The sequence below is a fragment of the Flectobacillus longus genome (assembly GCF_030056705.1).
Lineage (GTDB): Bacteria > Bacteroidota > Bacteroidia > Cytophagales > Spirosomataceae > Flectobacillus > Flectobacillus longus.
Genome location: NZ_JASHIC010000004.1, coordinates 230,687 through 288,357, shown reverse-complemented (window position 1 = coordinate 288,357; position 57,671 = coordinate 230,687). Strand labels below are relative to the sequence as shown.

The 57,671-nt window shown below is 36.9% G+C and carries 45 protein-coding genes and 1 pseudogene (1 of these 46 cut by a window edge); 22 read left to right on the top strand and 24 right to left on the bottom strand.

What is annotated here, in order from left to right:
- Positions 1-920, top strand: the 3' portion of a protein-coding gene (locus QM491_RS04050; RefSeq protein ID WP_283325956.1) for a polyprenyl synthetase family protein. The gene continues 55 nt to the left of window position 1, outside the view; only the last 920 of its 975 coding nucleotides appear in the window; the start codon falls outside the window, past its left edge; its stop codon occupies positions 918-920.
- A 320-nt stretch (positions 921-1,240) separates the two neighbouring features.
- Here QM491_RS04050 and QM491_RS04045 read toward each other — a convergent pair whose 3' ends face one another.
- Positions 1,241-1,939 (bottom strand): fatty acid desaturase, encoded by a 699-nt coding sequence (locus tag QM491_RS04045; RefSeq protein ID WP_283325955.1) that lies wholly within the window; start codon positions 1,937-1,939, stop codon positions 1,241-1,243.
- A 65-nt stretch (positions 1,940-2,004) separates the two neighbouring features.
- Between QM491_RS04045 and QM491_RS04040 the strand changes: the two genes are divergently transcribed.
- The gene (locus QM491_RS04040; protein WP_283325954.1) at positions 2,005-2,556 is read left to right on the top strand and encodes a hypothetical protein; all 552 of its coding nucleotides are present in this window, start codon (positions 2,005-2,007) and stop codon (positions 2,554-2,556) included.
- 175 nt (positions 2,557-2,731) lie between these two features.
- On the top strand, positions 2,732-3,760 hold the full coding sequence (locus QM491_RS04035) for a PAS domain S-box protein (RefSeq protein WP_283325953.1): 1,029 nt from the start codon (positions 2,732-2,734) through the stop codon (positions 3,758-3,760).
- On the opposite strand, the gene QM491_RS04030 is transcribed toward QM491_RS04035, so the two are convergent.
- Positions 3,714-4,991 carry a DUF2851 family protein gene (locus tag QM491_RS04030; protein ID WP_283325952.1) on the bottom strand — a complete coding sequence of 426 codons (1,278 nt, stop codon included), beginning with the start codon at positions 4,989-4,991 and terminating at the stop codon, positions 3,714-3,716. The two genes, QM491_RS04035 and QM491_RS04030, sit on opposite strands and share 47 nt — an antisense overlap.
- A gap of 172 nt (positions 4,992-5,163) precedes the next feature.
- Positions 5,164-6,486, bottom strand: a complete 1,323-nt coding sequence (locus tag QM491_RS04025) for an alpha-L-fucosidase (protein WP_283325951.1) — start codon at positions 6,484-6,486, stop codon at positions 5,164-5,166.
- Between the two features lie 311 nt (positions 6,487-6,797).
- Here QM491_RS04025 and QM491_RS04020 point away from each other — a divergent pair, with 311 nt between their 5' ends.
- Together QM491_RS04020 and QM491_RS04015 are read left to right on the top strand one after the other, a co-directional pair.
- The gene (locus QM491_RS04020; RefSeq protein WP_283325950.1) at positions 6,798-7,178 is read left to right on the top strand and encodes a winged helix-turn-helix domain-containing protein; all 381 of its coding nucleotides are present in this window, start codon (positions 6,798-6,800) and stop codon (positions 7,176-7,178) included.
- Positions 7,179-7,322: 144 nt separating this feature from the next.
- On the top strand, positions 7,323-8,063 hold the full coding sequence (locus QM491_RS04015) for a sulfite exporter TauE/SafE family protein (protein ID WP_283325949.1): 741 nt from the start codon (positions 7,323-7,325) through the stop codon (positions 8,061-8,063).
- 197 nt (positions 8,064-8,260) lie between these two features.
- Here the strand turns inward: QM491_RS04015 and QM491_RS04010 are convergent, their stop codons facing one another.
- Both QM491_RS04010 and QM491_RS04005 read right to left on the bottom strand, forming a co-directional pair.
- Positions 8,261-9,175 carry a hypothetical protein gene (locus QM491_RS04010; protein WP_283325948.1) on the bottom strand — a complete coding sequence of 305 codons (915 nt, stop codon included), beginning with the start codon at positions 9,173-9,175 and terminating at the stop codon, positions 8,261-8,263.
- A 357-nt stretch (positions 9,176-9,532) separates the two neighbouring features.
- Positions 9,533-10,516, bottom strand: a complete 984-nt coding sequence (locus QM491_RS04005) for a pyruvate dehydrogenase complex E1 component subunit beta (protein ID WP_283325947.1) — start codon at positions 10,514-10,516, stop codon at positions 9,533-9,535.
- 407 nt (positions 10,517-10,923) lie between these two features.
- Between QM491_RS04005 and QM491_RS04000 the strand changes: the two genes are divergently transcribed.
- Positions 10,924-11,700, top strand: coding sequence for an amidohydrolase (locus tag QM491_RS04000; RefSeq protein WP_283325946.1), 777 nt, complete (start codon positions 10,924-10,926; stop codon positions 11,698-11,700).
- Positions 11,701-11,825: 125 nt separating this feature from the next.
- On the opposite strand, the pseudogene gldA reads toward QM491_RS04000, so the two are convergent.
- The 3 genes and pseudogenes from gldA to QM491_RS03985 all read right to left on the bottom strand — a co-directional run.
- A pseudogene (gene gldA, locus QM491_RS03995) lies at positions 11,826-12,482 on the bottom strand (gliding motility-associated ABC transporter ATP-binding subunit GldA); the annotation flags it as partial.
- Between the two features lie 110 nt (positions 12,483-12,592).
- Positions 12,593-12,928 (bottom strand): YbaB/EbfC family nucleoid-associated protein, encoded by a 336-nt coding sequence (locus QM491_RS03990; protein ID WP_095160286.1) that lies wholly within the window; start codon positions 12,926-12,928, stop codon positions 12,593-12,595.
- Positions 12,929-13,044: 116 nt separating this feature from the next.
- Positions 13,045-15,198 carry a T9SS type B sorting domain-containing protein gene (locus tag QM491_RS03985; RefSeq protein ID WP_283325945.1) on the bottom strand — a complete coding sequence of 718 codons (2,154 nt, stop codon included), beginning with the start codon at positions 15,196-15,198 and terminating at the stop codon, positions 13,045-13,047.
- A gap of 378 nt (positions 15,199-15,576) precedes the next feature.
- On the opposite strand from QM491_RS03985, the gene QM491_RS03980 reads away from it, so the two are divergent.
- Complete coding sequence (locus QM491_RS03980) at positions 15,577-16,791, top strand: bifunctional 3,4-dihydroxy-2-butanone-4-phosphate synthase/GTP cyclohydrolase II (protein ID WP_283325944.1); 1,215 nt, start codon at positions 15,577-15,579, stop codon at positions 16,789-16,791.
- A gap of 88 nt (positions 16,792-16,879) precedes the next feature.
- On the opposite strand, the gene QM491_RS03975 is transcribed toward QM491_RS03980, so the two are convergent.
- Positions 16,880-17,779 (bottom strand): prohibitin family protein, encoded by a 900-nt coding sequence (locus QM491_RS03975; RefSeq protein WP_283325943.1) that lies wholly within the window; start codon positions 17,777-17,779, stop codon positions 16,880-16,882.
- A 129-nt stretch (positions 17,780-17,908) separates the two neighbouring features.
- Entirely contained in the window at positions 17,909-18,376 is a 468-nt protein-coding gene (locus tag QM491_RS03970; RefSeq protein ID WP_283325942.1) for an Mpo1 family 2-hydroxy fatty acid dioxygenase, read from the bottom strand.
- Positions 18,377-19,078: 702 nt separating this feature from the next.
- On the opposite strand from QM491_RS03970, the gene QM491_RS03965 reads away from it, so the two are divergent.
- From QM491_RS03965 to porX, 10 genes are all read left to right on the top strand, one after another.
- Entirely contained in the window at positions 19,079-19,654 is a 576-nt protein-coding gene (locus QM491_RS03965) for a thymidine kinase (protein ID WP_283325941.1), read from the top strand.
- Positions 19,639-21,531 (top strand): type IX secretion system anionic LPS delivery protein PorZ, encoded by a 1,893-nt coding sequence (gene porZ / locus QM491_RS03960; RefSeq protein ID WP_283325940.1) that lies wholly within the window; start codon positions 19,639-19,641, stop codon positions 21,529-21,531. Before QM491_RS03965 ends, porZ begins: the two co-directional genes overlap by 16 nt.
- 11 nt (positions 21,532-21,542) lie before the next feature.
- Positions 21,543-22,046 carry a YkgJ family cysteine cluster protein gene (locus QM491_RS03955; RefSeq protein ID WP_283325939.1) on the top strand — a complete coding sequence of 168 codons (504 nt, stop codon included), beginning with the start codon at positions 21,543-21,545 and terminating at the stop codon, positions 22,044-22,046.
- A gap of 267 nt (positions 22,047-22,313) precedes the next feature.
- Positions 22,314-23,225, top strand: coding sequence for an ROK family protein (locus QM491_RS03950; RefSeq protein WP_283325938.1), 912 nt, complete (start codon positions 22,314-22,316; stop codon positions 23,223-23,225).
- Between the two features lie 242 nt (positions 23,226-23,467).
- Positions 23,468-23,704 (top strand): acyl carrier protein, encoded by a 237-nt coding sequence (locus QM491_RS03945; RefSeq protein WP_095160293.1) that lies wholly within the window; start codon positions 23,468-23,470, stop codon positions 23,702-23,704.
- Positions 23,705-24,025: 321 nt separating this feature from the next.
- Positions 24,026-25,273 (top strand): beta-ketoacyl-ACP synthase II, encoded by a 1,248-nt coding sequence (gene fabF, locus QM491_RS03940; RefSeq protein ID WP_283325937.1) that lies wholly within the window; start codon positions 24,026-24,028, stop codon positions 25,271-25,273.
- 85 nt (positions 25,274-25,358) lie between these two features.
- A complete protein-coding gene (gene rnc / locus QM491_RS03935; RefSeq protein WP_283325936.1) occupies positions 25,359-26,090 on the top strand; it encodes a ribonuclease III in 732 nt (243 codons plus the stop codon).
- A gap of 359 nt (positions 26,091-26,449) precedes the next feature.
- Complete coding sequence (locus tag QM491_RS03930; RefSeq protein WP_283325935.1) at positions 26,450-27,607, top strand: DUF8457 domain-containing protein; 1,158 nt, start codon at positions 26,450-26,452, stop codon at positions 27,605-27,607.
- A gap of 111 nt (positions 27,608-27,718) precedes the next feature.
- Positions 27,719-29,740, top strand: a complete 2,022-nt coding sequence (locus QM491_RS03925; protein WP_283325934.1) for a helix-hairpin-helix domain-containing protein — start codon at positions 27,719-27,721, stop codon at positions 29,738-29,740.
- A gap of 295 nt (positions 29,741-30,035) precedes the next feature.
- The gene (gene porX, locus QM491_RS03920) at positions 30,036-31,601 is read left to right on the top strand and encodes a T9SS response regulator signal transducer PorX (protein WP_283325933.1); all 1,566 of its coding nucleotides are present in this window, start codon (positions 30,036-30,038) and stop codon (positions 31,599-31,601) included.
- Positions 31,602-31,922: 321 nt separating this feature from the next.
- Here the strand turns inward: porX and QM491_RS03915 are convergent, their stop codons facing one another.
- Entirely contained in the window at positions 31,923-32,603 is a 681-nt protein-coding gene (locus QM491_RS03915; RefSeq protein ID WP_283325932.1) for a cell division ATP-binding protein FtsE, read from the bottom strand.
- A 155-nt stretch (positions 32,604-32,758) separates the two neighbouring features.
- A complete protein-coding gene (fsa, locus tag QM491_RS03910) occupies positions 32,759-33,415 on the bottom strand; it encodes a fructose-6-phosphate aldolase (RefSeq protein ID WP_283325931.1) in 657 nt (218 codons plus the stop codon).
- 386 nt (positions 33,416-33,801) lie between these two features.
- Between fsa and QM491_RS03905 the strand changes: the two genes are divergently transcribed.
- The gene (locus QM491_RS03905; RefSeq protein WP_283325930.1) at positions 33,802-34,530 is read left to right on the top strand and encodes a tetratricopeptide repeat protein; all 729 of its coding nucleotides are present in this window, start codon (positions 33,802-33,804) and stop codon (positions 34,528-34,530) included.
- Between the two features lie 81 nt (positions 34,531-34,611).
- Here the strand turns inward: QM491_RS03905 and QM491_RS03900 are convergent, their stop codons facing one another.
- The 3 genes from QM491_RS03900 to QM491_RS03890 form a co-directional block, all read right to left on the bottom strand.
- Positions 34,612-36,498: a hypothetical protein gene (locus QM491_RS03900; RefSeq protein WP_283325929.1), complete on the bottom strand. Its 1,887-nt coding sequence runs from the start codon at positions 36,496-36,498 to the stop codon at positions 34,612-34,614.
- A 175-nt stretch (positions 36,499-36,673) separates the two neighbouring features.
- On the bottom strand, positions 36,674-38,641 hold the full coding sequence (locus QM491_RS03895; protein ID WP_283325928.1) for a hypothetical protein: 1,968 nt from the start codon (positions 38,639-38,641) through the stop codon (positions 36,674-36,676).
- A gap of 178 nt (positions 38,642-38,819) precedes the next feature.
- The gene (locus tag QM491_RS03890) at positions 38,820-40,670 is read right to left on the bottom strand and encodes a hypothetical protein (protein WP_283325927.1); all 1,851 of its coding nucleotides are present in this window, start codon (positions 40,668-40,670) and stop codon (positions 38,820-38,822) included.
- Between the two features lie 185 nt (positions 40,671-40,855).
- On the opposite strand from QM491_RS03890, the gene QM491_RS03885 reads away from it, so the two are divergent.
- Complete coding sequence (locus QM491_RS03885) at positions 40,856-41,212, top strand: transmembrane 220 family protein (RefSeq protein WP_283325926.1); 357 nt, start codon at positions 40,856-40,858, stop codon at positions 41,210-41,212.
- Positions 41,213-41,385: 173 nt separating this feature from the next.
- On the opposite strand, the gene QM491_RS03880 is transcribed toward QM491_RS03885, so the two are convergent.
- The 3 genes from QM491_RS03880 to metH all read right to left on the bottom strand — a co-directional run bounded on the left by QM491_RS03880 (position 41,386) and on the right by metH (position 47,001).
- Positions 41,386-42,501 (bottom strand): MBL fold metallo-hydrolase, encoded by a 1,116-nt coding sequence (locus QM491_RS03880; RefSeq protein ID WP_283325925.1) that lies wholly within the window; start codon positions 42,499-42,501, stop codon positions 41,386-41,388.
- 205 nt (positions 42,502-42,706) lie between these two features.
- Positions 42,707-43,000, bottom strand: coding sequence for a hypothetical protein (locus QM491_RS03875; RefSeq protein WP_283325924.1), 294 nt, complete (start codon positions 42,998-43,000; stop codon positions 42,707-42,709).
- Between the two features lie 230 nt (positions 43,001-43,230).
- Positions 43,231-47,001 (bottom strand): methionine synthase, encoded by a 3,771-nt coding sequence (metH, locus tag QM491_RS03870; RefSeq protein WP_283325923.1) that lies wholly within the window; start codon positions 46,999-47,001, stop codon positions 43,231-43,233.
- 288 nt (positions 47,002-47,289) lie between these two features.
- On the opposite strand from metH, the gene QM491_RS03865 reads away from it, so the two are divergent.
- Positions 47,290-47,748, top strand: a complete 459-nt coding sequence (locus tag QM491_RS03865) for an Lrp/AsnC family transcriptional regulator (protein ID WP_283325922.1) — start codon at positions 47,290-47,292, stop codon at positions 47,746-47,748.
- A 249-nt stretch (positions 47,749-47,997) separates the two neighbouring features.
- Here QM491_RS03865 and QM491_RS03860 read toward each other — a convergent pair whose 3' ends face one another.
- Complete coding sequence (locus QM491_RS03860) at positions 47,998-49,242, bottom strand: MFS transporter (RefSeq protein ID WP_283325921.1); 1,245 nt, start codon at positions 49,240-49,242, stop codon at positions 47,998-48,000.
- A gap of 135 nt (positions 49,243-49,377) precedes the next feature.
- Positions 49,378-49,899 carry a DUF7935 family protein gene (locus QM491_RS03855; protein ID WP_283325920.1) on the bottom strand — a complete coding sequence of 174 codons (522 nt, stop codon included), beginning with the start codon at positions 49,897-49,899 and terminating at the stop codon, positions 49,378-49,380.
- A gap of 213 nt (positions 49,900-50,112) precedes the next feature.
- Here QM491_RS03855 and QM491_RS03850 point away from each other — a divergent pair, with 213 nt between their 5' ends.
- Positions 50,113-50,403, top strand: a complete 291-nt coding sequence (locus QM491_RS03850) for a HesB/IscA family protein (RefSeq protein ID WP_283325919.1) — start codon at positions 50,113-50,115, stop codon at positions 50,401-50,403.
- A 31-nt stretch (positions 50,404-50,434) separates the two neighbouring features.
- Positions 50,435-51,328, top strand: coding sequence for a Ppx/GppA phosphatase family protein (locus QM491_RS03845; RefSeq protein WP_283325918.1), 894 nt, complete (start codon positions 50,435-50,437; stop codon positions 51,326-51,328).
- A 153-nt stretch (positions 51,329-51,481) separates the two neighbouring features.
- Here QM491_RS03845 and QM491_RS03840 read toward each other — a convergent pair whose 3' ends face one another.
- The 4 genes from QM491_RS03840 to QM491_RS03825 all read right to left on the bottom strand — a co-directional run bounded on the left by QM491_RS03840 (position 51,482) and on the right by QM491_RS03825 (position 57,181).
- Positions 51,482-52,423 carry an aldose 1-epimerase gene (locus tag QM491_RS03840; protein ID WP_283325917.1) on the bottom strand — a complete coding sequence of 314 codons (942 nt, stop codon included), beginning with the start codon at positions 52,421-52,423 and terminating at the stop codon, positions 51,482-51,484.
- 145 nt (positions 52,424-52,568) lie between these two features.
- A complete protein-coding gene (locus QM491_RS03835) occupies positions 52,569-54,548 on the bottom strand; it encodes a heavy metal translocating P-type ATPase (RefSeq protein ID WP_283325916.1) in 1,980 nt (659 codons plus the stop codon).
- A 366-nt stretch (positions 54,549-54,914) separates the two neighbouring features.
- The gene (locus QM491_RS03830) at positions 54,915-55,871 is read right to left on the bottom strand and encodes a caspase family protein (RefSeq protein ID WP_283325915.1); all 957 of its coding nucleotides are present in this window, start codon (positions 55,869-55,871) and stop codon (positions 54,915-54,917) included.
- Positions 55,872-56,023: 152 nt separating this feature from the next.
- A complete protein-coding gene (locus QM491_RS03825) occupies positions 56,024-57,181 on the bottom strand; it encodes a formylglycine-generating enzyme family protein (protein ID WP_283325914.1) in 1,158 nt (385 codons plus the stop codon).
- Between the last annotated feature and the right edge of the window lie 490 nt (positions 57,182-57,671).

The following is a 57,671-nucleotide window of genomic DNA, read 5'->3' as shown; positions in this document are numbered from 1 at the left end:
TTGAAGGCAAATTTCGACAGTTTATGAAAACTAAAGTGATGCTGTTGGACACAATCATGAATTATATTGTCCAGCGCAAAGGGAAACAACTCCGTCCAATGTTTGTATTTTTGTCGGCGGGAGTATTTGGTAAAATCACAGAAGAAACCTATCGTGGCGCAGCGCTTATCGAGCTTCTTCACACGGCTACGCTTGTGCATGACGATGTGGTGGACGATTCTAATTATCGTCGTGGTTTTTTCTCCGTAAATGCTCTCTGGAAAAACAAAATTGCGGTATTGGTAGGGGATTATCTACTATCGAAAGGATTGCTCCTATCGATAGATCACGGCGATTTTGAGATGCTGAAAATCGTTTCGACGGCCGTTCGTGAAATGTCAGAAGGAGAACTTTTACAAATAGAGAAAGCTCGGAAGTTGGATATTACCGAAGATATTTATTTTGAAATTATTCGTCAGAAAACAGCTACATTAATAGCCGCTTGTTGTGCTGCTGGAATGTCGTCGGCAGGAGCCAATGCCGAAACGGTAGAAAAAGCAAGGCTATTTGGCGAAAAAGTTGGTATTGCTTTCCAAATTAAAGATGACCTTTTTGATTACGGAGATGCCGAAATAGGTAAACCTTTAGGCATTGACATAAAGGAAAAGAAAATGACTTTGCCTTTGATATATGCCCTCAATCAGGCTGATTGGAGTACCAAGCGTCATGTAATCAATACGATTAAGAATGATTCTGAAAATCCTAAAAAGGTAGCGGAGGTGATTGATTTTGTGAAGAAGTCAGGAGGTTTGCAATATGCTACTGAAGTAATGCAAAATATTGTTCGCGAAGCGCTAGCTATTTTGGATTCATTCCCCGATTCTATTTACCGCACATCGTTGGCAGGGTTGGTGCAGTTTACGATAGAACGAGCTAAATAGTCAAGTCTTCATTTAGTGAATGGTGGTTGAGTGAATTAGTGATAATTTTTATGTGATTTATACTTTTAGAGACCCAATACTTTGTCTCTAAAAGATATCATTCTGAAATACAGCATCAAATATGAGTCATCCCAAATTTTGTGACTAGGATGATTCTATAAATTTCAAAAAAAGCGCTCGAAAATTATTTTTCGAGCGCTTTTTTTGATACTACTATGCTGTTTTTTACTCGGCTTAAGACGCGAAGCATTGCAGAATACAAATTTTAAAATAAACACTCATTCACTCAATCTCAATTCACTCAATCAAGGGTAAATCAGCTACTTGGATTCAGTCTTTTCTTTGGCGTCTGCCAGTTTCCACCAAGGCAAATAGGGGTAAGCATGATGTTCATGATGGTATCCAAAAAAGTAGCAGGAGAAAAAGGCTATCCAGTGATTTAGCCCTTGACTTCGAGCTTTATGTTTATCTGTTGGGCTGTGTTCACCTCGATGTGGCAAATATGTGCCAAAATAAAATAATTGCAGAGTGCTTATGATAGCAGGTATTTCCCAAAACAGAATTAGATTCCACATAGGAAAGACTAATTTGAGTAAATTATAGGTAACTGCCATTAGTATGATTTGCCATATAGTGACATATTCTAGGGCAAACTTAAGATACCATCGAAAAAAGTTGCCATCATAATAATCGGGGTCTTGCTCACTTACCGAATGCTTGTGGTGTAAATGATGCTTGGCACTTAGCTTATTGTAATTATTGAAGGCAAACAAAGTGGCGCAAAGCCAGCCAATCCAATAATTAACCTTTGGGCGATGTGGCATCACTACACCATGAATGGCATCATGTGCAGTAATAAATACACCTGTGTAAAGGTGTGTTTGTACCAGTAACCCAAGATATATCACTGGGTCGTCGAATCGCACTGGATAATGTAGAAAATACCAAAGATTTGCACCCCACAAGAGTAAAATCAGAGCGGCATAATATAAACCTTTATAATTTTTGAGTGAGTTCATATTGGTTAAACAAGTAAGCCTATAACTTTGTTACAAACATCAAATGTAAAGTTAATCCTATTTTCATGGCTAAAATTGAAAAAAATCTCCAACAAGCTATTCTTGATTTATCTCAAAAAGAAAAAGATAAACTTTTGATTCGCTTGATTGGAAAAGATAAATTACTGATTGAAAAATTCGAGTTTGAATTACTAGAAGCAGGAGAAACCTTGCAAGAACGCAGGACAGATTTGCATGAGGCATTTGAAATGATGTATCATTCTTATATAACATCTCCTAAAGCATTGCTTTATGAAATTCGAAAAATGAGTAGTGCTATCACACGTCACCTCAAGATTACGAAAGATAAATATGGAGAAGTTGAGCTCACAATTGCACTTATTAAAGGGTGTTTTGAGCACAATACCTATATAGTTGAGAAATATAGTTCTTATGCAGATGCCTTATTGCAATATTTAGCCAAGAGAACAGAGGCTGTGGTTAAAAAAGCCGAAAAACTACATCCAGATGAACAGTTTGATTTTCATGAAAACCTTAACTTACTTCTACAGTATAATTATGAGTATGCTACCGCTTACTATGCGAAGGAGTTAAAATTGCCCAAAAAATTTGATTAATTAGTATATTTCGCATGAAAATGAGTCTAGTTGTATTACTATTTGCGAGAAAGGGCTACTTTTATAAAAACGTACCAACCCCAGCTCAGCTTCAATAAACCGCTAATTTTTGATGAATTATAATTGCCTTACTCTTCTATCTTGATAGAAGCTTAGAACTAACATACGCACAATTATGTCGAAAGTTGTTGATGCTATTAAGAACTCTAACTATCTGTACGTTGTAAAAATCGACCTAGAAGGTTTTATCACGTATGTGTCACCGCATTTCCAGAAGCGATTTGAGTACTTAAATAAAAGTTTGGTGGGAGTATTTAGTATGGATACTATTTACGCTGAGGACCATCCAAAATGCGCTGAAACTGTACAGCTTTGTTTGTCTCAGCCTGAAAAGCCTTTTCCTGTTATTTTAAGAAAACCCTATTCTACTAACAGTTTTTTATGGACTCAGTGGGAATTTACATTACTGTTAGACGCCAACCACGAACCACATGAAATATTGTGTATTGGGCATGACATTACCCATGTAGAAGAGCTTAACGAACAGACTGTCAGCATAAATGCCATGCTGTTGGAGAATCAAACCAAATACAGTAATATCTTTGAGCTATCACCTGTTGGTATTGCTGTCAACTCGATGGATGGCCAATATCTTGAAGTAAATACAGCTTTGCTTCAAATGACAGGGTATTCCAAAGAAGAGCTCCTGTCTTTGAGTTATTGGGACTTAACACCTGTTTCTTTTGAAGAACAAGAGCAAGAACAGATAAGAAACTTACATAACTCAGGAAGTTATGGGCCTTATGAGAAAGAGTATATCCACAAAAATGGACATACTATACCGATTTTATTACATGGAAGACTTGTTATTGACAAGCATGGAAAACCTCGTATTTGGTCAATCATTCAAGATATAAGTAAAGTAAAAGAACGTGAGCAGATTATTATAGACCAGAACTCCAAACTCAAAGATATTGCTTATACTCAATCACATGTGATTAGACACCCTGTGGCAAATATCTTGGGAGCTGTAGATTTATTGGAAAACGAAGTAATACCTCCTAGTATTCAACTATTGGTAGAAATGCTTAAAATAAGTGCACAACAACTAGATGATATTATTCGTCAGACAGTCTTAAAATCAAGAGCGCTCGAAACTAACGAAGAAGAAATAAGCCGACTTCACACGAGAGACAGTGCTTAGTTTTGCAAAAACTTTTCATCCATTCCAAAGCACCCTGTGAATCAGCCGCATTTTTGATAGGTAAGTTGAGTTCTTGCCAAATATCTAGAATATGGTTTTTCTCAGGGTGTATGCCTTCTAGCATGACAATAGCCTTATCTATCAATATTTGTTCATTTTTATATCTTCCATAGCCTGCCATCAAGGGCACAACGGTATTGATAAGGATATTTTCAAAGGAGCTCTTTCCAAAACTTTTTACTTTCGTCTCAGTAGATTTTCCGAAGCGATAATGATTTTCCCAGTAAGGAGAGGTGTTGATTCTAAAAAGTGATTCTATGGTTTGAGTATCTTTAAAGTAAATCATTAATGAAAAAAGAGTGGCATTTTTCCCAATTAATGCCGCCCATTGCGCTAATCTGAGCGTTGGAAAGTTGGCAGGTCGCATTCTCAAAAACTTCCATTCATGTTTTTCAATAACAGGTTTTAGCTGATATTTTGCAGACAAAAACTTAAATTCCTGTTTTAATCTTTGTTGATAGTCATCATTTTCCTCAATTATTTCCAATAAACCTGCTACGCCAAATACCATGGCTTCTATCTGAAATAGGCTATCGCGATGCTTATGAATACATTTCAGGGGTAAATTTTCGGCTAGTCTCACAAAAGGTTCGGCATTGACCACAAAACCAAAATTTTTGGCTAATAATCTATAAGCTACATCTTCCCAGTCTTGATTACATTTGGCAAAAATCTCCATGATATGATTAGCTTTTTGTTCAAGCCTGAGCAATAATGCTTTGTCTAACATTCCTATTTTTCGGATAAATGGCACTTCCTCAAATTGCCCTTGACAGAGAATTTGGGTAGATCTTGCCATAAAATCAGAATAGGATTGTAGCAAATGTGTATCAACGAGATCTTTTACCACCAAGGTGGGCATTATTGTGTCATCGTATCGATACACTTCGCGGTCATTTTCCCAAACTACGTGTAAGATGACATTGCCATAAGATTGGTCATGTTGATGTGTATGTTGTTCCCAGTCCGAAGATTTGAGGTGTATTTCCACACTTCCTATCCATTCGACCTCTCCAATTTGAATATGTGCTTCTAAGAAATCAGCTCCAGCATGAGCGTTGTGATAGCCAACTTTCAGTACCTGAATAGGCTCAGCTTGTGTGCTTAGTAGAGAAAGGCTATTAAACTTTTGAAATTGCCAAACATGGTGTAAAAAGGCTTCTTGCATCATTATGAGGTGTTTGATAGATTAAGAACTAAAAGTTTGTAGTAAAAATAAATAAATCTATTAAAATGCTCTATTTTTAGTAATACTTTCTCTGTGTCTTTTTCAAAAAAATAGGGAATGGTGCTCAAAACACCATTCCCTATAAAATCAAACGCTTAAATGTGATAAGGAAATCTTACTTTTCCAACTCAATCACAGTGTCTAATTCATCTCGCTGTGCTGGATTGATATCAAAAACAACGAAGTTGTTATCCAATTTTTGGAACTTCACAGGTGTGCCTGATTTAAAATATTTAGCCGTTTTGAAAGCTACAGGTATTTTAATCATCCACTTATCTTCTTTTTGTTTTAGTAAATGAAGATATACTTTATTGCCTTTTTCGGTTACAGCACCCCAATCTTGCGGACGAACAAACCCACCTTGTGTACCATAAATCGTAGAGCCATAGATTTTCATAAAATCACCAACCTTCGTCAATCTTTCTACAAATTCTGGTTGAATCTCGCCATTTGGCATTGGACCAACATTCAACAAAAAGTTGGCACCGTATCCTGCCGCTCTAACCAAGTAATCAACCAACTCTTTAGGAGTTTTGTAGCTGTTGTCTTTGATATTATATCCCCATGAGCCATTGAGTGTTTCGCAAGTTTCGATGGGTAATTTACCAATTTCTTGTCCCGACAAACCTGATTTGTTTTCGCCAGGAAGGTCACGCTCAAACATCTGGAAATCTTCGCCATCAATTGGTAATAAATGGTGGTTATTACCAATCAAACATTGTGGTTGAAGTTTGTGAATCAGTGAATAAATTTCGTCATATTTCCAGTCAATTTTAGATTGTAACGTTTTATCATGATCGTTGTCTAATTGATCCCAATGGCCATCAAACCAGATAGTGGATACCTCACCATATTTGGTAAGTAGCTCGGTAAGTTGATTTTTCATAAACTGCAAGTAGCTGGCATAATTACTTTTTTCAGTGCGACCAGTACCTTTACCTGTTTTACCAGTTTCATAAGGATAATCGGTGCGATACCAATCCAATAGCGAATAATAAAAGCATATTTTGATACCTTGTTTATGACATTCATCGGCGATTTCTTTAACAATATCTCTTTTAAAAGGGGTGTTTGCAATGCCCCAATCTGAATATTGCGTATGAAAATTACTAAAGCCGTCGTGGTGGCGAGTAATAAGGGTAATATATTTCATACCAGCATTTTTGGCAATGCCTACCCATGTTTTTGCATCAAAATCCACTGGATTAAAAGCTCTTTGGAGTCTTTGATAATCTTTTATTTTAATATTTTTGTTGTTCATAACCCATTCACCATCGCCCAAAACGCTTGATGCGCCCCAGTGGATAAACATACCAAAGCGAGCTTCGTCAAATTCTTGACGAGCTTTGAGGTTTTCGGGACTAGGCACATATTTTTGTGCAAAAATGGATGCTGTTGCTAGAAAACAACATAATAAAGCAGTTGTAATTTTTTTCATGTTTTATAATAGTTTGTAAAGATAATTTGGTGTTTTTAAAAGATATTTTTATCAAAAAATACCTATACATTTATAAAATAGCGATAATGATAAATAGTGAAGTAAGACTGTAACAAAGTTTGCAAGCCATTTGGGATTTTTGATTTCGGTAATGAAGTGAAATACCTGTATTTTTTACAAAATATAATTTTTAAAAGTAGTTTACACTTCCGAAACCCAACATCCGATATCTCCAATGGATGATTTTAAAATCCTTGGTGCACTACTAATTCACAATTCATCATTCAACATTAATACTTAATTCCCAATATATGAGTCAAGGAAAAGAATCTTATCAGGTTGTGGGGGCTGTTTGGATTGAAAAATCTGATGGTACCGACCGATTTTTAGGAAAAGGAAGAATCCAATTGATGGAATTAATTATCGAACATGGGTCTATTTCACAAGCTGCCAAAGCTATGAATATGTCATATAAGAGAGCATGGGAATTGATTAATTCGATGAATGTCCAGTCTGCCAAACCCTTTGTGATTACCCAAGTGGGTGGTAAAAGAGGTGGAGGAGCTGTAGTTACAGAAGAGGGAATAAAAGCCATTGTAGAATATAAAGCCTTACAACAAAGGTTTAAAGATTTTCTGCAACAAGAAACCGAAGCTTTCAATCAAAAAAGTCACACCTTAGGAGTCGTTTAAATATACGTCTCATTTTTTATTTATACTTCTCTAAGTATTGCCTTTTTAGTTAACACGTTATATTTTTACAAAAATAACGAGCAATTAAATTTGCGAATAACTCATCTGGGTTCAAACTCAGCAGTCACAAATCTTACTTAATTCATGGAAATTACCCAAATGATTTTAATGCTGGCGATGCTAGCAACAGTGGCTTTTTTATATGCTTCGGTAGGACATGGTGGGGCTAGTGGGTATCTTGCTGTGATGGCATTGTTGGGTTTTGCACCCGCACTGATGAAATCTTCAGCTCTGATTATGAACTTAGCGGTATCATTATTTTCTTTTATAGGTTTCTATCGCGCAGGACATTTCAAAATCAAGCTTTTTTGGCCTTTTGCCATTGCTAGTATTCCTATGTCTTTTTTAGGCGCCACTTATACGCTTCCCGATAGTATTTACAAAAAAATATTAGCGGTATGTATTCTTATTTCGATAGTAAGAATGCTAGTAAAATTTGAAAAGTCTGAGCATGAAGTAAAGGAAATTCCTTTGTTTGGCGCTTTGTTGACGGGTGCTGTTATTGGACTTTTGTCTGGAATGATTGGTATTGGTGGGGGGATTATCCTGAGTCCAGTGATGCTAGTAATGGGCTGGGCAACACTCAAACAAACGGCTGCTGTTTCGGCATTATTTATCTTTGTAAACTCCGTTTCTGGACTAATAGGATCTATCTCAAAAGGGACGTTGGTGGTTCAGCCTGATTTGGTATATGCAGTCTTGGCTACTATTGCTGGCGGTATGGCTGGAGCGTATTATGGTAGTCATCGATTCAATATCCCGACCTTACGCTATATGCTGGCATTAGGACTAGTGATTGCTTGCTTGAAGCTTATATTTGCCTAGAAAATTGTGAATTAGCGCTTTACGAAGGATTTCAAACTATTGTAGAATTGGGATTTCTGATTTCGGAAATAAATAAAAAGACCTTTATTTGTCATAAGCAATAGAAGCTTACACTTCCGAAATCCAACATCCGATATCTAAAATAAACAGTTTTATCATCCTAGGTACACTACTAATTCACCATTGATACTCAAATCCTACAGAATTATCATTGGGCGTGCAGCACGTCCTTCTGATTGGGCAAAAATTTGATAACCAATAATTTCAAGGTTTTCTTTTCCTGTGAATGATGCAGCTTGGTATTCGCTGAGTACTTTTATATAAGTATTGTCAAAGCTATTATTGACAAAATAGTTGAACGAAAAAGTAGTTTCTGCACTAAATAAGAATACTACTTTTTGAATTTTGTTTTGCGCTTTAGCCGCTTTTCCTAACCATTGTAGGCGGCTCTGCATATAGCTAAAAGTAGGAGTAGTTTGGTAATCGTGTACCAATACTCGGTCTGTATTTGTAACAATTCCTGTTGCCTGTGTCAACTCCTGACCAGTAGGGTTTTGGAACCACCCAATGTAAGTTTCTGTTGGCACTGGCGTTGTTTGAGCATCTCCCCAAGCATTGATTCCTTGCAATTCTTTGAGGTAGTTTTTAAAGGATGCAGCTTTATTCCACCATTCAAGTTCCAAGTTAGCATAATCAAATTTTTCAAGGGCATCTGTACGGCTAGCATTATAATTATTAATGATAGTTGTAAAAGCGCTAGCCGAACCCATGCAGGCGGTAACAGTAGTGATGCCGTATTGAGTACGCGCTTTGCGAATAAATGCAGCTACTTTTGGATACCCCGCTGAGGTTGCCAACAAAGTGTATAAATCATAGCATGTAACAGTTGTAAAATTATTGTATTGGCACCATTGAAGTAAAGCATTTTCTTTACCTTGATCACCAACAATATATTTTAAGCTGTCAAGATACACTCCTCTGTAAATTGAGCTAAGGTCAATTTTGAGACCATTGTGCTCAGGGCTAGTAGGCTCTACCGATTGGTCTTCGCTACATTGAGTAAATAAAAATATGAAAGATAGCAGAATAATAATTAGATAGTGATTCTTCATGTGTATAAAATTTTATGGGCTTTGTAACTCTAAAATAGACATTGAAAATCACTATTCCAAATACATTAATGACCGAAAAAGGTTATGATTGAAATAAATTGTGTTTTAAAATTTGCACTATATTTATAAATCTTCGAGTGCTTAGAGAATTAGAAATTTATATAAGAGTGTTAAATAATTATAAGCGCCTGAATATTGGTTATAATCGCAGAATGGTATCTGTTGATACATATAATGATAATGGTATTAAAATAAAAAAAAATCTTAGCCTGAGAAGACTAAGATTTTTTTGAAAATTCTATGAATAAAAGTTCAGTTAGTAAAATGAACTACTAAACGCAATTTTATCAATAGGAATTAGTTTTTATAAAGTACTGCCTTTACAGCATCAACTGTACGTTGAACGCTTGGCAAAATCTCATCGATTAGCGTTGGTGCATAAGGAAGAGGAAGGTCTTTTGAGTTGACACGGATAACTGGTGCATCCATATAATCAAATGCCCAACGTTGAATATTGTAGGCAATCTCAGAAGAAAGTCCTGCAATAGGGTTTGCTTCTTCAACTACCACACAACGATTGGTTCTCTTTACAGACGCAAGAACAGTTTCATAGTCGATAGGACGAACAGTTCTTAAATCGATAACCTCAGCATTGATACCCATTTTAGTTAATTCAGCAACGGCTGGCATAACAACACGTGACAACATTTTACCAAAAGTTACGATAGTAACGTCAGTACCTTCTTTCACAATATTTGCTTTTCCAATCGGAGTAAGATATTCGCCATCTGGAACAAGTCCTTTGTCTCCGTACATCAATTCAGACTCCATGAAAATAACAGGGTCATTGTCACGGATAGAAGCTTTCAAAAGTCCTTTTGCATCAGCAGGGTTTGAAGGCACAACTACTTTCAAACCTGGCGTGTTAGCAAACCAGTTTTCGAAGTTTGAAGAGTGTTGTGAAGACAATTGACCAGCATTACCTGTAGGTCCACGGAAAACCATTGGACAAGAATACTGACCACCTGACATCGACATCATTTTGGCAGCAGAGTTGATAATTTGGTCAATAGCTACCAATGAGAAGTTGAATGTCATGAATTCAACGATAGGACGCAAACCATTAGCGGCAGCACCTACAGCGATTCCTGCAAAACCTAGCTCGGCAATTGGTGTGTCAATTACTCGGTCTGGACCGAATTCATCTAACATTCCTTGCGAAACTTTGTAAGCACCATTGTATTCGGCTACTTCTTCTCCCAGTAAAAAAACTGATTGGTCACGACGCATTTCTTCGTTCATGGCTTCACGAAGAGCCTCTCTGAATTGTATTTCTCTCATTTGTTTAAGATAATTCTAGGATATTTAGGACGCTATGCGTTAAAAATTAGATTCTTGTTATATTGGAAACTGTCTGTAAAATTAGGCAAGAATATTGGAACAGACAAGTAGGTTTATCAACTAAGCCAGTAACATTATTCAAGAAACCTCAAATAGCTGATATTTGTTAGTTTTTGAAATCACATATTTTTAGAAAAGCTACTTTTATGCCCTAAAACTGATGTATAGATACTAAAAACTTCCTCTTAATAAACCCCCAAAATAGATTTTTTTACTCATTTATTACAAAAGTATTCCCCCATATCATCATGATTAAAGGTTCCTTCCTTTAAATTTGAGTACTTTTTTAATGAAAATACAACGGGAAAAAGAATAAGAGAGTTTCCCATTCCAAATCTAAAAAGAAAATGCAAGACCTTAAAGTTACGCTCATACAAACAGAACTATATTGGGAAAGTCCCATAGCGAATTTGGCTATGCTGGAAGAAAAAATAGCTCAGATAGAGGAGGAAACCGATTTGATTGTATTACCAGAGATGTTTAGCACAGCTTTTTCGATGAATACAACGCTCGCTGAACCAATGAACCTGACTACCTTTAAGTGGATGAAACAACAAGCTGCTCAAACAAAAGCTGTGATTCTGGGTAGTGTGATGATTCGGGAGGGCGAGAAGGTGTTTAATCGTATGATTTGGATGCAACCTGACGGACAATTTCAGACTTATGATAAGCGACATTTGTTTAGAATGGGCAATGAACATTCTCATTATGAAGGAGGTAATAAACGATTAATAGCAACTCTAAAAGGCTGGAAAATTTGCCCATTGATTTGCTACGATTTACGCTTTCCCGTATGGTCACGCAATGTTGCTCAAGAATACGATGTATTGATATATGTTGCCAATTGGCCTGCCGCAAGAGCATATCCTTGGAAATCTTTGCTTGTAGCTCGTGCTATCGAAAATCAAAGCTATGTAGTTGGGGTAAACCGAGTAGGCACAGATGGGAATGATTATGCTTTTTCGGGAGATTCGGCGGTGCTGAATTTTAAAGGAGAATACCTTTTTGAAAAAAGTAATGAAGAAGCTATGGTTACGATTACACTCTCAAAGGAGAATTTGAATACATTTAGAACGCAGTTTCCTGCCTATTTGGATGCCGACAAGTTTGAAATCCTTGATTAAGAATTAAAAATATCCTTACTCAATAAACAGTAAGCTAGAAAATCAAAGTTGTTCTCTAGCTTATTGTTCTTTTATTGAATCGTTAATTTACGGAAAGTATCCTCCAAAGATTGTCCATTTTGTACCAATGACGAAAGCGCTTGGTCTTCTACGATTTTACCTTTGTTGATAATGACGACTCTGTCACAGATAGCCTCTACTTCTTGCATGATATGTGTCGAGAATACCACTGTTTTTTCTTTTCCGATATTTTTGATAACCTGACGAATCTCAACAAGTTGATTAGGATCGAGACCCGTTGTTGGTTCGTCCAAAATCAAAACTTTTGGGTCATGAATCAACGCTTGAGCTAGTCCTACACGTTGACGATATCCTTTTGAAAGCTGACCGATTTTTTTCTTTTGTTCAATTTGTAAACCTACTAACTCTATCACCTCTTCGATTCTGCGTGTCAGTTGATTGCCTTTTATTTGGTAAATTCCACCAACAAAGCTCAAAAATTCCTTCACATACATATCCAAATAAAGTGGGTTGTGTTCGGGAAGGTAACCAATATTTCTACGTACTTCTTTTGACGACTTTTGTACATCGTAACCACATACTTCTACAGAACCTTCAGTGGCAGGAATATAACAAGTAGCGATTTTCATGGTAGTGGACTTTCCTGCACCGTTAGGTCCGAGAAAACCAACAATTTCACCTTGATTAACCTCAAAAGAAATATTGTCAACAGCTTTTTGCTGCCCGTAAATTTTGGTAAGATTTTGAATTTTGATAGACATCCTAGCGTATTGTTGAATGATTGAGTGAATGAGTGGTTGATTGGCAATGTAGAATAGCTAGTATTGCCTTAATCCTACATTACCAATCAACCACTCATTTATTTCATGTTTTATGAAAACATTCCTCCTAAATCCAAGCCAGGAATATTCGGAAGAAGTCCATTAGTAGCTTGCTGTAGGTGTTCTTTGATTTTACCTTCGATATTACCCATGGCAATGTTAGTAGCTGCTACAATCAAATCTTGTACAACTTCACGGTCAGAAGGTTTTAATAAATCTTCATCGATTTCAACATTGAGCAATTGTTTTTTGCCATTGATAGTTACTTTTACCATACCACCACCAGCTTCGCCAGTTTCAACGATTGTTCCCAATGTTTCTTGTGCTTCTTTCATTTTTGCTTGAAGGTCTTTTACCTTTCCAAGCATTCCCATCATGTCGAACATAACTTATTTGCTTTGTTTTGGATAATCAAAAAATGGTTCATGAGCCAATGCTCATGTTGGACTTGCAAGTTACAATTCTTCCCTCAAGTCACCAAAACGTTGATTAATGAAACCATTTAGTAAACCACTACAATGCTTCCTTCTTTAGTAATGATATTACCAGAAAGGTCTTCTACTTGTACCTGAAAAGCGTAACTTCCCGCAGGTACTTTGTTGCCATTTGAGCTTGTACCGTCCCAACCCAACTGTGGATTATTTTGATAGTTGGTGTTTTCTATAAATGAAATTAAATTGCCCCAACGGTCAAAAATAGACATTTTTGTAGCCTTGATAAATCGTCCTTGAATATAAAATGTGTCATTGAGCCCATCGCCATTAGGCGTAAATGCCTGTGCCGAAAGTACCAACGAAGGACGTTGATATTCTACATAGTTAGAAAGTGTAGTAGGAGGATAGCTAGTCGGATAGCCCTCAATCGCTAAATAAATGGTTTGTCCTTCTGCTTCAGGAATGTTTAAAGTAGAAAGGTTGAGTGAATTTCTTGTGCTTGTATAAGGTAAGCCAGATCCAGCGGTATTAATGGGAAGACCTGTAATAGGGTCTATCCGATAGATTCTATATTCTGTAATAGGATCTGTAAAAGAACTTTCGGGAGACCAAATCATTGATGAGCCTTGCATTTGAGCAAAAATGGGGCAAACCTTAGAGGACGGCTGAGACTCGCCACAGCCACCTGTCCATGTCATATAAAAGCAATACTGTTGAGCGTTTGTATTGACCGAAGTATCATCCCAAAAAGCACTCGTACCCGAATGTACTTTAGTATAATTGCCATTGATGCTGTTGGCACGGTAGTAGTTAAAAGCTGTGAATGTTGGTAAATCATTTCCTTCTTTTTCCAATGACGTTACACGAATCGATTGTCCACCTATGACGGTACTACCTAACTTACCTAGAGGCGTTGGAGGAACGGAAGTGTTTTTTAGTTTTAGTAAATTGGAAATGGATTTGGATTGGTAATTAGTTACGACCTTATAGGTGTATTCTTCTCCACAAATAACATTTGTATCATCATACAGATTATCTCCTATAGTTGTAATATTTCTTACTAGTGATTCAGTGCCAGATGCATCTACTTTGAATACATCGTATGAACGAAAAGTATTGCCAAGTAGGTTACCTTGTGCTACTGACCAAATAATGGTATTACCCCCTTGCTTTGTATCGCCCCTGAGTGGTGTGGTACAAATTTCGTTGATGCTTTCAACAGTCTTTTCATTGCATACGTCAAAGGCATTAACTTTAAAGCAATATTGCTTGGTAGGGTCAGGAACAGAGAATTTTTGTATTTCACCTACTAATGAGGCAGTAGGTGTGTAAGTATAAACTGGTGTGCCAGTTGTATTATAGGTTGATTCGCCTATGGGATCACGCATCCAAATTTTATGTTCTATTCCAGCAGTGGCTGCTACATTTAATGAAATTCCATTATCAATACTTATGTCGTATAGTATGGGAGTTTGTGGAGTAGATACTGTGGTGAGGGTTCTTGAGTCTGATTTTTCACATCTACCTACTTTGTTTGTCCCCGAGATAACTAACTCATAAGATGTAAAGCCACTATTTACTGTTAGTGGGATTGAGTAAGGGTAATTAGTTATGTCAGAAATATTTGTACCTCTTGGAACACTTCCTAATGGTGTAACAGAATAGGAATAAGCATCAATCAACTTATTTGATGGGTCATCGAGTAGAACAATCGTAACTTCTTTTTGTGATGTACCAGCAATATCACACATTTTTACGGTGTATTTGGGTTTTTCCAAGTCTACTACCTGAATCACCTGACAAGCGTAGTAGCCTGCTCCATTGTTGCTACCGAAGCTCTTGATAAAATATATTCCTGGAGTGACTGGCGCTGTAGTAGATATTGAGTTAGTAGTACTAGGTACAGGAATTGCACTAGGCGTAGAAAGTACGGATGTGTTTTGAGTAATTTCGAAAGATCGGGATTGCCCGCCATTTACTAAATCTTTCAACGTAAGGGATTGTTGCGGGCATACTTTCAAAGGTATATTATTGACTGCAGTAGGGTTGTTATCTCCATCCGAGTTTACAGGATTCGAATCAATATTATTGATTGAAAAAACACCCCTGTCGTCACTCAATGGGGCATTCGGGCATTGTCCTAAAGCAACTTCATGAAAAGTTACCAGTAGAAAAAGAAAAAAGATATTTCGAGTAAAGTATGTAGTAAATAAATGAATCATAATGATTAATATCTTCAAAAATCAACTTAGGATAAGATTAAATAAAGGTAGTAGCAATAACTATGCTAACAATGTATATAAACACAAATAGGTAGGAGAGACAAGGGAGATAATCTATCAACGAATGAGGTGCGATTTTATGATAAATATACAAAAAATATCACCTTTGTGAGTAAGCCTGTACTGACTCGGAACAAAATAGTATAACTTTGGAGTTTTAAATGAAATACAAATTTATGATATTGATTCGACATGAAAGTGTTGGCAAGAACATTCTCAAATTATAAAGAATTGAATAGGTTACGTGAAAACAAGACTTCTTTATGACTTATTGAAACTCTGCTAATACTTTTGTTTCGGCCCCAAAAAAATAAAAAGATGTCAGCTATTAAATTAGATAGTATTGAGGAGGCTATAGAAGCAATCAGAAATGGTGAAATAATCATTGTTGCTGATGATGAAGACCGTGAAAATGAAGGAGATATGATTTGTGCCTCTGAGGCAATCACTCCCGAAATGGTCAATTTTATGATTCGTGAAGGTCGTGGTTTGATGTGCGTATCCCTGACCGAAGAACGTTGTAATGAATTAGGTCTCGAAATGATGGTGGGCAATAATACTGCCTCGCACGAAACGCCATTTACTGTTTCTGTAGATTTATTAGGTCATGGCTGTACCACAGGTATTTCAGCTCCCGATCGTGCTAAAACGATTCAGGCATTAGTTGACGAAAATATCCGTCCTGAAGAGCTGGGTCGTCCTGGGCATATTTTCCCTTTGAAGGCTCGTAAAGAAGGCGTTTTGCGTCGTACTGGGCATACTGAAGCTGCTATGGATTTTGCCAAATTGGCTGGTTTCAAGCCTTCAGGTGTACTTATCGAAGTATTGAATGAGGATGGTACCATGGCGCGTCTTCCAGATTTGAGACGTATGGCTGATAAATTCAATTTGAAACTTGTAACAATCAAGGATTTGGTTGAATATCGCCTAAAAACTGAATCTTTGATTAAGCGTGAAATTGGTGTTGATATGCCAACCGAACGTGGACATTTTGACTTAATTGCTTTTAAACAATTAAACACAGGCGAAAGTCACCTTGCTTTGGTAAAAGGAACTTGGGAAAAAGACGAACCTGTATTGGTACGTGTTCATAGCTCATGTGTTACAGGCGATATCTTTGGCTCATGCCGTTGTGATTGTGGGGCACAGCTACACAATGCGATGGAAATGGTTGAAAAAGCAGGAAAAGGAGTAGTCCTATATATGTTCCAAGAGGGTAGAGGTATTGGTTTGATTAACAAACTCAAGGCTTACAAGCTTCAAGAACAAGGTCGTGATACCGTGGAGGCTAATTTGGAATTAGGTTTCAAAATGGATGAAAGAGATTATGGTGTAGGGGCACAAATTTTACGTGATTTGGGCGTTGGTAAAATCAAATTGATTTCAAATAATCCTAAAAAACGTGCAGCTCTTTTTGGTTATGGTCTCGAAATCGTAGAAACCGTTGCAATCGAAATTGCACCAAATCCACATAATGAGCGCTATTTGCAAACTAAGCGTGACAAAATGGGACATGATATTCTAAAAGGATAGTTTTTGAATTTGGAAATTTGTCAATTTGAAGATTTGAAAATGAGTTTTGATGTAGCAAAACAAATTTTCAAATCTTCAAATCCAAAAATTAATTCAAAATGATAGGTGTATTTCCTTTGGCGCCCATAATGATAACTTTTGCATTAGGAGATAATGACAAATCTCTTTGGGCTTTGATTGCTTCGTATTGTAATTGCTTATCACTCAGACCTGTCGAAATAATTCGCTGATAGTCAGCAATACCTTGTGCTTCTACTCTTTTACGTTCTGCTTCTTGTTTTTCTTTTTGTAAAACAAATTGCATTTTTTGCGCTTCCTGTTCAGCATTAATTTTAGATTCAATCGTTTGTTTTACTGATGCTGGTAAATTAATATTTCGAATTAAAAGCTGTTCAAGAACAATCCCTCTATTCTTCAAATCGATGTCAATAGCTTTGAAAATACGATTTTGAAATTCATCTCTTTTGGTCGAATATAGCGACACTGCATCATAATAGACTGCATTATCTCGAATTTTGGTACGAGTAATCGGGCGAATAATTTTGTCTTTGTAATCAGCACCAATTTGTTTCAAAATAGCAGGAGCTTGTGCGGGACTTATCCGATAAAGTACCGTTAAGTCAATAATCACTTCCAAGCCATCCGCCGTCAATACCCTGATGGCGTCGTCTCCTTCTTTGTCTCCTTCATCGTGTGAAGCAGACATAGTATAATTTTGCGTTTTAATATCAAACATTGTTACATCGTCCAGTGGGTTAATAAAATTTAAGCCGCTTTCTAAGGTCTTGTTTTGTACTTCCCCAAACAAGGAAGGTACGCCAACTTGCCCAGTATCTACTTTTCGGACAACAGAGGTTGAAAACCCAATAAGAAAAAAGATAATGCCAGCAATGGAAAGTGGACGAGCAATACGTTGAAGGTTAGCATTGGGACTGTTGAACATATATCCTGCGATGCACAACATTAACCCCAAAATCATCAGTATCATAACTTTTTAAATTTAAGTGATTGGTTTATAAAAAAATACAGCACCAAATAAGCTCATTTGGTGCTGTATTGTTCATGAATATGATGAATGGCATTAGCGAATGCCAGAGTGTCTAAAACTTATATGATATTAAAACGTAATACCAAAACGCTGATAAATGAAACTCAATAACCAAGCAGGGCCAATCATTAAAAATTGTAAGTCCTTGAAAAAAGAAGGTTTACGACCTTCCACCTTATGCCCCCAAAATTGACCAATCCATGCAAAAATGAAAATAGTAGAGCAAAATTGCCAAAGTGGCGCAATTCCAGAAGATTCGATAGCTAGACAGAGAAGTAAACAGATAAGAGAAAAAACAAACATGCCAATGGATAGAGATTTTGAAAGTACAAAGTAATAAAACGTGGTGAAAGTTAGCATCAACATTGCTAAGTTACCTTCAATTCCCAGAACATTGAAAAAGGGGAGTTTTATACTAAAGAAAAAACCAACAATACTAAAAAAGATAAGTGGTACACAGATGGAATGCACCGCTTTGTTTGTAGCGTTTTGGTGACTTTCGCCATACTCTGATAACCATTGATAAATTGTCTTCATAACGTGTTAGTGATTTTAGGAATGTAAGTAATCTTAGTTAATTTATGGTTTGGGTTTTGTTTCTAGTAAATAGTCCTTCAAGCCTTCAGTCTTTATATTTAATACTGAAATGTTGATTTCTAAAAGGGTAGAAGCATGCGGTTACATTGTTTTATCAAAATGACTCAACAAGAAAATATCACTCTAATGGAGCGAATGATTCAAAGGATTAAGAAGATTGTTTTATGATAAATGATTGACTATAACCGTACTATCCGAGTGTAATAGCATTGTCGATGAAAACTCGATGAAAGTCGGCGCTAACATTTAGAGCGGAAAGACTAAAATCACATAATTATCAAAAGCTTACAGTGATTTTTCACGAATATAATAAAAAAAGTGAAAAAGTCGCTGTTCATATTTCAAATTTCTTCATTAGAAAAGAAAATATCCCAAGGTTCAAATTTGTTTTATTCATAGTACTGTAGACAAAATTCAAAACAACAAGAAACCCTAAAATGTCGTATCTTCGCAGTCTTATATATGAGGCTTTAGGCTGCAAGCAGTAGGCATTAGGCAAAAAATGTATTCATAATTTTGTTAGAAATACTTTTATACTTTCAGCTTACGGCGTATAGCTTAATACCTATTGCAGGTAAAATTATGTTAGTTTTACTCACGTACTCATTCAAATTGCAAATTTTAGACTAAATTTTTTTAATCGTGTTCATCGAACCTTATCATAATCAACAACAAATAGGTCAGCGAACTGGATGGATAGAAGTGATTTGTGGATCAATGTTTTCTGGAAAAACTGAAGAGTTGATTCGTCGCCTCAATCGTGCCAGAATTGCCAAACAAGACGTTAAAATTTTTAAACCAGTTGTCGACACTCGCTATCATAATGAAGACATCGTTTCACATAACGCATCATCTGTGTCTTCGTTACCATTAGAAGATCCCGCAGAAATGCTGTCTTTGGTAGGTAATTGTGATGTGGTTGGTATCGACGAAGCCCAGTTTTTTCAAGAGTCAGTTGTGGACGTTGCCAATCAATTGGCAGACGCTGGCAAAAGAGTAATTATAGCAGGTTTAGATATGGACTTTCAGGGCAAACCCTTTGGTCCAATGCCAGGCCTTATGTCTATTGCCGAGTATATCACCAAAGTGCATGCGGTATGTGTAGTTTGTGGTGATGTTGCCAATTATTCCTACCGTAAAATTCCTGCACAAAATCAAGTACTATTGGGCGAAACCGATAGTTATGAAGCAAGATGTCGCAAATGTTTTCATACATAAAAAAAACTTCTGAAGTTGGAATAAAAGCTTCGCAAGCATTATTCCAACTTTTACTGCTAATCTGTATTGTTCTGATAACTCTAACCAATGCAGTGGCACAACTTTCTACTCCAGTAGGTACTTGGAGGACACATTTCAATTATAAGAAAGCCAAAACGCTGGCACAAGCAGGCAATCTGATTTATTGTGCCACCGAGCAAGGACTTTTTTATTATGACAAATCTGCCAATGAAGCTAATATTTTAACCAAATTAGACGGATTAAGTAATAACCAAATTGCCCAAATAAAGATACATGCCTCACTCAAATTATTAATTGTTGGATATGCTTCAGGAACTCTAGACTTGATACAATTAGATAACCAGTTTGAACCAACATCTCAAATCACAACTCTAAAGTTTATAGAAGACAATACTGCAATTCTTAGCTCCAAAAAGGTTTCAGATATTAACTTTTATCAAAATACAGCCTTCATGTCTTATGATTTTGGCTTAGTTGTATTGGATTTGGATAAAAAAGAAGTGAAAGAAACCTATTTGTATTTGGGCGAAAATGGCAACGCATTAGGTGTTTCTCAAAGTGTAGTAGTGGGAAATATCCTGTATATCTCCACACCCATCGGAATACGTCAAGCGAATCTTAGTAATGAAGTCAATTTGCAGTACTTTGGTAACTGGACTACCCTAAAATCTCCAAATGGAACCGCGTTGAAAGGAGCTTTGAGCGTAATAGGTACTCAGTTATGGATTGGAAGTACCGAAGGAGATTTATGGAAATATACGAATGGGCAACTATTTTCTACGCTAAAATTTGCGACTGCTATCGACAAACTTATTGCCTTAGATACACAACATTTACTAATCAAAAATGGTACAATACTGAGGGTTTACCAAACCTCCGACGAATCAGTTTCTCGCCTGACAGAGCCTTTGGCTTTACAATTTCAAGATGGTTTTTGGGATAGTCAACAAAAGTTTTGGATAGCCGATAATGCCAATGGTTTGGTAAGTAATGCTTCTGGTACGTACAAATCTTATAGCCCAACGAGCCAAGATACACTTTTTCAATACCGTAAAGATTCTATTATTCTGGACTCAGACAAAAATCGCTGGACGCGCTTAGGTGCTTATCAAGGCATAATGGTCGAAACTCCAGCCAAACAAAGAACATATCTGTACAGTGGTAAGGGGCAAGGAAACCTCCCGAGTGCGACGGTTGCCAGTATGACTTTGGACAAATATGGACAGATATGGGTGGGAACTACCGCAGGGGTAGCCGTTTTTGATGACCCTGCGAGTGTGGTTTCTGGGCGTAATTTGGATGCTTATACACCAATTTTCGAAAAAAGAAGGCTTTTAGCAAATGAGACTGTAACCTCTATTGCTATCGACGGGGGCAATCGTAAATGGATGGGTACCAGTAATGGTGTATTTTTGTTTTCTGAAGATGGCACCGAATTAGTTAATAATTTTACGGTGACAAATTCTCCACTTCCTAGTAATCAAATCTCGTACATTGGTATAGAGGCGTCTACAGGAGAAGTATTTATTCGAACCTCACAAGGAATGGTTTCTTATCAAGGAACAGCCATGGAAGCAGGTGACAATATTTCAGGAAAAGCCTTAATTTATCCCAATCCTGTTCGTCCAGAATATGAAGGTTTAATCACCATAGATGGATTATACGAAAATGTAGTCGTAAAAATTACGGATGTCGCTGGTCGCTTGATTTATGAAACCAAATCAAACGGTTCAAGAGCAGTTTGGAACGGACAATATCCAACAGGAGGTAAAGTTCCAACAGGAATATATTATGTAATGACAAGTACCGACGAAGGCAACCAAGCACTAATGGGCAAAATAGCCGTAGTCAGATAAAATTGTTGAATATGTTATACAATCAAGATACCATCACCGAGTTTAGAGATGCTTCATTGAATAAGTATCCCGAAAACAAAAAGTTTTTTGAAAGACTAAAGACCAAAAAAGTAAAAAACCTTGACGAAATGTTTCATCCTCGTCATGAAGAGATTTTTGAGGAAGTAGACTGTTTGGCTTGTGCCAATTGCTGTAAAACGACAAGTCCGATTTTTACAGATATAGATATTGATAGAATTGCCAAGCATTTGCGCATGCGCCCTGCGCAGTTAATCGATAAATATTTGCATTTGGATAAAGACCAAGACTATGTACTCAATAGTTCGCCGTGCACGTTTTTGGGAGCAGATAATTATTGTTCAATTTATGAAGTAAGGCCCAGAGCATGCAGAGAATATCCGCATACCGACCGAAAAAATATGTCGGGTATCATGAAGTTGACCTTAGAAAATACCAAAGTTTGCCCTGCCGTATTTGAAATTGTGGAGCAATTGAAAAATCTGAAAGTCGTGTAGGTATATTGTTTCCTAAAATCAGTATCCTTTTCATGGAAGTGTTGTTGTTTTAGGACTTAATGCAATAAATTACGTATTCTCTAAACGAGATATTGACAGTTAAGTAATAAATGACTGATTTAGTATTAAATACATACTAGAAACCTATATAATATTTCGTTATAACATAGAAAAAACAAACTTTTCTGTAATTTTGAAAAAATTTTAATATACTGTAATCCCAATTACTAATCATACATATAACTTTAAAACTTACAATTTTACTAGATGGCTGCAGCAGAGTATTTAGGTATTGACATCGGAGGAACGAACGTAAAAATGGGTATCGTTAACTCTGAAACTGGTCAGATTTCAAATTTTTACAGTCATGATACTGTTAGCTGGCGCAAATCAGGTCATTTCGAAGACCGCCTTGCCGAGGCTATTGCCCTTCAATTACTTGACCACAAGCATATCAAGAAGGTAGGTATTGGTTTGCCAGGTATGATTGATTCTACTCGTCGTACTCCTATCGAGATTACAGCTATTCCTGAGCTCGACCGTGTACCATTGGTAGACTTGCTTGAGAAGAAATTTGTAGGGGTAAATTTTTATCTTGAAAACGATGCCAATGCAGCAGCATTAGGTGAGTTTTATTTTGGTGAAGAGCGTATCGACGAAAGCTATATTTTTATCACTTTAGGAACGGGTGTTGGTGGCGCAGCAATCATTGGCAAAAAAGTATTTACAGGTGGTCGTGGCAATGCTATGGAGCCAGGTCATACACCGTCGGCCAATGGTAAAGTTTTAGAGCGTAACATTGGTAAAAATGAATTGTTGGATTTGGCTAACAACATGAGAAGAGAATACACTGGCGAAACACAATTGCCAGACGATGGTTCTATATCGACAACAGGTTTAGTCGCTGCTGCTGCCGAAAATGACAAGCTTGCTTTACAAGTATTTGAAAGAGTAGGAGAGTTGTTGGGCGAAAACCTATGTCACTTAGTAGCGATTCTTGACATCAATTTGATTTTGATTGGTGGTGGTCTTTCTGCATCATTTGATTATATCTTGCCAAGCATGAAACGCAAGCTAAATCAGTGGTTGACAAAGTACCATGCAAGCGATTTAACCATTAAACGTGCTACCTTAGGTAATGATGCAGGTTTGCTAGGAGCAGCATCATTGTGCTTCTAGTGCAAAAATTAACTATAATCAAGCCTCGAAGAATAGCAAAAAACGTCTAAATTTGTGGGCTAAATATAAAATTCCCTTAAAAATGGGTTCGGAAAACGAGCAAGTAAAAGAATTATTTTATTCTTTCTAAGAAAAGTCTAAAAGATTCTGAGATTACGAATATCTGTTAGAAATATTTTTTGACAATCTAATTTTTAATCATCATCTTTGCACCGTTTTTCTAACCAAAAATCGTTCTAAAAATGGCAGAAATTGCAGAAAAAGTAAAAGGCATTATCGTCGAGAAATTAGGCGTTGACGCAGCAGAAGTAACTCCAGAAGCTTCATTCACAAACGATTTGGGTGCTGACTCTTTGGATACAGTAGAATTGATTATGGAATTCGAAAAAGAATTCAACGTAACAATTCCAGATGACCAAGCTGAAAACATCCAAACAGTTGGTCACGCTATTGCATATCTTGAAGAACATGCTAAGTAATTGACTTTTCAGTATGTGCTAATTTGAGAGTGGTTCAGTGGCTTTGCCCTAAATCATTGTTCAGGTTAGCACATTTTTATTTGAAAGGTGTAATTAAGTACCATCTCCAAACCTTTTATCAATCAAGTTGTCTGCGAGATTTTATAACTTAATTCATATATTTCTTCATTTGATTTATAAAATCATCTATATTTGAAATTCGAGTGAACAAGGCTACTGAAAATTTATCTCTCTCAAGATTCTTTTTTCAGGGTGATTTTGCACCAATAGCGCCTAAAAATATCTTCACTTTTAATAGAACTTGAAACTCAACTTCGCTACATGAGCTTTAAACGAGTAGTAGTTACTGGCATAGGAGCGTTGACTCCTATCGGAAACACAGCACCAGAGTATTGGGAAGGTCTCAAAAATGGTGTTAGTGGTAGTGATTATATCACTAAATTTGATGCTGAGAAGTTTCGTACTCGCTTTGCTTGCGAGATTAAAAATTTTGATGTTAACAACTTTATTCCGCGTCAAGAAGCACGTAAAATGGATGCTTTTGCTCAGTATGCAATTGTCGCATCTGACGAAGCTATCAAAGATTCGGGCTTAGACTTAGAAAAAGTTGATAAAAATAAAATTGGAGTTATTTGGGGCTCTGGTATAGGTGGTCTTCGCACTTTTGAAGATGAATGCTTCAATTTTGCGAAAGGTGACGGTACGCCAAAGTTTAACCCATTCTTCATTCCTAAAATGATTGCTGACTCTGCTTCAGGAGTTATCTCTATTCGTCATGGTTTCCGTGGTGTAAACTACGTAACTGTTTCTGCTTGTTCGTCAGCAAACAACGCTATTATCGATGCTTTCAATTACATCCGCTTGGGTCGTTTGAAGGCTTGTGTTACTGGTGGTTCTGAAGCGCCAGTGACTATTGCTTCTGTAGGTGGTTTTACAGCCTTGCGTGCAATGTCTGAGCGTAACGATGATCCTAAAACGGCATCTCGCCCTTATGATAAAGACCGTGATGGTTTTGTAGTAGGCGAAGGTTCAGGAGCATTGATTTTGGAAGAATATGAGCACGCTGTTGCTCGTGGAGCCAAAATCTACGCTGAAATGATTGGTGGAGGTTTCTCTTCAGATGCTTACCACATCACAGCTCCACACCCAGAAGGTTATGGTGCTTTGTTGTCGATGCAAGACGCATTAGACGATGCGAAGATCAAGCCAGAAGAAGTTGATTATATCAATACCCATGGTACATCAACACCACTTGGCGATCCTCAAGAATTGAAAGCTATTGTAGAATTATTTGGCGAGCATGCCTATAACTTGAACATTAGCTCAACTAAGTCGATGACTGGTCACTTGTTGGGTGGTGCTGGAGCAGTTGAAGCAGTAGCTTCTATTTTGGCTATGCAACATCAAATTGTTCCTCCAACGATTAACCACGTTACAGAAGATCCAACAGTTGATAATCGTTTGAACCTTACCTTAAACCAAGCACAATCACGTAAGATTGATGTGGTTTTGAGTAATGGCTTTGGATTCGGTGGACATAATGCCACAGTTATTTTTAGAAAAATCTAATCTGAATAATATTGCAAACTTTCGTTGTGAAGTTCTTGCTTAATGATACAACGAAAGTTTGCAAGTTTGATTTTGTTTCGAATATATGTTGTCACCCATTTTAGAATTCTTTTCCAGCGACCCGAAAGACAAAAAGCTGAAGAAAGCTGTAGAACATATCATTGGTCAGAAGCCTTCCAATATTATGCTGTACAGATTGGCATTTATGCACTCATCAGTGTCGAAGGAAACGGTGGCAAAGGGATACAAAGAATCGAACGAACGCCTCGAATTTTTGGGAGACTCGGTGCTAGGGATGATAACAGCAGAATATCTTTTCAAAAAATTCCCATTTAAAGATGAAGGTTTTTTGACTGAGATTCGTTCTAGAATGGTAAGCCGTGAATCCTTAAATGTAGTTGCTCGTAAGATTGGACTTGATAAGCTCGTTGAATATGACGGAAATCGTCGAACAGTCTTGGCTCGTACATCAATGTATGGCGATGCGCTCGAAGCCTTAATTGGTGCGATTTATCTCGATAAAGGTTTTCAATTTACCCGAAAGTTTATTGTGAAGTCTATTCTTACCCAACATTTCGATATAGATACTGTTGTGTCCAATAACCCTAACTTCAAATCTCTTGTGATTGAATGGGCGCAACGTGAAGGTAAGCAAATTAGATTTGATATTTCTGAAGAAGGTGCCAAGCATAACAAAGAATTTACCGCTACAATTTATGTTGACGATGATTTTTTTGCCGTAGGTCAGGGATATTCAAAGAAAAAAGCAGAACAAACTGCCGCAATGAAGGCTTGCGAAAAACTAGAGATTAGTTAATAAACCCAAGGGTTCCCCTAAACGGCCTAAGCACGAGTTTTCCTGCTTAGGCCGTTTTTGTCATATCCCATTTTATCTCTACCGATAAACGCACTTTTCTGTATATTATCCAATTGGTCAATATTCGAAGAATACAATTTTGACTTTCTTCTCGAATGAAAGTCTAGGAAAGCTGTAATTTGAAAAATTTCACCGTGAGTAGCATGGAATTATTTCTTTTATTCATCAATCAGAATAATCTTTGGTGTAATATTTGCGTTCTTAGTGGTAGTTAAAATACTTTTCACGGGAAGATTTCTTTTTTATCCTTTTACTTTCGTACATTCATAACCAGAAGTTTCAACCCAAACCGTAAAAATATGAAGTTAGACTTTCAGGCAATAGAACGATACGCTAAACAGTATGCTGCCAAAGTTTGTGACGACTTTTTTAATAGAAATAATACAATTTCAGGTCAACAAATTATGAAGCTGAGCAACGTTGCTCAGGTGAACACATTTGTGATTGGAGATTTGTACGAAACTTGGAAATCTAACACAGAATCTTTCAAAAGCCCTTATTTTAACTTTGAAAATGAAGAGGTAAAGGCCGCTTTACAGGCTTATATGAATACAGTATCTCATCACATTTCGGTAGATCGAGAACACTTTGAGCCATTGTTGGTTAATGCCGTAAAAAATACCATTGGTCTGTTATTAGACCCAAGCAAATATTTTGATGACTTTGTTCGTGAATCACCCGAATTTACACTAACAAAAGATCGTATCGTAACCTTGGCTAAATATACCAAGATTAACAGTGTATTTGCAAAAGGACTAAAAGATAAAATAGCTGATGAAAACCATGTGTATGTAACTACTGCACTAAGTTGGTTGAATGAGTTGGCAAATCATCACGAGTTCGAAAGTCCAGATAAATATTTGGAAATGCTTAATGCAACATTAGCATTTAAGCGTGATGAGTTTTATAAGAAAATTGCTACAGTGGTAGCTCCTAGTGCAGCTAGTCCACGATTGACACAGTCGTTTTTTGATGTTGAACATGACGAAGAAATTGAACCTGAGGTAGATACACAAACTGCACCAGAGGAAGAGGATCACGAACCTTTGCCAACAGTAGCTGCTATTCAAGCACAAATTGACAAAGAAGGTACTCCAGCAGATATTCGTATTCCATCAAAATTGAATGATGCCTTTACCGATGAACTACCAACAGTAAATGATTTGCTGAGAAAAGAGGTAATCAGTCAGGGTACGCCATTATCAGATTTGGCATTTAATCGTCAAATTAAAAGTATTGCAGATGCTATCAGTTTGAATCAAAAGTTTATTTTTATTGGTAAATTATTTGAAGGTGATGTTAATGCTTATTCTAAAGCAATAGAAGATTTGGATAGGTGTACTAGCTATTTAGAAGCAAAAAATATAATGAATAAAGTATTGGCGCCCAAGTTTAATTGGGTGATGGCTGCTGAAGAAGCTAATGACTTTTTAGAAATAGTCGGCCGTAAATTTTAAAGTTTGTATAAGCGAGATTTTCTCGCTTTTTTTTTGACTAAAATTGTATATTTGTTTTAGAAAACTACTCCCAAAGGCCTATTGAAGGGTCTGAATATAAGAGTCTACACCATGAAAAAAATCTTATTATTAATTTTATTAGGCATTATTATGCCTAATTTACAAGCACAGGTATCCAATGATGATATTTTGGGTACTTCGACTGAAGGAGTTTCTGAGGAAACTTTTGAAAATTGGCTTCAAATACAATCTCATCCCATTGACATCAATCGTGTTGATTATGAGTCCTTGTCGGGACTCGCTATTTTGTCGACGGCTCAACTAAAGGCTTTTTTTGATTATCGAAAAAACTTTGGGCCTTTTATGTCTATTTATGAGTTGCAATCTGTTCCAGAATTAAGTCTAGAAATACTGAAAAAACTAGCACCATTTATTACTTGTGAACAGGAAATTAATACGCTTGGGCGAGATTTGAAATTAGCTAAAAGTTGGCTTTTGATACGCTTTAGTCAAACTTTGGAAGAAAAAAAAGGCTTCAGTCCTCCTACCAAGGCTTCTACCGTTCGCTATGCCGATAGTCCAGTCAAAAGTTTACTACGTTACAAGTATGCACATCCTAAAAATTTGAGCATAGGTTTTACAGTAGAAAAAGATGAAGGAGAAAATAACTGGACTGATTTTACGTCATTTCATTTACAAATACAAAATAAAGGTATTCTGAAAAATCTTATTATAGGCGATTATCAACTTCAAATGGGACAAGGATTAGCCACAGGTGGTGGGTTTAGTTTAGGAAAAAGTGCCGAAACGATATTATTTACCCGTAAGCCTACCTTGGGAGGCCGCCCATATACATCCACGCTTGAATCAGGCTTTTTTAGAGGTATTTTGAGTAACTTTCAATGGCGAAAATGGCAAGGTGTCGGTTTTATTTCTCGTGTCGTAAGAGATGCCAATCAACTAGAGCCAGACTCCCTTAACGTGGTGAGTGTATCCTCACTCCAAACCTCTGGTTTTCATAGAACTGCTTCAGAACTGGCTGACAAGAATGTACTACTCGAAACAAACTTTGGCGCTGGAATTAGTTACCAATCTGAGTTTTCACGAGTAGGAGCAATGTTACTTCATACCGACTTTGATAAGTCAATACTAAAGGCAAATAAGACGTATAATCAATATGAGTTCGCTGGTACACAAAATATTTTACTGAGTTTTTACTATAATTATACTCTATCATTTGCTCAAGTTTTTGGTGAGGTAACTACTTCAAACAGTGGAGGGTATGGTACTGTATTGGGAGCAATTGGTAGTATCAATCGCCATTGGGATATGTCATTGCTATTTCGAAAGTTTACACCTGATTTTCACTCTTTTTATGGTAATGCTTTTTCTGAAAATACTCGAAATATTAACGAAACAGGGATTTATTGGGGAATAAAATATATGCCAAGTCGTCGCTGGCAATGGACTACTTATATCGATTATTTTTATTTTCCATGGTATAAGTATTTAGTAGATAAGCCTCAGACACAAGGTTTTGAAACCCTAGTTAAACTAAACTATCAACTTTCAAAAGTATCACGAATTTCGGGACAATTAAGATTAGAAAATAAAGAAGAAAATTTTAGTTGGAAAGAAAGTTATCTCGAAAATAATAAAACCAAAACTCGAACGATTACCGAAGTAACTTCACGCTATAGATGGACTTTTAACGGATATTTTACCAATAAACTCCTCAATGGTATTTCTATACAATCTCGAATTTCAGGAAGCGCTTTTCGGTTTAAAGGACAAATTGCTACTTATGGTTGGGCTGTATCTCAAGATGCCAAATGGAGTAAAGGAGCGTGGTCTCTGGCATCACGAATAGCTTATTTCTCTACTCAGGATTACGATAATCGGCAATATACCTATGAGCAAGATGTACAATATGCTTTTTCATTCCCAGCCTATTATGGACGAGGTTGGCGTTATTACAGTGTTTTGTCTTATGATATAAATAAAAACCTAACATTTTGGCTAAGATGGTCAAGAACTGACTATATTAACCAAGAAACCGTCGGAAGTGGTCTTGATGAAATACCCGTTCCACATCGAAGTGATGTGAAGGCGCAAATAAGATGGGTGTTTTAGGGATTTGAAGATTTGGAAATTTGAAAATGTGATTTAATAGTGTACGAAAGATACTAAAAGTTATCAATTTCGGATTTCTTATGTTGTATTTCGGAAGTGTACCCCACTTTTTACATGATATTTTATAAAAAACAGAAGAGTTTTAATTTATTTCCAAAATTAGTCTATCATCATAAATATTTTCAGGTTATACGTTAAAAAAAGTTAAAAACCTTTTATACAATTAGTATGGGGCAACAATAAACTTTTGCTTGCCGTTACTATCTTTATAGAAACAATCCTAGAGACGAAAAATATGCAATACCAAATACTTTGGGCAGACGATGAAATCGACTTGTTGAAGCCCTACATCATGTTTTTACAGAGCAAAGGTTATGATGTTACACCTGTGAACTCAGGTGCCGATGCACTGGAAGAGGTAGAGAAAGGAAAATTTGATGTAGTTTTTCTTGATGAAAATATGCCTGGAATGACTGGTTTGGAGGTTTTGCCACAAATCAAGCAGATGAAGCCTAATTTGCCCGTAATCATGATTACCAAATCTGAAGAGGAGCATATCATGGAAGAGGCTATTGGTTCAAAAATCGCCGATTATCTGATTAAGCCTCTCAATCCTAATCAAATTTTACTCTCGGTAAAGAAGATTCTTGATAAAAAACGTTTGGAAGAAGAAAAAACCAATATTTCTTATCAACAAGAATTCCGCCAATTGGCAATGCAATACCAAGACCGCATCAACCATGAAGAATGGGCAGAAATTTATAAGAAATTGTTATTCTGGGAGCTAGAAATCGACCGTACTGAGAATAAATCAATGGCGGAGGTTTTAAATATGCAGAAGTCTGAAGCTAACTCAAATTTTTCAAGATTTATTGAAGAAAACTACGAAGATTGGCTAAACGACCCTCGTGCTGACAAACCTTTGATGTCGCACCAATTGATGCGCAAAAAAGTATTTCCATTGGTAAATGAAAGTTCGCCTTTGTTTTTCTTGTTGATTGATAACCTACGTTACGACCAATGGAAAATCTTGGAAGGACTTATTCAGGATTACTTCACCGTAGAAGAGGAGAGCTCATACTACTCTATTCTTCCTACAACTACAGCCTATGCTCGTAATGCTATTTTTGCAGGAATGATGCCTTCCGAAATCGAAAAGCAATATCCAAAGCACTGGGTACAAGACCTTGGCGACAGTGAGGATGAAGAAGGCTTTAACCAACATGAGGAGTTTTTCTTGCAAGAGCAAATCCGTAAGAGCCGCCTAACTTACAAAACATCATACAATAAGATTATCCACAATAACCAAGGGAAATCATTAGTCGATAACTTTAATCGTTTAATGCAAAATAACTTGAATGTGATTGTGTATAACTTTGTGGATATGCTTTCGCACGCACGTACTGACATGGCCATGATTAAGGAATTAGCACCAGATGAGTCGGGCTATCGTAGTATTACAGCGAGCTGGTTTACACACTCGCCATTATTTGATTTAGTGAAAAAGATTTCTGAGAAAAAAGGTCGCTTGATTATTACAACTGACCACGGTATGATTCGTGTGCAAAATCCTGTAAAAATTGTTGGTGATCGCTCGGTAAATACCAACTTGAGATATAAGCAAGGTAAAAACTTGAACTGGGATTCTGATGACCATGTATTGATTTGTCGTAAACCAGAAAGATTTTTCTTACCTAAAATCAACGTTTCAACAACGTATGTGTTTACCATGGAAGACTATTTCTTTGCGTATCCAAACAACTATAATCACTACGTGAGTCATTATCGAAATACCTTCCAGCATGGAGGTGTTTCGTTGGAAGAATGTATTATTCCATTTGTGTATTTAACAGCAAAATAAGTAGGGCGATGTTATCAGTTTTTAGTATATCCCTTATTTGTTGGCAGACTTGATTAGCAGATACGTTTGTATTGAAATCTTTTCGGCTACTTAGTTGAGGTGATATCAAAAACATGAGTCATCCCTGATTTTAATATTTAAGTTATTGCCCAAAGTTTATCAAAAAAGGCGTTCGAAATTAGCTTTTCGGACGCCTTTTTTGATACTATATTTCAAAAAAAACTTTTAGACGTAAAGCATTACGTTTATACTAGTAAAATTCATATTAAAAATAATCGCTCATTCATTCAATCTCAATTCACACAATGAAGGATGACATGACTACAAATCATCGGATTTTACATATCCATTATCACATTTCAGGATACGAGCAGGAAACTGGCGAATCATATCAAAGTCGTGAGTAGCCATCAAAATAGCAGTACCTGCTTTATTAATATCTTTGAAAAGTTGCAAAATCTGAGCCGAAACCTCAGGGTCGAGATTACCTGTTGGTTCATCGGCAAACAAAATTTGTGGCTCATTCAACAAGGCTCTCGAAATCACAACACGTTGTTGCTCTCCACCCGAAAGCTGATGAGGCATTTTATCTTTGGCAGAAGCCAAACCGACCTGCATTAATACTTCAGCGATACGAGCTTTCATTTTGGCTCGGTCTGTCCAACCAGTTGCTTCCAATACCCACATCAAATTTTCGTTCACATTGCGATCCATGAACAATTGAAAATCTTGGAATACTACTCCAATTTTACGACGTAAAAAGGGGCGATCCGACAATTTAATTTTTTCAATCTGATAGCCAGCAACTTTAGCAGAGCCTTGTTGTAGCCATAAATCTGCATATAGTGTTTTAAGAAGAGAGCTTTTTCCACTACCCGTGCGACCAATTAAAAAGACAAATTCACCTTTATTGATTGTAAAATTCACATCGTTCAAAACGATTCTGTCATTCTGATAGATAAAAGCATTCTGTAAGGATACTACAGGTTCTGCGTTGAACATAAACGAGTTGATTTGGTTTGTTTTTCAAATATACAAAAAAGCCTTTTTGGTTGGTTTATTTGTACGAGCTTATCTGGTATATAGTCAGATAAAACAAAAAGGATAGACCGTAGCCTATCCTTTTTGAAAGTATAAAATCAAAATGCTTTCAAATATTAAGCATTTGTTTTAGCGTGGTCTGACAAGAATTTCTCCAAACCAATATCTGTCAATGGGTGTTTCAACAACGCAGTGATAGCAGACAATGGACCAGTCATTACATCAGCACCGATTTCAGCACATCTGATGATATGAATAGGGTGACGTACCGATGCCGCAAGGATTTCAGTATCGAAACCATAGTTATCATAGATAGTACGGATTTGTTCGATAAGCTCGATACCATCAAAAGAGATGTCATCCAAACGACCGATAAATGGAGATACATAAGAAGCCCCAGCTTTAGCAGCCAATAAAGCTTGACCTGCTGAGAAAATCAAAGTACAGTTCGTTTTGATACCTTTTTCTGAAAAATAACGAAGTGCTTTCACCCCGTCTTTAATCATTGGGATTTTCACAACGATTTTATCATCCAATTCAGCTAATTCTTCGCCTTCACGAATCATACCTTCGAAATCTGTCGCAATAACTTCTGCCGAAACATCACCGTCTACGATTTCGCAGATAGCTTTGTAGTGCTTCAACACGTTGTTTTTGCCACTGATACCTTCTTTGGCCATCAATGAAGGGTTGGTAGTTACACCATCTAATACGCCTAAATCCTGTGCTTCTTGGATTTCTTTGAGATTGGCTGTGTCAATAAAAAACTTCATAGCTGTTTTTGATTATGATTATTTGGCTACCCTCTGATAGGAGAGTAAGGGATAAAGCTTTCCGAATACAAAATTATAAAAAGCTGGCAAGAAAAGAAGGAATATTTTTGATTTATATATAACAGTATAGAACAGTTGTGGAGATTACTTTAGGAAAGGGCAAAAAAAATGGCAAATTCACCGCTCAACCAACCTACCCTTGCTTCGATCAAGACCTGGGGGATTCGGAGGGAGCTGGTAATTTGCCAGTGCAAATATGGCAGGTTTTGTTGTTTTTTCAAAACCTAGGTGGCAAATTTGTTGAAAATTTTCTGTCAAAAACTGGGTGAAAACTGCTAAATGTTCTATTATGGTTTGATTACCAGTTTTTTAAATAACATATTACGATGAAAAAAAAAGTAATAAAAAAAATCGCTTTGTCGATGATTTTTCCTGTTTTGATGGGTTGGATGACTGCTTGTACAGGTTCGGCAGAGGCTTTTTTAGAAAAAGCAAAAGGTGAATTGCAAAAAGGAAAGGCTAAAGAAGCCATCGAATACCTCAATCAAGCCATTGATAAAGATGCCCAAAGCGCCGCTGCTTTCAATATGCGTGGTGCGGCGTATTTCGAATTAAAAGATTATACCAACGCTCTCTTGGATTATGAGCAGGCCATCAAATTAGATGCAAGTAATTACAAACCATTCTTTAACCGTGCTTCTATTAAAATGGAACAGTCCAACTGGCAGGGTGCTTATGAAGATTGTACTAAGGCAATAGAGCTTGCGCCTAAAGAAGCAGAATTGTATGTGAAAAGAGGTATTATCGAAGCAGCTTTACAGAAAGCAGACGAAGCAATTCATGATTTTGATAAGGCGCTTGAAATAGACCCTAAAGACACCAACGCATTGTATAACAGAGGAAATATCAAGTTTCAGAGTGCCGAATTAGAAGATGCCATTAAGGATTTTACTGAAGCCGTAAAAATTGACGCTCAATTTGCTAAAGCCTATTATGGTTTGGGACTAGCCTACCAAAAACTGGGTAACTCTGACGCAAGTTGCATGAATCTCAAACAGGCAAATCGCTTAGGTTATGCTGATGCGAAGACAGCTTTGGAGACCTACTGTAAATAGTAGTAAGTCAAATAGGGGACAGGCACAAGGCATCAGTGGTTTTATAGCTGATGCTTTGTGCCTGTTTGTTTTGACTACCAATTACTTTTCGGCTTTATAGTATCCTTGAAGAACATATCTATTCTTTCGATTAAATTGACTAAATGAGGGTCTGTATCCTCCAGTACCCCCTTTTGAAACAAAAGATATGACAATATTAGCTCCAAAAGCTGCGGCTTGGGCAGTATCATAGATATCTATTCTTTGGATTGTAAACATATTAATATCTCCAACATTGTCCGAGGGTATTTCCATGCCATCGAAATAATACTTCATAACGCATGTCGGGGTGCATTGCCATAGACGAGGAATGACATAAACTCTATAATATTGATTATTCCAAAAACTATTTCCCCAAAATCTTTGTGTAAGATCTATCATTACAGCGGGCTCAACTGAAAAAAGTCCCATTGGCACGGGTTTGGGGTCTCGTTTAGCTTTTATAGTAACTTCCTCTAGAAGCTTTGATTGTTGCATATTCATGCGCCTGAACTCTTCATAAGAGACGATTCTAATTTTTTCAATTTCCTCTTGTGCTTTTGGTGTTAAATATAAACGCCAGTCAAGAAGGTTTTCTGTTGGTTGAAAAGGTTCTGATATTTCTTGGTTCAATGTTAAAGGAATCTTATAGTTATAAACTTCAGCCGAGATGCTAGAAATTCCTGGGTCATAAAAGTCTAAATCAGAAAAATAAAACGTCCCGTCTTTTTCAACAGAACCGATATGAACCCCTGAAACCTTTGAAAGCGTTGAGTCTGGATATTCTAATAGGAGCAGCACTTTGACTTGATTCAAATTTACTTTTTTAGGTAAGTCTAGTTTTCCTGATACCTCAATACTTTGTTGTGGTGGGGCAAACTTGTGCGATGATTTCCAAGTTTTATAAATTTTATTTTCTGATATCAGTAATTTCCGATTAATATCTTCAACACTAGCATTACTTATGGATTCTCCTATTTCTGCGTCGAGCAATAACTCTTTTTGTAGAAAGTCGAGAAAGAGTTTATCGTTGTAGTACATACTTTGGCTAATAACTTCGCTTGATTTGTTCATCAAAGAAAAATTGATGATGCCAGCCTCCAAATCTTTTACTTCCAAGTTAATTTTAGTGGAATTCTTTTGTGGAAAAATCTTTAGCCTATTGATCATTTGTCCACGCTGATGAATTAAAAGCGTTAAAGTGTCTTTGAAAGTATGGGTATCTTGCACCCTAATTCTCAAGGTATTGGTAGAGTCCTCTTTATCAATAAGTAGCTGCGAACCTTCAACTATGGCTTGAGGAAAGCTTAGTGTTTTAGTGCCTACCTTTAATTGGAATTGGTCATGTAAAGAGGGATTCAATTCTATTATGCCAACTCCCAATTGATTTGTTTGGCTCACCAGAATTGTATCGTTCGCGCTATTGACAAGATAAGTAGTAGCCTTGATAGGATTACCAAAATTATCTTTTACCTCGAAAGGGACTCGATTCCAGACTTTAGCAATAGGTTGTTGATAGAATTTGATAATCGTATCGACTTTTATTTTGACCATTTCTTTGTCGTAATACAGCCCCAATACATCAAACTTCAGAAAGGGAATGGTAAAATTTTTGGACCAGTTGGTATATGCCCTAACACCATATACGCCCGTGAGGAGATTGACATCAATTTTATAGTCAAATTGAGCTTTTCCATCTTTGAGCTTTAAAATCCATTTTTTGAGAATTGTCCCGGAATTAGGTTCGATGAAATCTACATACAGAGGAACGCTCATCGTAGAAGGGTTTAAATTACTAGCGTCAAATACGGAGGCTGAAAAATGGAGTGTTTCGCCAGCAACATAAGTTCTTTTATCTACTTTGATCAGGACTTTTTCGGGTGGAAAATTTTTGTATTCAACTTTTTCTTGGGCAATAGAGATGGTAGATGTTAGTATAAATACCAACATGAAAATACATTTTTTCATAGTAAAACTAGGGTAAAATAAATTGGAAAATTTGGGTATTTAAGATAGTTTAGGTTTACTTAATAGGTGAATAATACAACTTCTAGACTATTCACCTATTAAGTTTAAAAGATACTCGCTTTTTGATTTCAAGTAATTTCAGGAAAAGCCAAATTCTTTAATCCTTAATCAGCTCAGGGACTTTTGTATAACCTTGTACGATAAACTTGTTTTGTTTGTTCCTTTCTGAAAATGAGGTAGTTGCTACAGGTTGAGATCCATCCCTAGATTTGAAAGCTACTACGATGTGCGCACCATAAATAGAGGCTTCATATCCATCATAAATATCCATACGTGCAATATGTCCCATGGGTAGAGTAGTTTGGTCGAGCATATCTGGACCAATTTCGAATCCATCTAGAAAATACTTAATAATTAAATTGGGCATATATTTAGCAGCTCTTGGTCCTATGAATTGCTTATAGTAATTACCCATAAAATTCTGTCCTAAAAAGCGTTTCTGAATATCAATCGATTGTGTTGGTTCTCTCGAAAAGAGATTCATATCATATTTTTTAGTATTTGCTTTGCCTTTTACAATCACTTCTTTCAACTCCTTAGATTTCTCAATATCGGCTTTCTGAATTTTCTCAAAAGTTTCCTTTTGTGCTATCCTTATTTCTTCTTTAACTTTTGGAGCTTTAAATAATCTCCAATCTATTGCTAGTGCTTCGATTTGGATTGGAGCAATATCGTCATCATCAATTTTAAATGGAATTGATTCTTTTTGATTTTGAACAGATACAGTAGCTGTTGCTTTATTATAAAAATCTAGATTATGAAAAGTAAATAACCCTTTTTCGTCTATTTCTGCAAAATGAATCCCAGAAGTGAAGGATGCAGGAATATCGTTACTTTCTAAAAGCATGGTAACACTGAGGTTTTGAGGATTGATTTTAGAGTTGACTGTCAACTTGCCTTTCAGTTCAATGTTATCTTGTGGAAAATATTGATATTGTTTGTTTTTGTCTAACTGGTAAAGCTTATTTTCAAGTGTGAGAAGCTGAAGATTGATGTCATCAGTAGATAAATGGCTCAACTTACTGCCAGTTTCTGTGTCTAGTAACCATTTCTTCCTTGTTGAGTCAATGGCAGGTTGTACTAAGTAAAACATCTTTTGACAAAGAACATCCATTTTAGTATTAACGAGTGAAAAGTTGATAATTCCTGGCGCTAGGCTTTTCGTATTAAAGTCTATTCTAGTAGAGTTTTTCTGAGAAAATACAGTCAGTTGACTGATGATTTTTCCTTGTTGATGAATGAGCAACAGCAACGTGTCTTTAATAGGTTTGACATTTTGTACCCTAATTTTTAGCAAATCACTTTCTGGTATTTTATCAATCAGTAGAGTATTGCCATTAGCTACTATAGATGGTAATGGTAGGATTTTATTACCTAATTTAAGTTGATAGATATCTTGAAGTGATGGTTGAAATTCCATTATTCCAATCCCTTGTTTATTGGTGTGAAAGGCAATAAGGGTATCTTTTTGATTACTCACAAGCCATGCTTTTTCTTCGATGGGGTTGCCAAAGCTATCTTTTGCCTCAAATACGATTCTGTTCCAAGTTTGGGCAATAGGTTGATCAAAAAAATGAATATTGGTATCTATTTTGGTCGTAGAAATATCTTTTTCGTAGTTGATATTCAATATGGTGAGGTTTTGCTGTGGAATGAAAAAATTTCTAGACCAATTAGTATAAACTCTAACTGTGTAAATACCTGAGGCTAATTTAGCGTCTGTTTTAAGGGTTTGTTTTACTTGACCATCCTTAATTTTAAATATCCATCTGTCTACTAAAGTGCCTGTTTGTGGATAAACCAAATCAATATACAATGGAACACTTAGTGAGGAGGCTTGAAGGGTTACAGCATCAAAAATCGTTGCTGTTAGTTGAATATCTTCGCCAGCTATGTAGGCACTTTTGTTGAGCTGGAATAAGATTTTTTCAGGTCTCAGTACGATAGAAGTTGAGTCATTTTGGGCAATAGACCAATTTTGACAAACAGAAATGAATGATAAAATAACGCAGAATTTGACGAGTTTGCGCATTTTAGAACGTGTTTGTAGAATAAGAGTTTTCATCAGTTATTAGGTTTTAAATGTTAATATCGAACTATTAAAGAGTCTAGAGAAAATATTGTATAGTGCTTGAAACCAGTTGTTAAAATGAGGAAAATAAAGAGGCACAGAAATTCATGTTTGAAGTAAGAAAAAATCTTCAATCCTGAACCTCTATGCCTCTTTAATATTAATTACTTATCTATCTTGGTCCACGAGAACGACCGCCACCTCCGCCGCCATTCGAATTTTGTCCTCCACCGTTTCCACCACCGCTACGTCCTCCGCTATTACCACCACCAAACGACCCACCGCCATTGTATGAGCCTCCTCCTCTGCCAGCTTCAGCGCCAGAGCGCCCACCGCCATTACCACCACCAAACGACCCACCACCATTGTATGTGCCGCCGCCTCTGCCAGCTTCAGCGCCAGAGCGCCCACCGCCATTTCCACCACCAAATGCCCCACCACCATTGTATGAGCCACTGCTGCGTCCAGTTTCTGCGCCAGAGCGTCCACCGCCGTTTCCGCCATAAGGATTGCCTCCATTACCATTGTAAGCCCCGTTGCTGGCACCATTGTTACCTCCGTAAGAACTTCCACCTCTGTCGGAGTTATTGCCTCCACGATTGCCACCATTGTTGCTGTAGTCTCTCCAGCTATTTACATTTCCATCAGAAGGGCGTTCGGCGTTTCCACTGCGTGGGCTATATCCATTGCCTCTGCCATTGTTATAGTCTCCGTTAGAGCGGCTATTGTTTCCGTAGTTGCCACGATTACCATAATTGTAATCATTTCCACGGTTACTTCCTCCAAAATTTGGGTTAGAATTGCGATAATAGCCATTGTTTGAGCGACCATTATTGCTGTAATATCTATCACGGTCATAATTACGATATGGCATCGGGCGACCAGCGTAGTAATAACTACTAGGACGGCCGTAATAATAGTTTACGTAATTGCGGTAATAATTACCAAACGAGCCATAAAGCACAGGATAACGACGATAATAACCACCATAATAAAACCAGTCTGCAAAGCCATACGAGGCATAGCCATAAAGGCCCACGCTACCTATGCCAAATGAGAAACGGAAATCATACCAATACGAGCTTGGGTACCAAAGTGGCGTAGTGTACCAGTAAGGATAACCGCACCAATAAGAATATGGATTAGAATAGTAGGCACGACTTGGATTGTTATTGTAATAGTTATTGGTGATATATACGTCTTGGTCACGATTGGGCAAAACGTAATTATTACTTTGGGCGTACTCTTCAGCAGCCTGATCTAATTCTTTGGCTGCATCTGGATTATCATTGAGCTTTTTCTTGTATTCGGCTACATCATACTGACGTTGTGCCACCATAGAGTCATGCAATTCGGCTAATTCTTTGTTCAAACCTTCACGGTCGTTAGTATAGCGTTCGCCTAAACGAGCAGTTAAGTCTCTATTATCAGACATTAAAGTCATTACATCAGGGTAATTAGCCAATTGACGAAAAGCTGATAGTGTGCTTGGATTTAAATTCTGAATCATTTGCTGATATTCTTGGTCAGCATTTTGATTAAGTTGATAGATTTGGACAATCACATCACGATTGCTACGATATAATGACCAAGCATTATCTTTCAGAATTGAGCTGGTATTGGCTACTAAATCATCTACATCATTTCGACGAAGATTAGCGTTTGTAGCAAAGGTGTTCAAAACGTTTGGATAACGAGTTACCTCATAAAAGTATCCTTGCTCTTTTTGACCAAAACCTTTGATTAAATCTTGAAAAGATTTTTGGCTACGAGTACGAATTTGTTGTGCTCTGTCTAAAACGGTTTGATTTTGACTAGCCATCAATATCGACTGACGAACATCCGAGCTGTAAGGCGCAATAGATTGCAAAAGCCCTTTATCCGTTTCGAGTTGATTATTTTGGGAAAAAATAAGTGTTTTCGTTACTAAAATCAGTAAAGCCGAAAGTATAAAGCGATAATACCAATAGTTTGTTTTTTCTATGGATAAAGCTAAAGTTGCTGAATGAGATTGAACTTTCATGGGCTGTGTCATTATAAAAAATGATAATTTACTCTTATAACGAAATTGTGTTCGTTTTTCTTCGGAAATATGAAGGGAATCTTTTTAATTTTAAAGTCCTTAACAATCATTAACAATAAGTGTCGATTAATGCGACTTTATTGTAAACAGTCTGATTTTCACAAATATCCCTTTATTCAATCACAATGAAATATTTTGCGTTGATTTTTGTCTTGATTTTTTTACTATTTGCTGGTTGGCAATATAACGATCCAGATCCTGTGCTGTGGATTCCTGTGTATTTGGTGCCTGTGTATGTATGTGTACAAGCCTTTAGAGGTAAATATAATACCGAGCTGCTGGTAGTGCTAACGATTATGTCTTTTGTAGCAGGACTCAATACTTGGTTTCAGATGACGGCGTGGGAAGGCTTTTTCTCAGAAGGGGAAGGGATTTCTATGAAAACCATGAACCAAGAATTAGCACGTGAAGCTTGCGGTTTATGGATTTGTACAGGTACGTATGTAGTATTTTTGCTGAAAAGTAAGTTGGGTAAGCTTTAGGCTGTAAGCCGTAGGCATTAGGCAGAAAAACTTTCATTAAAAAAGGCGTTCGAAAACATATTTCGAACGCCTTTTTTGATATTAATGTGTTCCCATTTTTCAGACGCAAAGCACTGTGTCTCTACAATTAAAAATAATCACACATTCACTCAAACACTAAATCACTCAATGGTTTATTCTACATCTTTCCACCAAGGATTTTGTAATAATGAACCATTTATAATGACAGGTTCGCCAATTCTTGGATTAGTAAATGGTAATCCTAGTTCTTTTGCGGACTTGGTTACACGTTCGATAGGCTCTTTCCAAGGGTGTAATGCCAACGTGAATTTACTCCAGTGAACTGGCATTAGCACTTTGGTAGTCAAATCTTTTGCCGCTTGAGTTACTTCTTCTGGCATCATGTGGATGTATTTCCAGTAATAATTATACTGACCACATTCTAAGATTGCTAAATCAAAACTGCCGAATTTTTCTCCAATCTGCTTAAAATGTGAATCATATCCTGAGTCTCCACCTAAGTATAATTGTTCTGTTGGTGTTTTTAAAACAAACGAAGACCAAAGCGCCAAATTACGAGTAAACTTACGTCCAGAAAAATGTCTGGCAGGTGTTGACGTAATTTCAAATCCTTCGATAGGTTGCGCATTTTGCCACCATTCTAACTCGATAATGTTGTCAGGATTAAAGCCCCAATATTCTAAATGCTGACCTGTACCCAATGAGGTTACGACTTTCTTAACTTTTGATTTCAAGGCTGTCACAGTTGGATAATCCAAATGGTCGTAGTGGTCATGGGTAATCAATAAAATATCGATTTCTGGCATATCTTCTACGCTATACACATTACTTCCCTCATAGTTTTTACCAAAAAAAGAAACAGGAGAAGCATTGCCACTAAAGACTGGGTCGACCAAAATATTTTTTCCATTGGTATGAATCAAATAAGAAGAATGTCCAAACCAAATAATTTGCGTGCTATCGTTCGATAGGTTTTTAAGGTCAGTTTTTACAGACGGAATAGTTTGTTTGGGTTCTTTATTTGGGATGGTTTGGAGTTGAGCTTTGATGATATCCCAATACGAGGCATCTTCAGCCAAAGCAGGAGTGGGGCTCAGATTTTGAAAAGCACCATCTTTGTAATAAGGTGATTTTTGAATACGTTCAAGTCTTTTTCCTTGTGGTTCTTGTCCAAATTGGGCTTGTTGCATAAATACATAAATTCCTAGCGCAACAACAACTAGAAATATCAATACGTAAATAATCATTTTTTTAAGTTTTTGTAACATAGAGAAAGAGTTCGAAATCTCAGTAATAAAAGTTTTAACTACTTGATTTTAAGCATTGCTATAGACGAATTATTACTTCGTTTTAGAACAGACAAAATAAAATGAATTTGAGTTCAAGAATAATGAATATAAATTCATTTTATTTTTTGAATAAAAAAAGCGAGTAGGTTTATCCTACTCGCTTTTGTATGATTTAATGAAGAAACTATTCATCAATGACTGAAGACATAAATTTATTCCCAAGTCTTTCTGCAATTTGAGTTAAATCGTCTTCTGATTGATTATTCTTCAAGCTATTGAGTATTTCTAACCTTAGATTGAATTCATCTAATAATCGTATCATCATAAGCTTTTTTTGCTTTTCAATTTGAATATCGCTTGATAGAATTTTTTCAAAATTTTGTTTAAAATTATTGAACATTGATTCCTTTAATGGATCATAGCTATCAAAGGACTCTGATAGGCGTTTATAGACATAATTTATTAATTCTTCATCCATAACTTTAAAAGTTGTAGGTAATACTTTCTAAAAGATAAATGTACTGATTATTAAGTGATAACGAAAGTTATGGTTTCAATATGAAGGAGAGTATTTTTTCAAAAAAAGCAAAAACGGTCAGAAATTACTTTCCGACCGCTTTGGATGATAACATATCGTTAGACTAATGAAATGTAGATTTAAGGAATAATCACTCATTCACTCAATATCCACTCACTCAATAATTCTAATTATTCATAGTTCAGCACTGGAGCAAGCCATCTTTCTACAGTTTCCAAATCCATACCTTTACGTTTGGCATAGTCTTCTACTTGATCTTTAGCGATTTTGCCCAAGCCAAAATATTTAGCATCTGGATGAGAGAAATACCATCCTGAAACTGAACTAGCAGGATACATGGCAAAACTTTCTGTTAACGTAATGCCGATTCGTTCTGCTTGTAACAAATCAAATAACGCACGTTTTTCAGTATGGTCTGGACAAGCTGGATAGCCTGGAGCAGGGCGAATACCTTGATATTCTTCTGAAATTAGTTCTTCATTCGAGAGTATTTCTTCGTTGGCATATCCCCAAAACTCTTTACGAACTCGTTCGTGCATCAATTCGGCCAATGCTTCTGCCAAACGGTCGGCAATGGCTTTGAGCATGATAGAGTTGTAGTCGTCATGGTCTTTTTCGTATTGTTCCAACAAGGTTTCAATACCCAAGCCCGCTGTTACGGCAAATGCACCAATATAATCTTCTTTACCACTTGATTCAGGAGCAATAAAGTCAGACAAACAGATATTTGGCAACTTAGAAGCTTTTTGTCCTTGTTGACGCAAATGATGTAATACCGTTTGTGCTTGTGGAGATACCAATTCTCCTTCGCTATTTACAGCAGTATTACTCAACACTCTGTAGCCTTTCCCTTTCAATGCACCTTGCCCTGCGGCATCATATTCGTATTCCTCGAAAGGATGAAGAATAATATCATCTTCGATAGAGTTGGCAGGATAAAAACCAATAACAGCACGTGCTTTGAGGCTTTTTTCCGAAATCACTTTCTGAAGCATTTTTTGTGCATCTTCATAGAGTTTTTTGGCTTCGGCGCCTACTACTTCGTTTTCAAATATTTTTGGATATTTTCCAGATAATTGCCAAGTCGAGAAGAATGGAGTCCAGTCGATATATTTGGCGATTTCGGCAATATCATAGTCTTCAAATACCTTCGTACCCAAGAATTTTGGTTTTGTACCTTGGAAATTACTCCAATCTATCGCCGTTTTATTTGTACGAGCGGCATCGATAGAAATATAATTTTTATCACGTTTACGACCTGCATGTTCGTCACGAAGACGAGCGTATTCTGTCTTAATTTCGTCGTAAATTTCTTGGTGCGTTTTTTCATTTTGCATCAAGCGACCCGCCACAGGAACTGAACGAGAAGCATCCAATACGTGAATTACTGGACCGTGATAATGTGGGTCGATTTTTACTGCTGTATGGATACGAGACGTAGTAGCACCACCAATCAATAATGGCATGGTGAAACCTTGACGTTCCATTTCTTTGGCAACTCCAACCATTTCGTCCAATGAAGGAGTAATCAAACCCGATAGCCCAATGATATCGACATTATGTTCTTTAGCTGCTGCCAAGATTTTGTCAGTTGGCACCATTACACCCAAGTCTATCACTTCGTAGTTGTTACAACCCAATACCACCGAAACGATATTTTTGCCAATGTCATGAACATCGCCTTTTACGGTAGCTAACAAGATTTTACCTGCACTAGTACTTCCACCGCCTGCTTTTTCTTCTTCAATAAATGGAAGGAGATAAGCCACCGCTTTTTTCATTACACGTGCCGATTTTACTACTTGTGGCAAGAACATTTTTCCTTCACCAAACAAGTCACCTACTACGTTCATACCGTCCATCAGTGGTCCTTCAATTACTTGTAAAGGTCTTTCTACTTGCTGACGAGCTTCTTCTACATCTTGGTCAATAAATTCGGTAAGTCCTTTGATAAGAGCGTGTTCTAAGCGTTTTCCTACAGACAATTGGCGCCAGCTATTGTCTATAATTTGCTCTTTACCTTTTGATTTTACCGTTTCAGCAAATGTTACCAAACGCTCTGTTGAGTCTGGACGACGGTTTAACAAAACGTCTTCACAAAGCTCCAACAAATCTTTTGGAATATCGTCATATACGCCTAGTTGACCAGCATTTACGATACCCATATCCATACCTGCTTTGATTGCATAGTACAAAAATACCGTGTGCATTGCCTCTCTTACAGGTTCATTTCCTCTGAAAGAGAATGAGATATTCGAAACACCTCCTGATACCTTAGCATAAGGAAGGTTTTCTTTAATCCAGCGAGTTGCATTGATAAAGTCCACCGCATAATTGTTGTGGTCGTCGATACCTGTTGCAACAGTCAAAATATTAGGGTCAAAAATAATGTCTTCTGGAGGGAAATGTACCTCATCCACCAAAATACGATAGGCACGCTCGCAGATTTCGATACGACGCTCGTAAGAGTCAGCCTGACCTTGTTCGTCAAATGCCATAACTACCGTAGCGGCACCGTAGCGTTTTACTTTTTCGGCAGATTCTATGAATTTTTCAACGCCTTCTTTTAATGAAATGGAGTTTACAATAGACTTTCCTTGTACGCATTTCAACCCTGCTTCGATTACTTCCCATTTCGAAGAGTCAATCATAATTGGCAAACGAGCAATATCAGGTTCAGCCATCAAGAGATTCATGAACTTGGTCATAGCCTGTACACCATCGATCATCCCTTCGTCCATGTTCACATCTATTACTTGGGCTCCTCCATCTACTTGCTCACGCGCAACGGCAATTGCTTCATCGTATTTATTGTCACGGATTAAACGAGCAAATTTTTTCGAACCAGTTACATTACAACGCTCTCCAACGTTCACAAAGTTGGTTTCTTTGGTAATTTTCAAAGGTTCCAAACCCGAAAGTTTTTGAACAGGCTCAAGCGCTGGAAGCTGACGAGGAGGATATTTTGCCGCAACATCTGCAATAGCTTTAATATGCGCAGGAGTTGTTCCGCAACAACCTCCGATAATATTAATAAAGCTATGTTGTAAGAAGTCTTCCACAATCTCACTCATTTGCTCAGGCGATTGGTCATATTCTCCCATTTCGTTTGGCAAACCTGCATTTGGGTGAGCCGAAACCATGAAAGGAGCATTTACCGCAAGTGTCTGAACGTAAGGGCGCATCAAATCGGCACCGAGGGCACAGTTTAAGCCAATAGATAACAATGGCATGTGCGAAACAGAAGTCAAAAATGCCTCTGTTGTTTGTCCCGACAACGTACGACCCGAAGCATCCGTAATCGTTCCCGAAACCATTACAGGAAGATATTCTTTTTCGGGATGGTTTTTGAAGAATAAATCAATCGCAAATAGGGCAGCTTTGGCATTTAGGGTATCGAAAATTGTTTCTACCAATAAAGCGTCTGCACCACCATCTACCAAACCACGAATTTGCTCGGTATAGGCTTCTACCAATTCGTCGAATGTTACTGCACGAAAACCAGGGTCATTTACATCTGGAGAAAGCGATAAAGTACGGTTAGTTGGCCCGATAGAACCTGTTACAAAACGAGGTTTAGCAGGATTTTTTGCCGTAAACTCATCCGCTACTTCACGAGCAATTTTGGCCGAGCAGTAATTAAGTTCATACACATATTCCTCCATGTGATAATCAGCCATAGCAATAGACGTTGCCGAAAACGTGTTTGTTTCAGCAATATCAGCCCCAGCCTCAAAGTACATGGCATGAATTTCCTTGATTACGTCAGGACGAGTAATCGAAAGCATATCGTTGTTGCCTTTTACCTCGTGCGGAAAATCTTTGAATTTTTCACCACGGTAATCAGCATCAGTCAATTTATATTGTTGGATCAAAGAACCCATTGCACCATCTAATACAAGGATTCTATCTTTTAAGATTTCACGGATGTTCGGACGCATCAGTTTTCTGGTTAATTATAATTTTATCGGTAATATGTTTTCAAATAGACTGGTAGCTAAAAGAATCACTATTTTAGATTATATCTGACTGAAATAGTATCCTTGTATTACTTCATGTTTCTAGCTAAAAGCCTACAATTCGAATCTACTTTTACAAAGTTACATCAAAAGATAATATTTGTTTATTGCTTCTTTTAAATTAGATGTATTATCTTTAAATAAAAATATTTTAGATAGTTTATCTAAATATTGGAGTGTTTTCACTAGAAAAATGAAAAAATAACGGCTATGAAACTCGATTCAATTGACAAAGCGATTCTTAGAAATCTACAAGAAGATGCTCATCTTACCACCAAAGAACTTTCGAATCGACTCAACTTGTCGCCTACACCTGTGTACGAAAGGGTAAGAAGACTTGAAAAAGAGGGAGTCATTAAAGGATATGTGGCGTTGGTAGACAGAGAAAAAGTAGAGAAGGACTTAATGGTATTCTGTAATATTCGTTTAAAAGAACATGCCCAAGAGGCTGGTGCTAGATTTGTGCGTGATGTGGTTCAATTAGAGGAGGTTATGGAATGTTACAATATCTCAGGAGAATATGATTTTATGCTGAAAATTGTGGTAAAAGATATGCGTGAATATCAAAGCTTTTTGATGAATAGACTTGCCTCTCTGAATAATATTGGTAGTACCCATAGTACTTTCGTGATGAGTGAAATAAAATCAAAAACAGCGTTGGAAATCTAAAGAGTGCGGAGTTTTGAGTTTTGAATGCAGAGTTTTATTATTCACGGCTATCCATGAGTCCTTTTGAATTTAGTGAATGGTGGTTGACTGATTTAGTGATTGTTTTCTACATAATTTTCGCTTGTAGAGACGCAATGCTTTGCGTCTCTACAAGCGAAATATAGATTTAAAGATTAATCACTCATTCACTCAACCACCATTCACTAAATCATTTACTCCGCATTCAAAACTCAAAACTCTACACTTATTTTACTCTTCCAAGTAATCCAAATCTTTGTTATGTGTTTCTGGAATAGTTAGAATAGAATAAAAAGCTAATATAAAGCAGATAATGCCTACGATAGCAGCGGCATTAAATACATCCAAACTTGGTTTTAGCCCAGCATATAGCGAAGTCATACCAATCACAGTTCCACGAACCATATTAGGTACAGTTGTAGCTGCTGTGGCTCTGAGGTTAGTCCCAAATTGCTCTGCACCAATGGTCACAAACATAGCCCAATAACCTACAGAAAACCCTGCAAATACACAAACAGTATATAATTCTTGTGCAGAGTTCATACCTGCGTAAAGGTAATAAATGCTGCAAATCAAGGTAAGTACAAGTAATAAGGAAACGGCTTTTTTGCGGGAACTTAAAAACTGAGAAATAAAACCACTGGCTAAGTCGCCAATCGCCAAACCTATATAACAAAACATAATAGCTTTCCCAGGTTTGATTTCTTCAGCAATACCTAATTTTTCACCAAATTCATTCGCAAATGTTGCCAAAATACCAATCACAAACCACGTTGGCATACCAATCGCAATACATTTTAAGTAACGTGACAAGCGGTCGGCGTTGGTGAAAAGAGCAAAGAAATTACCTTTTTTCACACCAGTTTGGTGCTTGATATTTTCGAACATACCTGATTCGAAAACACTAATACGAAGTAATAACAAAATCACACCCAAGCCACCACCTACAAAGTAAGCTGTGCGCCAGCCCCCAAATAATTCTACCGTAAAATATCCTGCCACAGCTCCAAACAGACCTACTCCAGCCACAATAGAGGTTCCAATAGCACGAAGTTCTTTGGGTAATACTTCTGATACCAAAGTAATACCAGCACCAAGTTCACCAGCCAAACCAACGCCTGCGACAAAACGCAATAGCGCATAAGTGGTAGGGTCTTTGACAAAACCACAACCAATATTAGCCAACGAATAAGTAAGAATTGAACCAAATAATACAGATAAACGACCTTTTTTATCCCCTAAAATACCCCATAAGATACCTCCTAATAATAAACCGCCCATTTGCCAGTTAAGAATATTTTTGCCAATAACACCAATTTCTTCTTTGCTAAGACCCATATCCTGCAAACTAGGAATACGTACAATGCCAAAAAGCAATAGGTCATAAATATCGACAAAGTAGCCCAAGGCGGCTACAATCACAGGAATGCTGAAAAGATGCTGTAAGTTGGTTTTCTGAGAAAGATTTTGTTGCATAGTTTAGGGACTTGATTATATGTTGTTTTTCATAAAGAGAAACTCGGATAGAATACTACTCTTTTTAGTATAGTAATTTAGTGATTCCTTTTCTAGTTACAAAGGAAGAGTGAGTTTCCCTGACGGTACAATATTCTAAAATAATTTTCGGGCTTCGTCTTTGATAAAATTTAGAGCTGATTCAGTGCTGAAATGTTGATTTTGTAAGACTTTTTCGATTACTTTTTTGGATAATTCAATCGATGGGGCATTTGGGTCTAGTTCTTGAGCCGAGAGATTAATCATTGAGATGGTTTCGTTCAGGGCATTTTTTACACTCAACCAAGCATCGTCGCTGATGTATAATTGTTGTGAAAAATTATGTGCCAACTCTGCACGAATTTCGGTAACCAATACTTGCTGAAAGCTCACTACATTGAATTCAGGATTAGCCAAACGAATCAGGAGATTGTTGGGTAGCATTCGTTCGAGTAATAAACAAATACGCTCATAAGCCTCTAAGCGAATGGGCAACACCGTTTTTTGAGCCTCAAAACGCTGTTCAAGATTTTTTTGTGCAAATTCTTTTCTCAAAAAAGAACTCAAAGTCAAGTACATAGCCCATAGGACTAAACTAGCGGGAATTAATACTTTAATTAAATCGGCAACTATTTCCATAAAGTTGGGGTTTATTCGTAATACTTTCTGCTAAGAGCTTTGTCAGGATTACAAATGATTAAATACATTTTGTAATGTAGGGTTATTAACGTTGTTTTGTGGAAAATCTTTCAAAAATAAGTATTTTCGCCCTGAACTGTATAGCTTCGTTTAAGAAGAAGCAAATTGTGTACAAACTCAGTCTCAATAACCGAATTGTTTTAGACAAGAAGCATGAATAGTCCAGCAATAATTCCGATTACCATAACTGACATTGCACAACAAGAAATTCTAAAAGCACTTACCATCAAAGGAATTCCTGAGGATTATTACTTGAGAGTAGGTTTGAGAGGAAGCGCCTGTAGTGCAAGTTATCTGATTGGATTTGATAAAAAAGAGGATCACGATGAGTTATACGAAATAGATGGTATTCAACTCATTATTAACAAACATCACCTCATGTATCTAATCGGCGTAGAGCTTGATTTTGAGGAAGATGGAAATGGATTTACGTTTAATAAATAAGTAAAAAGCTACTGCATAGAAAGAAGAAAGCATGAAAATTGCAGCGATTGACATAGGCTCTAATGCCGCCCGAATGCAAATCTCGAAGGTATTAGAGAATGACGGAAAAATTAGTTTTAAGAAGGTAGAATACGTTCGTTTTGCGCTTCGTCTTGGACACGATGTATTTAATGAAGGAGAAATTAGCCCTGAATCAGAGGTACGTATCTTCAAGTTATTGAATGCCTACAAATTGTTGATGGACTTGCACGAAGTAAAAGATTATATGATTTGTGCCACATCTGCCATGCGTGAGGCTGGAAATGCAGATGCTATCATTACTCGTATCCATAAAATTTTGGATATGAAAATCAACATCATTGATGGTTCGAAAGAAGCCGAATTGATTAATGATGTAGTAGTTCAAGCTTTGGACGATAGCAATTATTTGCATATCGATGTAGGTGGTGGTTCTACTGAGTTGAATATCTACATGAATCGTCAGAAAGTGGCTTCTCGTTCATTCAAGATTGGTTCAGTACGTTTGCTTGAACACAAAGAGCGTGAAGGAGATTGGGAAAAAATGTGTAAATGGATAGAAATGCACGTTGATCCTACAAAATCTCAGGTAACTGCCGTAGGGACAGGGGGTAATATCAATAAGCTCTTTAATATTGCTTCGAACCATGATACTGAAACGTCGATGAGTTTGAAGGAATTGACCAAAATTAAAGAATATGTAGCTGGTTTTACCTATGAAGAACGTATCAATAAACTTCGTTTAAATGCTGACCGTGCCGATGTAATTGTGCCAGCAGCAGAAATTTATCTGAACGTAATGAAATGGGCTGGTGCAAAAAGTATTATCGTGCCAGATTTGGGATTGAAAGATGGTATCATTCAGATGGTATACGAAAAAATCCAAAATCGCAAGAGAGACAAATAAGAGAATTGAGTGAATGTGTGATTGGTGAGTTAGTGATTTTTAGTTTGATTTGTAATGAAGCAATACTTTGAATCTTGACCCCACGATTAAGCAATATTGATGTGGATAAGTGATTTATGTAAAAAACACTAAATCACTCATCCACTAAATCACTCAATAAGTCATTACTCCACATTCTACAGTGTAAGATTCTCCTGCACTGATTACCAACAAATTTTCTTTTGAGTTAAGCGCATTGGTTGGGGCTGTCATTGGTTCGATAGCAATGCGGTCGCCTGATGGTGGCGTGTACACTACACTATAGTTAAATTGTTGTTCTCCTGCTTGTTGCCATACTTTTATCGACAAATCTTGTTTGTTAGATTGGAGAATAACCTCTACAATTTCTTGTTTTTCTACGGCAAAAACCGCATCTAAAATCTGCCCATTCAAGTTAAAACCTTCCGAATAATGCTTTGGCGTTCTATCTACTGGACACATTTGGTCGTCGAGTAAGTATTGGTGTGTCGATGGGAAACTAACAGTCCAATCATTTTTGGTTTCACCTTCAATACTGAAATATGGATGCCAACCAAGGCTAACTGGGAGATTTCCTGCACCGATATTATTGATGGTATAACTAAGTGTTAATCCTTTTGCATTTAAAGTATGCTTGATTAATAATTGAAAAGGAAAAGGATAGCCTACATAACCACCCTTGTAAAGATATTCTAAAGTTAAAATAGCTTCTGTATCAGATTCAGTAGCTTCATACACTTTGAAAGGAGAAGTGTACACAAAGCCATGAAGTGCATTTTGTAAACCTACTTCATTGAGTGGCAATTGATAACTAGTACCTTCAAATTCATATTGTCCACTTTTTACACGATTTCCCCAAGGAAACAAATGTGTAGAAGGATAGGATAACAGGCTCGAAAGTAGTTCTTCAGGGGTATTACCACAGTTGATAATTTTGTGTAAACCAGTCTCTGTTTTTAAGACTAATTGATGAATAATGCCTCCTAATTCGGGTAAAATATGTACGGCTTCATTAGTAGAAGGATTTTGAAGAACATATTCATTGAATAGTCCAAAGGTACTTTGGGTGATTTTCATGAGAGTTTTTGAAATAGTTAGTAAGTAGGGGCGATGGATTATATCCTTCAAGAATACTGTTCCTACTTTAAGGTAAGTAAAAAATTTGCTTTATGATCTGGGTACCATAAAGCAAATTTAAGAGAGTCACTCTAAAGCACCAAATCTATTGAAATGTCATGCGCTGAATCCTAATGGCGTTCAAAATAGCGAGCAATGCCACACCTACATCAGCAAAAACCGCTTCCCACATAGTAGCTAATCCTCCTGCACCTAGCATAAGTACAAATGCTTTTACCACAAATGCCATTGTGATATTTTGCCATACGATACGTTTGGTTTCTTTGCCGATGGTAATAGCAGTGGCAATTTTTGAAGGTTTATCATCTTGAATCACAATATCGGCGGTCTCGATAGTGGCATCGCTGCCTAAGCCACCCATCGCAATTCCTGCATCGCTCAAGGCAATTACTGGAGCGTCGTTTACACCATCGCCAACAAATGCCACTGTTTCCTGTTGCGCCTTGATGGCTTTTACCTGATTGACTTTATCTTCTGGCAACAAATCTCCAAAGGCAGTCGAAATGCCTATTTGTTGGGCTACGTATTGAACAACCGAATTTTTGTCGCCACTCAACATGGTTGTTTTTACTCCCAACTTATGAAGTTGTTGTATTGCCAAAGAGGCATCAGATTTGATACTATCTGCAATAGTGATATAGCCTACAAACTGACCTGCATAGGCAATTGCGAGTACGGTATAAACTATTTGAGAAGGGTCAATATCAAACGAAATACCTTTTTTTTCTAATAATTTAAAATTGCTAACAAGAATCTCTTTACCCTCTACTGTTGCGCTGAGACCATATCCTGCAATTTCCTCTATATCTTGTAAATCGATATTGTAATCAATGTTTCCAACATATTCATGTATTGCTGTGGCGACAGGATGCGTACTTTTACTTTCCAACGCATTCACCATTTGTAGAAAGTGATGTTTGTTAAAAGTATCTTTAATTACGACTTCTTGTACTTTGAAAACCCCTTCGGTAAGTGTGCCCGTTTTATCCATTACGACATGTTGAATGGTGGCTATTACATCCAAGAAATTACTTCCTTTAAACAAAATGCCATTTTTTGAAGCAGCACCAATACCTCCAAAATACCCTAGCGGAATAGAAATGACCAAAGCACATGGACAAGAAATAACTAAGAAAATCAACGCACGGTACAACCATTCTTGAAAATGATACTCAGTAACGAACAAATAGGGCAGAAGCGTAATCGCTACCGCCAAACCTACTACAATTGGAGTGTAAATATTAGCAAATTTCCGAATAAAAAGTTCCGTAGGCGCTTTTTGCTTAGTAGCATTTTGAACTAAATCCAATATTTTACTCAATTTACTATCTTGATAGGCTGTCGTAACTTTTACTAAAGCAATCGAGTTTAGATTTAGCATTCCTGCCAATACGGGTTCGCCTTTTCTCTTGGTATCGGGCTTACTTTCGCCCGTCAAGGCGGAAGTGTTGAAAGTGGCAGTTTCGGAAAGCAATTCTCCATCTAGGGCCAATTTTTCGCCTGCTTTTAATTGGATAATTTCTCCAACTGAAACAGTAAAGGCCTGTTTTACAATAGGTTGGTTGTCTTTTAAAATGGTCACAGTGTCGGGGCGCTGGTCGAGGAGGCTTTTGATATTGGATTTGGCTCGTTTTACTGCCAATGACTGAAAGCTTTCTCCCACAGCATAAAACAGCATTACTGCCACCCCTTCAGGATATTCGCCAATGCCAAAAGCTCCAACAGTAGCAATACTCATCAAGAGAAATTCGGAGAAAATATCTTTTTTCAAAATACTTTCCCAAGCTTCTTTCATAACAGGCAAGCCCACAGGAATATAGGCAATTAAGTATAAAACCATACGTGTCCAACCAGTGAACCATACAGGCTGAATCCAATTGTCGAGTGTCAGACCAATACCCAATAAAATGAAAGAAATAATGGCAGGCAGAAAAGATACTTCTCCATCATGAGAGTGTCCAGCATGGTCATGCCCGTTTTGCTCGTGATTATGATGGGTATGTTCAGCGTGTTCGTCGTCATGGCAACAGGTGTGACCATGTGACGTATGTGTATGTTGAGTCATGAGATTTAGAATTTATAGAAATTGAAAAATGTAATAACGATGCAGATAAATCCATTGATTTTGAACGTCATAAAAGCAAACGTTATGCACAAATGTAGACCTAAAACTCATGCAACAGGGAATCAAAAAGAAAGAATATTTTGAGAAAATTCGGAATAAATAGACCAAAATACAGATGAGTCATCCCGAATTTTGGGATTAGGCTTATGGTCAAAAAGCGGTCGAAAAATAATTTTCGACCGCTTTTTTGATACTATATTTCAACATGATAACTCTTTAGACGCAAAGGATTGCGTCTCTACTAGTAAAATGTAGATTAAAAATAATCACTCATACACTCAATCATAAATCACTCAGTAGAAAAAACTAAAAAATAAATTCATCGGCAATGGATACTTCTTTGAAAAACTGAGGATTTTGCTCCATTTGAGTTTCTCTCTTAACTTGGATTCCTGTCAAATCGAAAACTCTTTCAAGGCGCTCTCCAGATCTCAGAAATTTTAATAATTGTGTTGTATAAACCCCATTTCTACCATATCCATTTTTGGCTTTATTACCCCAATCTGTTGCCATTGCCAAATATACGTTACCCGCATTAAATCTATTGAGCTGTATTGGGGTAAAAAGATTAGCATCTTTCCAAGCACGTTCTGTTTCAAAGTTGGCTCTTGCTTGAATTTGAAAAGGGTCGTTTCTACAGGCGTCCAATACAATCAGATTATGTTTGGCTCCACCAGTTTTGAGTCTTCTAAACAAGAAATCAATATTGTAGGCAAAGTCATCTAAATCTTCAGGGCGTTTAAGTTGGGCATCTACTGGAATAATATATTTTTTACCTGCAATTTCCATTCCGTGGCCTGCATAGAAAAAAGTTGCCATTTCGGCTCCGGTAATTTTTTCTTGAAAGGTTTTAATTGCTTGTTTGACATTTTGTAGGTTAGCATCAACTAATATCTTTACTTCAAAACCCAATGCTGTTAGTGCTTTTCCTAAATCCTGAACATCGTTTTTTGGATTTTCCCCTAAACTACCACCAAAATTATAAGTACCATTCCCTATTAGTAATGCAATACGTCGTCCTTTAGTTGGCATAGGCGTGTTGCTGAGATAAGGATTTGCACCTACAACAGGGTTTGTTGTCGGAGATAATTGCGTTATGGGTGATGCACTGGCGGGTGTAGTTTGTTTATTGGTGGTGGTTTTCTTTGTAATATTAACCGTATGTACAGGACTTATGCCCTGAATCGAGATATATTGTGCTTCTGAATCAAATTTTCCTAGAGTGAGCAGGAATAAAATTTGTAAACATATCAGTATTCTCATGAGATAAGGATGATTTAGAATAATGCTAAAAATAAACTGAAAGTAAAGTAGTAGGTAGTAGTGCTGAAGCAAAGAATCTTAGGCTTATTGTCTTTATTTTCAGGTTGATATAATGCAGATTTTATTTTCTACTTACCGTATTACCTATAAATTTAGGGTTCTGAATAACAGATGCGAAACCCAATAAAGCAAGATCGAAATTCTGGTGGATGATAGTCACGACTCGAGGTCAGGGTTTCTTGTGGTGTAGATTCCCAGCTACCACCTCTCACGATTTTACTATGCCCCTTATTAGGGCCTAAAGGATTGTCTTTTTGGTTCTGGTTATAGTAGTTTGATAAATACCAATCCGAGCACCATTCGGCTACATTGCCCGTTAGGTCATGCACGCCCAACTCATTGGGAGTATAAGTGCCAACAGGTGCTGTAAATACAAATCCGTCTTGATATCCCCAAAAAATTCTATCACTACTTTTGGTCCATTTTAAAACGCTTGCTGTATTTTCGTCTGCAAGATTACTCACACGAATATTAAAAGGCTGATAATTGCCCCAGCTAAATTTGGTATGCTTATCGGCATTGCCTGCCACATATTCCCATTCGGCTTCGGTAGGAAGCCTATAAGCTTTACCTGTCGAATTCTTCAACCAGTTACAATAGGCTTGGGCATCGTTCCAACTTACATGAACTACAGGATGATTGTCTTCCATATCAGCTCTTATACTTCCTGATGGATCAAACCGCCAATTTACCCCTTTTTTTAATTCCCATCTTTCTCCATTAAAAATATAGCTTCCTCCTTTTTTTTCAGCATCAGTTTTATAACCAGTAGCATTAATAAATGAGCGAAAATCACTAACGGTTACTTCAAATTTGCTTATGTAAAAGTTATTAATTTTTACATATCGAATAGGTTTTTCATCTTCTTTTCCTTGAAGATTTCCCATGATAAACAAGCCCCCTTTGACTAAAAGCATAGAGGTATTGATACTTTGTGGAAGGTTGGTGCCATATACCCTTACTTTTAATTGACCCGAAAGATTTTCGAGGTGTGTAAGTGGTAGCCAAATAATGCGTTTGCCTTTGCCCGTTTCTACAATTCCGAGGTCGCCATTACAGGCATGTAATGGAACACTTTTCCAAATGGAGTTATTGATACTGTATTGAAGGGATATATTTTGTGCACTGCCATCTACAAGGTCATAATCAACAACAACTTGGTCGTTATCGATTTTATAATCAACATGTTGGATACTTTGGGCACTGGCATACATCGAACCAAACAGTAATAGCGCTGTAATCAGTTTCATGTATTAAAGTTAGATGCTACAAGTGTGGTTTAAGCTATTTTAATCAATACAGATAGGCATAAAGAGCCTAAGTTCATTACTGTTGTGTCAAAATAGAGGAGCAGAGGAGTTAATAAGTTCGGAATTACGGTCATAAAAATTAATGGTTAAACTACTTTAAAATAGGAAGCAAGCTTCTGTAGCATACACTATAGAAGTACAAAAATGTATGTAATAATGCAAAATAAAATTGAATTAATATGCTTTAGGTTATAAGCTATGGGCATTAGGCAAAAGTGTATTAATGAATTTATTAGAAACACTTTTAGCCTTTTAGCTTACGGCATATTGCTTAAAGCCTAGAACAGGTAAAACTAATTTAATTTTGCCCACTAACTCAAGTAATCGTGCAGAATAAGATTTAAGTTATGTGTTTAGGCACTAGACAACAGGCACAAGGTACAGAGTGTTAAAATATTTTTTAATAACCACAGCCAAGCTTTTTTCCAAA

Excerpts from the sequence above, each read along its gene's own strand:
- QM491_RS04045 (WP_283325955.1), bottom strand. The coding sequence starts at position 1,939 with ATGAACTCACTCAAAAATTATAAAGGTTTATATTATGCCGCTCTGATT.
- QM491_RS04040 (WP_283325954.1), top strand. The coding sequence starts at position 2,005 with ATGGCTAAAATTGAAAAAAATCTCCAACAAGCTATTCTTGATTTATCT.
- QM491_RS04035 (WP_283325953.1), top strand. The coding sequence starts at position 2,732 with ATGTCGAAAGTTGTTGATGCTATTAAGAACTCTAACTATCTGTACGTT.
- QM491_RS04030 (WP_283325952.1), bottom strand. The coding sequence starts at position 4,991 with ATGATGCAAGAAGCCTTTTTACACCATGTTTGGCAATTTCAAAAGTTT.
- QM491_RS04025 (WP_283325951.1), bottom strand. The coding sequence starts at position 6,486 with ATGAAAAAAATTACAACTGCTTTATTATGTTGTTTTCTAGCAACAGCA.
- QM491_RS04020 (WP_283325950.1), top strand. The coding sequence starts at position 6,798 with ATGAGTCAAGGAAAAGAATCTTATCAGGTTGTGGGGGCTGTTTGGATT.
- QM491_RS04015 (WP_283325949.1), top strand. The coding sequence starts at position 7,323 with ATGGAAATTACCCAAATGATTTTAATGCTGGCGATGCTAGCAACAGTG.
- QM491_RS04010 (WP_283325948.1), bottom strand. The coding sequence starts at position 9,175 with ATGAAGAATCACTATCTAATTATTATTCTGCTATCTTTCATATTTTTA.
- QM491_RS04005 (WP_283325947.1), bottom strand. The coding sequence starts at position 10,516 with ATGAGAGAAATACAATTCAGAGAGGCTCTTCGTGAAGCCATGAACGAA.
- QM491_RS04000 (WP_283325946.1), top strand. The coding sequence starts at position 10,924 with ATGCAAGACCTTAAAGTTACGCTCATACAAACAGAACTATATTGGGAA.
- QM491_RS03990 (WP_095160286.1), bottom strand. The coding sequence starts at position 12,928 with ATGTTCGACATGATGGGAATGCTTGGAAAGGTAAAAGACCTTCAAGCA.
- QM491_RS03985 (WP_283325945.1), bottom strand. The coding sequence starts at position 15,198 with ATGATTCATTTATTTACTACATACTTTACTCGAAATATCTTTTTTCTT.
- QM491_RS03980 (WP_283325944.1), top strand. The coding sequence starts at position 15,577 with ATGTCAGCTATTAAATTAGATAGTATTGAGGAGGCTATAGAAGCAATC.
- QM491_RS03975 (WP_283325943.1), bottom strand. The coding sequence starts at position 17,779 with ATGATACTGATGATTTTGGGGTTAATGTTGTGCATCGCAGGATATATG.
- QM491_RS03970 (WP_283325942.1), bottom strand. The coding sequence starts at position 18,376 with ATGAAGACAATTTATCAATGGTTATCAGAGTATGGCGAAAGTCACCAA.
- porZ (WP_283325940.1), top strand. The coding sequence starts at position 19,639 with ATGTTTTCATACATAAAAAAAACTTCTGAAGTTGGAATAAAAGCTTCG.
- QM491_RS03955 (WP_283325939.1), top strand. The coding sequence starts at position 21,543 with ATGTTATACAATCAAGATACCATCACCGAGTTTAGAGATGCTTCATTG.
- QM491_RS03950 (WP_283325938.1), top strand. The coding sequence starts at position 22,314 with ATGGCTGCAGCAGAGTATTTAGGTATTGACATCGGAGGAACGAACGTA.
- QM491_RS03945 (WP_095160293.1), top strand. The coding sequence starts at position 23,468 with ATGGCAGAAATTGCAGAAAAAGTAAAAGGCATTATCGTCGAGAAATTA.
- fabF (WP_283325937.1), top strand. The coding sequence starts at position 24,026 with ATGAGCTTTAAACGAGTAGTAGTTACTGGCATAGGAGCGTTGACTCCT.
- rnc (WP_283325936.1), top strand. The coding sequence starts at position 25,359 with ATGTTGTCACCCATTTTAGAATTCTTTTCCAGCGACCCGAAAGACAAA.
- QM491_RS03930 (WP_283325935.1), top strand. The coding sequence starts at position 26,450 with ATGAAGTTAGACTTTCAGGCAATAGAACGATACGCTAAACAGTATGCT.
- QM491_RS03925 (WP_283325934.1), top strand. The coding sequence starts at position 27,719 with ATGAAAAAAATCTTATTATTAATTTTATTAGGCATTATTATGCCTAAT.
- porX (WP_283325933.1), top strand. The coding sequence starts at position 30,036 with ATGCAATACCAAATACTTTGGGCAGACGATGAAATCGACTTGTTGAAG.
- QM491_RS03915 (WP_283325932.1), bottom strand. The coding sequence starts at position 32,603 with ATGTTCAACGCAGAACCTGTAGTATCCTTACAGAATGCTTTTATCTAT.
- fsa (WP_283325931.1), bottom strand. The coding sequence starts at position 33,415 with ATGAAGTTTTTTATTGACACAGCCAATCTCAAAGAAATCCAAGAAGCA.
- QM491_RS03905 (WP_283325930.1), top strand. The coding sequence starts at position 33,802 with ATGAAAAAAAAAGTAATAAAAAAAATCGCTTTGTCGATGATTTTTCCT.
- QM491_RS03900 (WP_283325929.1), bottom strand. The coding sequence starts at position 36,498 with ATGTTGGTATTTATACTAACATCTACCATCTCTATTGCCCAAGAAAAA.
- QM491_RS03895 (WP_283325928.1), bottom strand. The coding sequence starts at position 38,641 with ATGAAAACTCTTATTCTACAAACACGTTCTAAAATGCGCAAACTCGTC.
- QM491_RS03890 (WP_283325927.1), bottom strand. The coding sequence starts at position 40,670 with ATGAAAGTTCAATCTCATTCAGCAACTTTAGCTTTATCCATAGAAAAA.
- QM491_RS03885 (WP_283325926.1), top strand. The coding sequence starts at position 40,856 with ATGAAATATTTTGCGTTGATTTTTGTCTTGATTTTTTTACTATTTGCT.
- QM491_RS03880 (WP_283325925.1), bottom strand. The coding sequence starts at position 42,501 with ATGTTACAAAAACTTAAAAAAATGATTATTTACGTATTGATATTTCTA.
- QM491_RS03875 (WP_283325924.1), bottom strand. The coding sequence starts at position 43,000 with ATGGATGAAGAATTAATAAATTATGTCTATAAACGCCTATCAGAGTCC.
- metH (WP_283325923.1), bottom strand. The coding sequence starts at position 47,001 with ATGCGTCCGAACATCCGTGAAATCTTAAAAGATAGAATCCTTGTATTA.
- QM491_RS03865 (WP_283325922.1), top strand. The coding sequence starts at position 47,290 with ATGAAACTCGATTCAATTGACAAAGCGATTCTTAGAAATCTACAAGAA.
- QM491_RS03860 (WP_283325921.1), bottom strand. The coding sequence starts at position 49,242 with ATGCAACAAAATCTTTCTCAGAAAACCAACTTACAGCATCTTTTCAGC.
- QM491_RS03855 (WP_283325920.1), bottom strand. The coding sequence starts at position 49,899 with ATGGAAATAGTTGCCGATTTAATTAAAGTATTAATTCCCGCTAGTTTA.
- QM491_RS03850 (WP_283325919.1), top strand. The coding sequence starts at position 50,113 with ATGAATAGTCCAGCAATAATTCCGATTACCATAACTGACATTGCACAA.
- QM491_RS03845 (WP_283325918.1), top strand. The coding sequence starts at position 50,435 with ATGAAAATTGCAGCGATTGACATAGGCTCTAATGCCGCCCGAATGCAA.
- QM491_RS03840 (WP_283325917.1), bottom strand. The coding sequence starts at position 52,423 with ATGAAAATCACCCAAAGTACCTTTGGACTATTCAATGAATATGTTCTT.
- QM491_RS03835 (WP_283325916.1), bottom strand. The coding sequence starts at position 54,548 with ATGACTCAACATACACATACGTCACATGGTCACACCTGTTGCCATGAC.
- QM491_RS03830 (WP_283325915.1), bottom strand. The coding sequence starts at position 55,871 with ATGAGAATACTGATATGTTTACAAATTTTATTCCTGCTCACTCTAGGA.
- QM491_RS03825 (WP_283325914.1), bottom strand. The coding sequence starts at position 57,181 with ATGAAACTGATTACAGCGCTATTACTGTTTGGTTCGATGTATGCCAGT.